Annotated in this window: 50 protein-coding genes and 1 tRNA gene (2 of these 51 cut by a window edge); 17 read left to right on the top strand and 34 right to left on the bottom strand. The window is 60.1% G+C overall.

The features are described from left to right. On the bottom strand, positions 1 to 97 hold the 5' end (the start) of the coding sequence (locus tag IEV53_RS02375; protein WP_188425159.1) for a TetR/AcrR family transcriptional regulator. Its footprint begins 575 nt before the window's first position; 97 of the gene's 672 nt are visible here — the first part of the coding sequence; it begins with the start codon at positions 95 to 97; the stop codon falls past the left edge of the window. A 75-nt stretch (positions 98 to 172) separates the two neighbouring features. Between IEV53_RS02375 and IEV53_RS02370 the strand changes: the two genes are divergently transcribed. Next, entirely contained in the window at positions 173 to 1,540 is a 1,368-nt protein-coding gene (locus IEV53_RS02370; RefSeq protein ID WP_188425158.1) for a cytochrome P450, read from the top strand. A 298-nt stretch (positions 1,541 to 1,838) separates the two neighbouring features. On the opposite strand, the gene IEV53_RS02365 is transcribed toward IEV53_RS02370, so the two are convergent. The 4 genes from IEV53_RS02365 to IEV53_RS02350 all read right to left on the bottom strand — a co-directional run bounded on the left by IEV53_RS02365 (position 1,839) and on the right by IEV53_RS02350 (position 8,521). Next, on the bottom strand, positions 1,839 to 2,954 hold the full coding sequence (locus tag IEV53_RS02365; protein WP_188425157.1) for a lipase: 1,116 nt from the start codon (positions 2,952 to 2,954) through the stop codon (positions 1,839 to 1,841). Between the two features lie 813 nt (positions 2,955 to 3,767). Then, positions 3,768 to 5,135 carry an ABC1 kinase family protein gene (locus tag IEV53_RS02360; protein ID WP_188425156.1) on the bottom strand — a complete coding sequence of 456 codons (1,368 nt, stop codon included), beginning with the start codon at positions 5,133 to 5,135 and terminating at the stop codon, positions 3,768 to 3,770. Positions 5,136 to 5,138: 3 nt separating this feature from the next. Further along, positions 5,139 to 6,950 carry a M3 family oligoendopeptidase gene (locus IEV53_RS02355; RefSeq protein ID WP_188425155.1) on the bottom strand — a complete coding sequence of 604 codons (1,812 nt, stop codon included), beginning with the start codon at positions 6,948 to 6,950 and terminating at the stop codon, positions 5,139 to 5,141. Positions 6,951 to 7,072: 122 nt separating this feature from the next. Then, complete coding sequence (locus IEV53_RS02350; RefSeq protein WP_188425154.1) at positions 7,073 to 8,521, bottom strand: AMP nucleosidase; 1,449 nt, start codon at positions 8,519 to 8,521, stop codon at positions 7,073 to 7,075. 93 nt (positions 8,522 to 8,614) lie between these two features. Between IEV53_RS02350 and IEV53_RS02345 the strand changes: the two genes are divergently transcribed. From IEV53_RS02345 to IEV53_RS02330, 4 genes are all read left to right on the top strand, one after another. Beyond that, positions 8,615 to 8,977, top strand: a complete 363-nt coding sequence (locus tag IEV53_RS02345) for a DUF6525 family protein (protein WP_229719486.1) — start codon at positions 8,615 to 8,617, stop codon at positions 8,975 to 8,977. 224 nt (positions 8,978 to 9,201) lie between these two features. Next, a complete protein-coding gene (locus IEV53_RS02340) occupies positions 9,202 to 10,743 on the top strand; it encodes a hypothetical protein (RefSeq protein WP_188425153.1) in 1,542 nt (513 codons plus the stop codon). Beyond that, positions 10,740 to 11,900 (top strand): HlyD family secretion protein, encoded by a 1,161-nt coding sequence (locus IEV53_RS02335; RefSeq protein WP_188425152.1) that lies wholly within the window; start codon positions 10,740 to 10,742, stop codon positions 11,898 to 11,900. The genes IEV53_RS02340 and IEV53_RS02335 overlap by 4 nt, the downstream gene beginning before the upstream one ends. Continuing rightward, positions 11,897 to 13,297 carry an efflux transporter outer membrane subunit gene (locus tag IEV53_RS02330; protein WP_188425151.1) on the top strand — a complete coding sequence of 467 codons (1,401 nt, stop codon included), beginning with the start codon at positions 11,897 to 11,899 and terminating at the stop codon, positions 13,295 to 13,297. Before IEV53_RS02335 ends, IEV53_RS02330 begins: the two co-directional genes overlap by 4 nt. Positions 13,298 to 13,306: 9 nt before the next feature. Here the strand turns inward: IEV53_RS02330 and IEV53_RS02325 are convergent, their stop codons facing one another. The 6 genes from IEV53_RS02325 to IEV53_RS02300 form a co-directional block, all read right to left on the bottom strand. Next, positions 13,307 to 15,328, bottom strand: a complete 2,022-nt coding sequence (locus IEV53_RS02325) for a transglycosylase domain-containing protein (protein WP_188425150.1) — start codon at positions 15,326 to 15,328, stop codon at positions 13,307 to 13,309. Then, positions 15,325 to 20,340 (bottom strand): alpha-2-macroglobulin family protein, encoded by a 5,016-nt coding sequence (locus IEV53_RS02320; protein WP_188425149.1) that lies wholly within the window; start codon positions 20,338 to 20,340, stop codon positions 15,325 to 15,327. Before IEV53_RS02320 ends, IEV53_RS02325 begins: the two co-directional genes overlap by 4 nt. Before the next feature lie 158 nt (positions 20,341 to 20,498). Continuing rightward, on the bottom strand, positions 20,499 to 21,434 hold the full coding sequence (locus IEV53_RS02315) for a Gfo/Idh/MocA family protein (RefSeq protein ID WP_188425148.1): 936 nt from the start codon (positions 21,432 to 21,434) through the stop codon (positions 20,499 to 20,501). 221 nt (positions 21,435 to 21,655) lie between these two features. Beyond that, positions 21,656 to 26,176 carry a glutamate synthase large subunit gene (gene gltB / locus IEV53_RS02310; protein ID WP_188425147.1) on the bottom strand — a complete coding sequence of 1,507 codons (4,521 nt, stop codon included), beginning with the start codon at positions 26,174 to 26,176 and terminating at the stop codon, positions 21,656 to 21,658. 5 nt (positions 26,177 to 26,181) lie between these two features. Next, positions 26,182 to 27,642 (bottom strand): NAD(P)-dependent oxidoreductase, encoded by a 1,461-nt coding sequence (locus IEV53_RS02305; protein WP_188425146.1) that lies wholly within the window; start codon positions 27,640 to 27,642, stop codon positions 26,182 to 26,184. A gap of 177 nt (positions 27,643 to 27,819) precedes the next feature. Continuing rightward, positions 27,820 to 28,767: a complex I NDUFA9 subunit family protein gene (locus IEV53_RS02300; RefSeq protein WP_188425145.1), complete on the bottom strand. Its 948-nt coding sequence runs from the start codon at positions 28,765 to 28,767 to the stop codon at positions 27,820 to 27,822. 112 nt (positions 28,768 to 28,879) lie between these two features. On the opposite strand from IEV53_RS02300, the gene IEV53_RS02295 reads away from it, so the two are divergent. The 7 genes from IEV53_RS02295 to rpoN all read left to right on the top strand — a co-directional run bounded on the left by IEV53_RS02295 (position 28,880) and on the right by rpoN (position 34,809). Continuing rightward, a tRNA-Leu gene (locus IEV53_RS02295) sits at positions 28,880 to 28,966 on the top strand. 69 nt (positions 28,967 to 29,035) lie between these two features. After that, on the top strand, positions 29,036 to 29,683 hold the full coding sequence (locus IEV53_RS02290; protein ID WP_188425144.1) for a ribonuclease D: 648 nt from the start codon (positions 29,036 to 29,038) through the stop codon (positions 29,681 to 29,683). Positions 29,684 to 29,808: 125 nt separating this feature from the next. Then, complete coding sequence (locus IEV53_RS02285; protein WP_188425143.1) at positions 29,809 to 30,843, top strand: KpsF/GutQ family sugar-phosphate isomerase; 1,035 nt, start codon at positions 29,809 to 29,811, stop codon at positions 30,841 to 30,843. Further along, positions 30,840 to 31,607 (top strand): LPS export ABC transporter periplasmic protein LptC, encoded by a 768-nt coding sequence (gene lptC / locus IEV53_RS02280; protein WP_188425142.1) that lies wholly within the window; start codon positions 30,840 to 30,842, stop codon positions 31,605 to 31,607. The genes IEV53_RS02285 and lptC overlap by 4 nt, the downstream gene beginning before the upstream one ends. Beyond that, positions 31,607 to 32,596: an LptA/OstA family protein gene (locus IEV53_RS02275; RefSeq protein ID WP_188425401.1), complete on the top strand. Its 990-nt coding sequence runs from the start codon at positions 31,607 to 31,609 to the stop codon at positions 32,594 to 32,596. Before lptC ends, IEV53_RS02275 begins: the two co-directional genes overlap by 1 nt. Next, the gene (lptB, locus tag IEV53_RS02270) at positions 32,593 to 33,369 is read left to right on the top strand and encodes an LPS export ABC transporter ATP-binding protein (protein ID WP_188425141.1); all 777 of its coding nucleotides are present in this window, start codon (positions 32,593 to 32,595) and stop codon (positions 33,367 to 33,369) included. Before IEV53_RS02275 ends, lptB begins: the two co-directional genes overlap by 4 nt. Before the next feature lie 6 nt (positions 33,370 to 33,375). Further along, positions 33,376 to 34,809, top strand: coding sequence for an RNA polymerase factor sigma-54 (gene rpoN / locus IEV53_RS02265; protein ID WP_188425140.1), 1,434 nt, complete (start codon positions 33,376 to 33,378; stop codon positions 34,807 to 34,809). Positions 34,810 to 34,834: 25 nt separating this feature from the next. On the opposite strand, the gene IEV53_RS02260 is transcribed toward rpoN, so the two are convergent. The 3 genes from IEV53_RS02260 to IEV53_RS02250 form a co-directional block, all read right to left on the bottom strand. After that, a complete protein-coding gene (locus IEV53_RS02260; protein ID WP_188425139.1) occupies positions 34,835 to 35,197 on the bottom strand; it encodes a RidA family protein in 363 nt (120 codons plus the stop codon). A gap of 1 nt (position 35,198) precedes the next feature. Next, entirely contained in the window at positions 35,199 to 35,453 is a 255-nt protein-coding gene (locus IEV53_RS02255; protein ID WP_188425138.1) for a DUF1150 family protein, read from the bottom strand. A 97-nt stretch (positions 35,454 to 35,550) separates the two neighbouring features. After that, positions 35,551 to 36,048 carry an Hsp20 family protein gene (locus tag IEV53_RS02250; RefSeq protein ID WP_188425137.1) on the bottom strand — a complete coding sequence of 166 codons (498 nt, stop codon included), beginning with the start codon at positions 36,046 to 36,048 and terminating at the stop codon, positions 35,551 to 35,553. Between the two features lie 187 nt (positions 36,049 to 36,235). On the opposite strand from IEV53_RS02250, the gene def reads away from it, so the two are divergent. From def to truA, 3 genes are all read left to right on the top strand, one after another. Beyond that, positions 36,236 to 36,781, top strand: a complete 546-nt coding sequence (def, locus tag IEV53_RS02245; RefSeq protein WP_188425136.1) for a peptide deformylase — start codon at positions 36,236 to 36,238, stop codon at positions 36,779 to 36,781. Between the two features lie 4 nt (positions 36,782 to 36,785). Further along, the gene (gene fmt, locus IEV53_RS02240; protein ID WP_188425135.1) at positions 36,786 to 37,700 is read left to right on the top strand and encodes a methionyl-tRNA formyltransferase; all 915 of its coding nucleotides are present in this window, start codon (positions 36,786 to 36,788) and stop codon (positions 37,698 to 37,700) included. A gap of 85 nt (positions 37,701 to 37,785) precedes the next feature. After that, positions 37,786 to 38,529 carry a tRNA pseudouridine(38-40) synthase TruA gene (truA, locus tag IEV53_RS02235; protein WP_229719533.1) on the top strand — a complete coding sequence of 248 codons (744 nt, stop codon included), beginning with the start codon at positions 37,786 to 37,788 and terminating at the stop codon, positions 38,527 to 38,529. A gap of 5 nt (positions 38,530 to 38,534) precedes the next feature. Here truA and IEV53_RS02230 read toward each other — a convergent pair whose 3' ends face one another. Genes IEV53_RS02230 through dapD form a run of 3 tightly spaced genes read right to left on the bottom strand, consistent with a single transcriptional unit; the run spans position 38,535 to position 41,124 of the window. Further along, positions 38,535 to 39,164, bottom strand: a complete 630-nt coding sequence (locus IEV53_RS02230) for a hypothetical protein (RefSeq protein WP_188425134.1) — start codon at positions 39,162 to 39,164, stop codon at positions 38,535 to 38,537. Further along, a complete protein-coding gene (gene dapE / locus IEV53_RS02225) occupies positions 39,161 to 40,291 on the bottom strand; it encodes a succinyl-diaminopimelate desuccinylase (RefSeq protein WP_229719485.1) in 1,131 nt (376 codons plus the stop codon). Before dapE ends, IEV53_RS02230 begins: the two co-directional genes overlap by 4 nt. Positions 40,292 to 40,293: 2 nt before the next feature. Continuing rightward, a complete protein-coding gene (gene dapD / locus IEV53_RS02220; RefSeq protein WP_188425133.1) occupies positions 40,294 to 41,124 on the bottom strand; it encodes a 2,3,4,5-tetrahydropyridine-2,6-dicarboxylate N-succinyltransferase in 831 nt (276 codons plus the stop codon). 286 nt (positions 41,125 to 41,410) lie between these two features. Between dapD and IEV53_RS02215 the strand changes: the two genes are divergently transcribed. Then, a complete protein-coding gene (locus IEV53_RS02215) occupies positions 41,411 to 42,370 on the top strand; it encodes a GGDEF domain-containing protein (RefSeq protein ID WP_188425132.1) in 960 nt (319 codons plus the stop codon). Here IEV53_RS02215 and argB read toward each other — a convergent pair whose 3' ends face one another. From argB to rpmH, 6 genes are all read right to left on the bottom strand, one after another. Further along, on the bottom strand, positions 42,371 to 43,294 hold the full coding sequence (gene argB, locus IEV53_RS02210; RefSeq protein WP_229719484.1) for an acetylglutamate kinase: 924 nt from the start codon (positions 43,292 to 43,294) through the stop codon (positions 42,371 to 42,373). It lies immediately after the preceding gene. Continuing rightward, on the bottom strand, positions 43,291 to 43,968 hold the full coding sequence (gene yihA, locus IEV53_RS02205; protein WP_188425131.1) for a ribosome biogenesis GTP-binding protein YihA/YsxC: 678 nt from the start codon (positions 43,966 to 43,968) through the stop codon (positions 43,291 to 43,293). Before yihA ends, argB begins: the two co-directional genes overlap by 4 nt. Continuing rightward, complete coding sequence (gene yidC / locus IEV53_RS02200; RefSeq protein WP_188425130.1) at positions 43,965 to 45,734, bottom strand: membrane protein insertase YidC; 1,770 nt, start codon at positions 45,732 to 45,734, stop codon at positions 43,965 to 43,967. Before yidC ends, yihA begins: the two co-directional genes overlap by 4 nt. Positions 45,735 to 45,874: 140 nt before the next feature. Then, positions 45,875 to 46,105, bottom strand: a complete 231-nt coding sequence (yidD, locus tag IEV53_RS02195; protein WP_229719483.1) for a membrane protein insertion efficiency factor YidD — start codon at positions 46,103 to 46,105, stop codon at positions 45,875 to 45,877. After that, on the bottom strand, positions 46,105 to 46,446 hold the full coding sequence (gene rnpA / locus IEV53_RS02190) for a ribonuclease P protein component (protein WP_188425129.1): 342 nt from the start codon (positions 46,444 to 46,446) through the stop codon (positions 46,105 to 46,107). Before rnpA ends, yidD begins: the two co-directional genes overlap by 1 nt. An 8-nt stretch (positions 46,447 to 46,454) precedes the next feature. Continuing rightward, positions 46,455 to 46,589, bottom strand: coding sequence for a 50S ribosomal protein L34 (gene rpmH, locus IEV53_RS02185; protein WP_023978518.1), 135 nt, complete (start codon positions 46,587 to 46,589; stop codon positions 46,455 to 46,457). 149 nt (positions 46,590 to 46,738) lie between these two features. Between rpmH and IEV53_RS02180 the strand changes: the two genes are divergently transcribed. Then, complete coding sequence (locus IEV53_RS02180; protein WP_188425128.1) at positions 46,739 to 46,951, top strand: hypothetical protein; 213 nt, start codon at positions 46,739 to 46,741, stop codon at positions 46,949 to 46,951. A 44-nt stretch (positions 46,952 to 46,995) separates the two neighbouring features. On the opposite strand, the gene gloA is transcribed toward IEV53_RS02180, so the two are convergent. The 11 genes from gloA to uppS form a co-directional block, all read right to left on the bottom strand. Beyond that, positions 46,996 to 47,391 carry a lactoylglutathione lyase gene (gene gloA / locus IEV53_RS02175; protein ID WP_188425127.1) on the bottom strand — a complete coding sequence of 132 codons (396 nt, stop codon included), beginning with the start codon at positions 47,389 to 47,391 and terminating at the stop codon, positions 46,996 to 46,998. A gap of 24 nt (positions 47,392 to 47,415) precedes the next feature. Then, positions 47,416 to 48,258, bottom strand: coding sequence for an LpxI family protein (locus IEV53_RS02170; protein ID WP_188425126.1), 843 nt, complete (start codon positions 48,256 to 48,258; stop codon positions 47,416 to 47,418). Continuing rightward, positions 48,255 to 49,106, bottom strand: a complete 852-nt coding sequence (gene lpxA, locus IEV53_RS02165; protein WP_188425125.1) for an acyl-ACP--UDP-N-acetylglucosamine O-acyltransferase — start codon at positions 49,104 to 49,106, stop codon at positions 48,255 to 48,257. Before lpxA ends, IEV53_RS02170 begins: the two co-directional genes overlap by 4 nt. Before the next feature lie 22 nt (positions 49,107 to 49,128). After that, entirely contained in the window at positions 49,129 to 49,548 is a 420-nt protein-coding gene (gene fabZ / locus IEV53_RS02160; protein WP_025841234.1) for a 3-hydroxyacyl-ACP dehydratase FabZ, read from the bottom strand. A gap of 216 nt (positions 49,549 to 49,764) precedes the next feature. Next, complete coding sequence (lpxD, locus tag IEV53_RS02155) at positions 49,765 to 50,826, bottom strand: UDP-3-O-(3-hydroxymyristoyl)glucosamine N-acyltransferase (protein ID WP_188425124.1); 1,062 nt, start codon at positions 50,824 to 50,826, stop codon at positions 49,765 to 49,767. A gap of 6 nt (positions 50,827 to 50,832) precedes the next feature. Beyond that, a complete protein-coding gene (locus tag IEV53_RS02150) occupies positions 50,833 to 51,747 on the bottom strand; it encodes an OmpH family outer membrane protein (protein ID WP_188425123.1) in 915 nt (304 codons plus the stop codon). A 72-nt stretch (positions 51,748 to 51,819) separates the two neighbouring features. Continuing rightward, positions 51,820 to 54,219 (bottom strand): outer membrane protein assembly factor BamA, encoded by a 2,400-nt coding sequence (bamA, locus tag IEV53_RS02145; RefSeq protein WP_188425396.1) that lies wholly within the window; start codon positions 54,217 to 54,219, stop codon positions 51,820 to 51,822. Positions 54,220 to 54,452: 233 nt separating this feature from the next. Then, entirely contained in the window at positions 54,453 to 55,538 is a 1,086-nt protein-coding gene (gene rseP / locus IEV53_RS02140) for an RIP metalloprotease RseP (protein ID WP_188425122.1), read from the bottom strand. After that, positions 55,531 to 56,733, bottom strand: coding sequence for a 1-deoxy-D-xylulose-5-phosphate reductoisomerase (gene dxr / locus IEV53_RS02135; RefSeq protein WP_188425121.1), 1,203 nt, complete (start codon positions 56,731 to 56,733; stop codon positions 55,531 to 55,533). The genes rseP and dxr overlap by 8 nt, the downstream gene beginning before the upstream one ends. Before the next feature lie 19 nt (positions 56,734 to 56,752). Beyond that, positions 56,753 to 57,628, bottom strand: a complete 876-nt coding sequence (locus tag IEV53_RS02130; RefSeq protein WP_371869821.1) for a phosphatidate cytidylyltransferase — start codon at positions 57,626 to 57,628, stop codon at positions 56,753 to 56,755. After that, positions 57,622 to 57,671, bottom strand: partial view of a polyprenyl diphosphate synthase gene (gene uppS, locus IEV53_RS02125; protein WP_188425395.1) — the 3' portion only. The gene runs 640 nt beyond the window's last position; the window shows 50 of its 690 coding nt (coding positions 641-690); its start codon lies beyond the right edge, outside the window — the gene reads right to left on this strand; it ends in the stop codon at positions 57,622 to 57,624. Before uppS ends, IEV53_RS02130 begins: the two co-directional genes overlap by 7 nt.

Raw genomic sequence — 57,671 nt, 5'->3', positions numbered from 1 at the left:
CCAGCTCACGCGTGGTCAGGCGATCGAACCCCACCTCATTTGCAAACAGCCGCGCTTGCTCAAGAATTCGTGATCGAGTCGAGTCAGGTTGGGCCATTTTTCCGGTCGCATTATAAGGTGTTCACCTTATATCGTCTAAGGTGTAAGCCTTAGATATCGGAGTTATCCCGCGATGTCAGCCCTTCTGAACAAAGTCGCCACCCTTCCCGCCCAGTTCCAGATGATGCGCGCCACGATACGCAACCCGGTCGATGCGTTGCCCAGGGCCGTGTTTCACGAGCGTATTGTAGAGCGCCACCTTGCGCGTCAGCATATCGTCTATGTCTGCGCGCCTGATCTGGTGCGCGAAGCGCTGGTGACAAACAGCGATCGTCTCGACAAGGGCGAAGGCCTGCGCCGTGCCATCGGCCCCGGTCTTGGTGAGGGCCTGCTGACTGCCGAAGGGGCGCATTGGCGCTGGCAGAGACAGGCGCTGGCCCCCGTCTTTCGTGCAAGCGGCGTCGGGGCCTTTCTGCCTGCCATGACCAGCGCGACACGTCGCTGCGTGGAAACGCTTTCGGCAGAGGGGGGCATCGTGGCGATCGATGACGTCATGATGCGTCTCACCGGGCGCATCATCGTCGAGACCATGCTCTCGGCGCCGGATGCGGTCGATGCCGATGCCATGGCCTGCAACCTTGGCGTCTTTCTGCATCAGACGCGCTGGAGCATTCTGGGCGATCTGCTCGGAACGCCGGAATGGCTTCCTCACCCTGGCAAGGCACGCGGTCTCGCCGCAGCGCAGGTGCTCCGTGATGAGGCACTGGTTCAGATTGCTGCACGCAGGGTAGCGCTCGGCAATGCCGCCGAAAAAGCACCGGACGATCTTCTTGCCCGGCTACTGGCAGCGAAGGACCCGGAAACGAGCCGTGTCATGCATGACAGCGAGATCGTAGACAATCTCCTGACCTTTCTCACCGCTGGCCACGAGACAACGGCTCTGGCGCTGGCCTGGACCTTCGACAGGCTGGGCAGGCACCCCGAAATCCTGCGCGAGGTGCAGGCCGAAATCGACGCCACCCTGACGGATGACGGGCCAACACTGGAACAACTCGACAGCCTCTCTCTCACCCGCAACGTGCTGCGTGAGTCGATGCGTTTGACACCACCGGCTCCCATCATCGTACGTGAAGTGACGGAGGCCTTTGCGCTCGAAGGCGTGAAGCTCGAAAAAGGTACGCGCCTTGTCGTGCCGATCTATGCCCTGCACAGGCATCGGACCCTGTGGGAGGCTCCGGAAATTTTCGATCCGTCACGCTTCGTCGCCAGTGCCGGTCAGTCTCGCCCTCACGACGATCGCTACGCCTATATGCCTTTCGGGGCTGGTCCCCGTATCTGCATCGGCGCCCGCTTTGCAGAAACAGAAGCCCTCACCGTGCTTGCCATGACGCTGAAGGCGCTCACCCTGACGCCAGAACTCAGCGTCACACCACCTGGCAAGATGGAAATCACACTACGCCCGGCGAAGCCATTGCTCATGTCTGTCCGGAAGAGAGATTGATCTGGCATCATGCGCCCAAACCCGACGCAGCCCGCACGTCCGGCACTGGTCACCTGAAGCTCTAAATACACCTGTCTGTCTGCGGCAGGGTGATCAGAGTTGCAGATCACCCTAATGGACTGACATCAGAGCGACTGGCCGGTCGTTTCTTACACCTTCCAGAGAGACATCAGGGGGAAAACCGGGATCACCTGCGGCTCCGCAAAAGACGCATTGAAGGAGGTTCCAGTATTTCCCGTCTGGCAGTTCGGCACCTCGCGATACGGAACTGCCGGGCAACGATCTCGCTCAGTCACGCTCAATCAAAGAAGCTGTTCTGATGGGCTGAGGGACCGATGATTTGCGACAGATTACTATCCCCTATGGGCAGCACGGGACCGTGGCCGGTAACGATAGCGTCGGCGAGAATAGAGTGCGGCGATAACTTGATGCCCATGTCGGCGGCCTGCGTGCCCGGCAGATGGAACTTGATGAAATCCGGCACAACGTCGATCAGGGACGCAATATTCTTGAAACTGCTCGCATTCCAGTCATCGAGTTTCGCCTTGAGTTTCACGCTGTCTTCCGGCGCGCCGAGCATGACCACTTTGCCGTAATGATTGAAGGCGTTGTTGGCGCCCGGCTTCATCGCCGTCACAAAAGGGGAGCCTTTTTCTGTGTCTGACGCATAATTCCCGACAGGGTCACCATGGGTCACAACGCTCACGAAGTTCTTTCCTGTACCGACTGCAGCAGCTGCATCGGGAATGCCCGTCGCCTCAAATGACATTCCCCCTAACCCAGTCTGCTGTCCCACGTAGGACGCTTCGATGCCGCCCAGAGAATGACCCGTAAGGAAAATATTATTGGTGTCGATGCCTGATTTCTGCGCCATATCCACGACATATCGCGTGAATGAGAGCGCATCTTTCTGGGCCTGCGACACTGTCTGGTTCCAAACCTGAATGTCGGATGCCACACCCGTAAGCGCCACCAGCGGGTTCAGAACAATATTATCGCCCCCCGTCGTACCCTGAAAGGCAATGATGACCTGTTTCTGATCGGTCAGCCAGACCTTCGCTGACATGGCGCTGCCCAGATCCGTCACAGCCAGTTGTTTACCATCGACAAGGAAAGGCTTCATGCCCTCAGGTGTGCCAGTCACCGTGTAACCGGCGTTGGCCGCATTGAGGAATTGCGAGGCTGTCGGGCTCTTGCCTAGATCCTGATTTTCCGGCGCCTTGATAACAGTATTATCATGCAGGACCGAAAGATCGGTCGGCGTCGTATGACCAATAAGGGATTGCGCTGTTGCTGCCACTCGGCTGAAAAAATTATTCAGCCCCGTCATATTGAACAGCTCGTTAGCACCCTGAATGATCGCTCCAGCAAGGAGACGCCCGTCTTCCCAGATTTTCTTGACCAGACCAGACATAGCCGCAGCCTTTTTATTTTTGGTTGGGTTTTTAAAAAACTTTATTTGTAAAAGAGAAACAATTACCAGGCAATAATAGTATTGTTTCTTAAAACCAAATACGGAAATGCGAGGTCATGATGATCAAGATTTGATGATAAAAAATTCAAACCGCAGGATGACGTCGCCTCAGACGAAAAAAACCATGATTTCATCGCCAGAGAATGATGAATCCCGCAGTCAAAAACAAGAAAGCACCGTGCATAAATCAATAACTAAAATAGTATACATGACTTAATAAAATACGTATTTCTTGTGTTTATTTATATAGATTCAGTTCTTATTGATGCAATATATATTTCGGCATTATGCTCACCAGAATTCGATCTATGACGTCGTTACCTCGTGCGAGACCTAGAGGCGTCGTACTTTTCAGAGGCAAGGCACGCGACGTCATGAATTCTGCGAAAAGGTTTGCCCTGCTGCTTAGCGCCAATGAAAAGCGCGGCGTTGCTGACCGTATCTGGGTGTTTTTTTATCGAGCCTGATCAGGCCCAACTACTGAAAAACCCCCGAGTCTTAGGATTGAATACGCCCCGGCCTGGTGACAACCAGGTCTCCAAGGTCCTGCCGTGCAGAACGCGATTGCGCATTTATGATAAGTGATCACCGTCTATGGAGATGTCGCATGTCGCATGTGACGACCGTTTCTGGCCGAGAGCCAAGCCTTGCTGCGATGATAATCACGTACCCCAACGTCACCGGTTGACTTCATGATCAGAGATCAACCGTAACGCGCTCTCAGCGAAAAAACCCCTACTGCTCTATGGGGAGTCACAAGCCCTCAAGTGGCGGCGGGACGCGAGCAGCGGCCAGAGCGGTCTTCTGACGTTCAGCCAAAGCGACCTCATCGAAATCGGCAATCAGTTCCTGAAACAGACGATGCCAGTTGAGCTTGGCCTTCAGCCGCAGGAAGACACTGCCGAGGCCAATAGCCGAGCGATCCACCAGCACGAATTCCCGCGAGGGTCTCACACCCCCCGTACGCTTGAGCCCTTCATAGACTTTCTCGGCGATATCACGTCCGAAATTGGGGTCGTCACTCTCCTGAATGAATCGTTCCCGATCATCCATGAGCGGACCGTAGATGAATCGCGCCCATTCATTCAGAACCGATGCCGTATCGCGTGAAATTCCCTTGAAGCCCCAGGCCTCATAGGCGGCAAACGCCATTTCCTCGTCATTATCCCGCAGGGCATTGAAGAGGTCGATGATGCCCTTGATGAAATGGGGCGGGAAGATCCGAATGGCGCCGAAATCGAGCAGGTTCAGGCCCCAGTCCGGGCGGATGGTGAAATTACCCATATGCGGGTCGCCATGGATGATGCCGTAGCGATAGACCGGGGTATACCAGGCCTTGAAAAGAGCCGTCGCAATGGCGTTTCGCTCTTCCTGGCTGGGATTGGTATCGAGAATTTTCTGGATGCCACGTCCGGACACCCATTCCATGGTCAGCAATCGCCTGGTCGAAAGTGCTTCGACTGGCAGGGGCACCGTCACCTCGGGAATATGCTGAAGCATGTCGCGATAGAGCCGCATATGCGAGGCTTCGCGCTCGTAATCCAGTTCTTCGCGCAGGCGTTCCTCAAGCTCGCGTACGACTTCATCCTGCTTGATGGCGGGCAGAAATTGCTGGACCAGCCCCACGACAACGCGGAACTGACGCAGATCGGATTCCACAGCCGCGTTCATATCGGGATATTGCAGCTTGCAGGCCACTTCCTGCCCCTCTGCGGTGACAGCACGATGCACCTGCCCGAGGCTCGCTGCCGCGACAGCCTGATGGGAAAAGGAGCGGAACTGCCGCTCCCAGTTCGCGCCAAGCTCGGTCATCATGCGACGACGCACAAAGCTCCAGGCCATGGGCGGTGCATTGGCCTGCAATTCGGCAAGCTGGTTGGCGTATTCCTCCGGCAGGGCACCGGGGATGGTCGAGAGAATCTGCGCGCCCTTCATGAGCGGGCCTTTCAACCCGCCCAGTGCCGCACGGAGATCATTGGCATGGATCGCCTGATTGGATTTGAACCCGAGCTTGTTGCCGATCACGCGTGTTGCGATGCCGCCAACCGTGCTCGAGGCCCGCGCCATGCGCTTGAATTCACCGAACAGGCCAGTCTGGTCCAGATCTTTGGAGTTACTCATCGCTTATGCGCTCTTGTCCTGTTTGTCCTGAGCTTCGAGCTCATCGATGAAGCCTGAAATCACATCCAGCCCCTTGCGCCAGAAGCCCGGATCGGTGGCATCCAGCCCGAAAGGCGCCAGAAGCTCGGCATGACGCCTGGTCCCGCCTGCTTCCAGCATCGCGACATAACGATCCTGAAACGCAGCTGTTCCCCCCTGCCCCTGTGTCTCGCCTTGATAAACGCCATAAAGCGCATTCACCAAACAGTCGCCGAACGCATAGGCATAGACGTAAAAGGGCGAATGCACGAAATGCGGCACATAGGACCAGTAGGTGTCGTAATCGGGGGTGAACTCGAATGCCGGGCCAAGGCTTCGTGTCTGCACCTCGCGCCAGATCTCACCCAGTCGCTCGGGTGACAGCTCGCCCTTGCGGCGCTCGTCATGCAGCCTGACCTCGAACTGATAGAACGCAATCTGGCGCACTACCGTGTTCAGCATGTCCTCCACCTTGCCTGCCAGCATGCGCCGGCGTCGTGCCGGGTCGGTCTCGGCATCGAGCAGCGCCTGGAATGTCAGCATCTCACCGAATACAGACGCGGTTTCAGCGAGAGTCAGAGGCGTTGACGACTGAAGATAGCCCTGACGCGCCGCCAGAAGCTGATGCGCGCCATGGCCCAGCTCATGCGCCAGCGTCATCACATCGCGGCTGCGGCCATGGTAATTGAGCAGGACATAAGGATGCGTGTCAGGCGTTACCGGGTGAGCGAACGCCCCCGATGACTTGCCCGGCACCGGCGCCACATCGATCCAGTCATTATCCATGAACTGGCCGACAAGCGCGCCAAGGCGCGGGTCGAAGCGCATATAGGCGTCGCGCACGATCGACTTGGCTTCTTCCCACGGAATCAGGCGATCCTCATCACCGGGGAGCGGCGCATTACGGTCCCAGTGCTGCAGCTTGTCGAGGCCGAGCCAGCCCGCCTTGAGGCTGTAATAACGATGGGCCAGACGCGCATAATCGGCATCGACAGCAGAGACCAGAGCCTCGACGACCTCATCCTCGACCATATTGGCGCGATTACGGCTCGAAGACGGACGCGGGAAACCACGCAACCCGTCTTCGATCGCCTTGTCCTTGGCCAGCGTGTTGGTGATCAGCACGAGAAGACGCTGATTGGCCCCAAGCGCGCGACTGACTTCTTCCGCTGCGAGACGGCGCTTCTCGCGATCGGGGCTGGAAAGCTGGTTGAGCGCCATACCCAATGGGCGCGTCTCGCCATCGAGCGTGACGGTAAGAGACGCCATGGTCTCGTCGAACAGACGGTTCCAGGAGGCACGCCCTGTGACCGATTTCTCGACCAGCACCTGCTCGACCTCGTCTGACAGCTGATAGGGGCGCCAGACACGCAGATCGCGCAGGAACGGTGCCCAGCGTGCGAGTTCGGGCGTCGCCAGACGCTGCGCCAGATCGTCTTCCTCGATGCGGTTCAGCTCGAGCGTGAAGAACAGCATATGCGACGAGATGGCGGTCAGGCGCTCGGTCATGCCTTGCGAGAAACGCCCGGTCTCGGGGTCGCTGGTATGAGCAGCAAAGCTGAGCTGCGCAAAAGCCCCAAGACGCCCCATGCGCTGGTCGATACGTTCATATTCGGCAATTGCTTCGGCCAAAGCTGCTCCGGTTGCCGTGCCCAGCTTGCCCTTCCATCTCTCGGCAAAGAGACGCGCTTCCTCATCGCATGCAGCAAGGTCGCGCTCTATCGCCGGATCGGTCAGCCCGGCATAGAGATCAGAGAGATCCCAGCGGGGCAGTGAGGCGCTGTCGGCTTGAGCCATGAAACGATGTCCTTGTCTTCTTGATTGGGTCTTCTTGATTGGGCAAAGACCCTCCTGCGCCGCGAATGCTCGCCGGGGCGGCAGGAGGGAAGCGCCCCTTTCTGGTAAGGGGCTGTACTGGATCAGCGGAAAGCGGGCTCGTCGAAACCCCGCAGCTTGCGCGAATGCAAGCTGTCGACACCACGTTCGCGCAGAAGCCTCATGGTTTCTATGCCGACCATCAGATGCTGGCTGACGCGCTCGCGATAAAAGGCATTGGCCATGCCGCGCAGCTTGAGTTCACCATGAAGCGGCTTGTCGGAAACGCAAAGCAATGTGCCGTAGGGTACGCGAAAACGAAAACCATTCGCCGCAATGGTCGCAGATTCCATATCGACGGCGATCGAACGGCTCATGTTGATTGGGGTGAAGAGGGCCCGCAGGCGCAACTCCCAGTTGCGGTTATCGGTCGTCAGCACAGTGCCGGTGCGTAGCCGGGTCTTGATGTCGCGGTCTTCCAGACCTGTCACGCGTTGCATGGCTTCCTGCAGCGCCACCTGTACTTCTGCGATGGGCGGCACGGGAACCCAGGTCGGCAGATCGTCATCAAGCACATGATCGTCACGCACATAGCCATGGGCCAGCACATAATCACCCAGTACCTGTGTGCGGCGCAGCCCGGCGCAATGGCCGACCATCAGCCAGCAATGGGGCCGCAGAACGGCCAGATGATCGGTGATGGTTTTTGCGTTGGACGGGCCGACACCGATATTGATCAGCGTGATGCCATCACCATCCTTGCGGCACAGATGATATGCCGGCATCTGCGGCAATGAGTCGACAGGCTGCCCCTCCTGCCCATCGCGCGTATAGACCGCGTCACCCGGCTCGACGAAGGCGTGATATTCACCTCCGGCATCGATCTGCGTGCGCGCAAAATCGCGAAACCCGTCGACATAGCGCTGATAATTGGTCAGCAGAATGAAACGCTGAAAATGACGCGGCGCCGTGCCGGTATAATGATGCAGTCTCGCGAGCGAATAATCCGTGCGCTCGGCGGTAAAGAGCGCGAGGGCTCGAGGCGCGGCCGGGTCGGGGATGATCTCGCAATTGGCAATGGTGTCATCTGTCGCGTGCAGATCAGGCAGGGCGTAATTGTCCTGCAGCAGCTTCAGATCGGCCTCGGTCAGACCGGTCACAGCGTCTTCCATCACATAAGGCAGCGGCATGGGACGTCTGGACAGACCCACATGCACAGGCTGCCGATAGCACTCGATTAGATTCTCGATTTGCGCGCGCCAGTAGCTGCGAAACAATGACGGCCGGGTAAGCGTCGTGCCGTAGAAACCCGGTTCGAGCAGCACGCCGAAGCGCGGCTTGACGTCATGAGGAATAGACCCGCGCTGAAGCGGAAACGCGAGATAGGGATAGAACGATTCAGCGGGCTGACGGGACGCAAAGGCATCACGTAGACGCTTCACCCCTTCTTCGTAAAGGGCCTCGATACGGTCGAGCGCGGCTTCAGCGTCATGAAACGGCATGAAGCCCGATCCCACCTGATCGAATAACCTGTCCTGTCCTGCTACGCTCATCCTGCACCTCCGGGCGTCACCGTCTTGCGACAGGCTAGCCTGTTGTTCCGGTCAGTGATAGACGTCGATATAGTTATGTTATAACATAACTATATGCTACACTCTGCCCCACGAAATGCTCCTGCTTCCATCACCAATGACGGCACCTGCCGCAAGGCGCTGTGGCGCCGCTATGAAGGTGACCCTTGGGCTGCTTTCGACGCCTTGCCCGTTTCGATACGCCGTCGTCTGGCCGAGCATGTCTATGACGCCTGGTCGGTCAATGCGCTTATTCTCTGGCGACATTACAAGAAGGTGCATGGCGCAACGCCACGTGCCGAGCGCGCCATGATACGCTATCTCGATTATTGCGAGCGCCTCGAGCAAGAGGCCTTTACCGAACGTCACGGCGCCCTTGCCCATCTTGATGCCGGGGCAACGCCCATGCGCTATGGCGCCCTGTCCGCCGCCGAGTGAAAAGCAGGGCTCACCGGTCATCACTCATTTGTCACACCCTGATTCCAGTGCTCTCTGCCATAATAAGCAGAAGCCATGCATTACATACTTGTAAATATTTCCTTCTTCGACGGATTTCGCTCCAAATTCACGCAGAACGCATGGCATAGAATGCCTCGCGATATTGTGAGAAGTTCAGAACATTTAGGCGTTTTCCTCTGACTACTGGAAGTTCAACTTCCGGCATGGAGCGGCCACCACTTCTTGGTGCGCCCTATATCGCTCATCATCCAATGTGGCGGCGGGTTCTGTATGCGCTGATGGGCATCTTCATGCCCATCGCCGCCTCGACCCAGAACTCTCTGTTCTCCGGCAATCTGAGCAATGCCGCTGGTGAGGCCGGGCTGAGTGCGGCAGAGGCCACCTGGCTGGTCGCTGGTTTTGTAGCCGCCGCCGCCTTCGCCAATCTCGTGGTGATCAAGGGGCGTCAGCAATATGGAATCATGTTTTTCCTTACCAGCCTGCTGGGTGTGAATATCGCCACCGGTCTCCTGCTGATTTTCTTCCCTGGTTTTACAACGCTCATGATCAACCGCGTCAGCAACGGTCTCATGGTCTCGACCAATGTCGCAGGGGGCGTTTACTACCTTATTCAGGCCCTGCCGAAATCGCGCCGGGTGGAGGCCATCGCCATTGCCATCGCCAGCCTGCAACTGGCCAACCCGATCGCAGCGCTCGTTCCGGTAGACCTGCTGACCGGCTCCGGCAATTTCGGCTTTGCCTGCATCGCCACGGCGCTGGGCGCCCTGCAACTCGCCCTCGTCCTGCTGTTGCCTCTCCCCACCACGAACATGGGAAAAGTCTTCGAGCCCATGGACTGGTTGTCTGGTGTGCTCCTGCTGGGGGTGTCGATCTGCCTTGCTGCCGTACTCACGCTCGGTCGCACGATGTGGTGGACGGATACCCCCTGGATCGGCTGGCTATTGGTTGGGCTGGTCGTTTGCGGCGCGTGTGCCCTGTGCGTCGAGTTCTGTCGCACGCGCCCGCTGCTACAGATCAACTGGCTCAGCACAGGAACCATTCTGCGCTTCGGGCTTGTCGCCATCATGGAACGCCTGCTGCTTTCAGAGCAGAGCACGGGTGTGATCGGCCTGTTCTCCCACGCCGGGCTGATCAATGACCAGTATCACACGCTCGATCTCTTCGTGATCATGGGGATGATTGCCGGCATTACGGCCATGGCTTTCTCCCTTTCCCCACGGCTCATTCCCGTACAATGCGTTGTCGCCCTGCTGGCGATCGCCCTGGCTTCCTGGCTCGATTCAGGCAGTAACGGCCTGACACGACCGAGCGATGTCTATGTCTCGCAGACCCTGCTTGGCTTCGGCACGACGCTCTTTGTCGGCCCTGCCCTGCTCTATGGCATCATCCTGGTCCTGAGATCGGATACGAGCCACTTCATCTCGACCATCTATGTCTTCGCCATTACGCAGAGCATCGGCAGCGCCACGGGCGCGGCACTTCTGGGCAGTATGCAATATTACTACCAGAACTACGCGATGGTCGGGTTCTCGTCGCGCATGGCCGATACGGCCTCGCTCTCCCTCGCCGCAGCCCATCAGGGCCTGTCCTCGATATCGCAGACACTGTCCGATCAGGCCGCCGTCATGGGCTATCTCAATGTGTTCGGCTTTGTCAGCGTTCTTGCTCTCTGCGCGGTGGCACTGATCGCGCTCGTGATGCTCTGCAAACACCTCCTTGAAATTTCGGCAAAACACCCGTCATGACCCAAACACCCAACGCCCCTGCCGACGCGCATGATACCCGCACAGCCCCGCCTGCCTCTCCGGCGCCGGTCTGGCATCCGCCCAGGCGCAACCTTCTCGTGCTTGCGATCGTCTCGTTTCTGGCCGTCATCGCCATTGCCTGCATTCTGGCCGCCTTCGACCTTGCGCCCTTCGGCGAGCAGGGGGTGCGCACCGATGACGCCTATATGCAGGGCCATGTGATGATCGTGGCCCCGCAGGTACCCGGCTATATCGAGGGGGTATTCGTCACCGATTATGCCACCGTGCATAAAGGGCAGCTTCTCGTTCAGATCGATGAAAGCACCTACAAGGCACGCGTGGCGCAGGCGCAGGCCGATCTGGGCAGCAAGCAGGCTGCGTTGATCAACAACAGGCAGAATCAGGCCTCTGCCCGCGCGCGGCTCGACCAGCGACAGGCGGCGCTCATGACCGCGCGCGCCCATCTGACACGCAGCAGCGCCGATCATCATCGGCAGGCCGCGCTCGTTGGCGATCAGAGCGTCTCACAGAAGGAATATGATGCCGGGCTCGATAGCTGGCGTTCGGACGAGGCCTCGCTGCGGCAGGCCCTGGCCGATGTGCGCGCCGCAGAAGCAGACGTGAAAGCGGCCGATATCCAGGAGCAGGTCCTGAGCGCGGATGTGCGCCAGGCAGAAGCCAGCCTGCTCTCGGCACAGATCGATCTCAACCGCACCCATATCCATGCAGAAAGCGACGGAGTGATCGGCCGCACGGGGGGCACCCATATCGGCGCCTATGTCGGTGCAGGCACGGCGCTTTTCTCGCTCGTTCCCAACGAACGCTGGGTGGTAGCCGAATACAAGGAGGCCCAGACGGGCGCTATCCGGGTCGGTCAGGCGGCGTCCTTCACGGTCGATGGCCTCAACGGACAGAAATTCACCGGCCGCGTCTTTCGCATCGCGCCCGCCACAGGTTCTGAATTTGCCGTGGTCAAGCCCGATAATGCGACCGGCAACTTCGTGAAAATTCCTCAGCGTATCGGTATCTATATCGCCATAGACCCCAACCAGCCCAATGCCGAGCGCCTCGCGCCGGGCATGTCGGTCGAGAGCTATGTCGCGACGCCAGCCGATACCGGCCACGACCATAAACACTCCGGGGAAGCAACACCGTGAGCGCCCGTTATCGTGCCTCGCTTATGGCAGGGCTGGCAGTGCTGCCGCTGTTTCTGAGCGCCTGCCAGAAAGGCGATTTCATCATGCCCCGGGGCTCTGCAGTGACAGCCCCCGCAACATGGCGGCAAGGCAATGCGGCCCAGCCCGAGACGACGCTCGACCCGCAATGGTGGAGCCGGTTCGGCGATCCGGTTCTGGTGGCACTCGTTTCCCGCGCGCTTGAAAACAACCCTGACCTCGCCCTTGCTGCAGAGCGCGTGCTTCAGGCGCGCGGGCAGATGCGGCTCGCCCTCAGTGCCCAGCTGCCGCATATCGATGGCCAGGGGCTTGGTGTCGGTAACGGCCATCTGATCGGGCAGAATTTCAGCCAGTACATTCTGGGTGGCACACTGACCTTCGATTTCGATCTGTTCGGCAAGCTGCGCGAACAGACGCGGTCGGCACGGGTGCAGACCCTGTCGAGCGAGGCCGACCGCGAGACAGTAAGGCTCGCACTGATCAGCGACACGGTGCGGGCCTATGTCTCGCTTCAGGCGTCACGCAGCGTGCTCGCCATTCTCGAACGCAATCTGGCCGTGAGACAGGCCGAACAGACCCGAGTGACCCATCAGCTCAGGGCTGGGTATGAAAAAATCAGTTCCCTTGATCAGGCCGACGCGCTGGTCAGCGATGCGGAAGCACAGATCGCGTCGACACGGTTGCAGATTGCCCAGCAGGAAGACGCTCTGAGCGTGCTGCTCGGTGACATGCCGGGAGACCAGATCGCCACCCTTACAGCGGGGCTCCCTCTGGAAGCCCTGCGCCTGCCGCCTGTCATCGCTCCCGTCCCTGCCCGGCTCTTGTCAAACCGGCCCGATCTCATTTCTGCTGCCGACCAGATTGTCGCGGCAGATCACAGTCTCAAATCGGCGCGCGCGGCCTTCCTGCCCGATATCGTGATCAATCCCGGTATCGGCACAGCCGGTGGGGGTGGACCGATTTCCGGAACGATCTGGGCCCTGGGCGGCAGTCTGCTTGCGCCGATCTTCGAGGGTGGCGCCCTGCGTGCCAAGGAAAGCATTGCTGTTTCGCAGCGCAATCAGGCCGCCTGGACCTATCGCAGGACCGCAGTGCAGGCTTTCCGTGAGGTGCAGGATGCGCTTTCCGGAACCACGCATTTCGCAGCGCAGGAAGTCAGCCTCAAGCGCAGCCTGAGCAGCAGGCAGCACACGCTTGAGGACGCGCGAAAGGAACTGAGCACAGGCTATGTCAATTACTTCGACGTCGCCAATGCAGAGAGCGCGGCCCTTTCTGCTGAACTGCAGACGGTGCAGATCAGGGCCTCACGCCTGGCCGAACTCGCTACACTCTATCAGGCGGTCGGAGGCGGCTATACGGCACCAGCCAGCAAGCCGTGAGCCCCTCACCTACTGAACACGAATATCCACGCTGCTCCCGGCGCCGGTCGCGTCAACAAGGGCGATATGGGCAAAGCCGGGGCCGTCAGGTGTCCATGAAGGCGTAATCCCTATGGGCGTATCAAGCGGCACACCATTGACCAGCCAGCGATAGGGCTCGACACCACCGCTCGCAACCAGACCAAGCGGCGTGACATGACCATCTTCGGCAAAGCACTCCACTCTGCCGCCATTGACCGGCTGCACGATCTGGGGGCCGCGCTTTTCGCCAAGTTTCTGCAAGGCGGGAGAAAGCGTTGCCTGAACCGGCATCGTGTCGGTTGGCAGAGTGCCGCTTTCGGGCAGGATATCGAAAACATGCATCATCAGGGGGGCACTCGTACCGAGCCCTGTGATACCGGGCACTGCCGTGCCATCGGGGCGCCCGCCCCAGACAACGACAGTCCAGTCACCACGCAGCCCCGCTGCCCAGGCATCGCGCTGGCCATAGGACGTGCCGGTCTTGAAAGCCACCCTGTCTTCACCTGTGACCACCCGACCTTTGGGCAAGGGAGCGCCGCCCAGAATCGACAGGATCTGTCGGCTCGCCCTCGCCCCGATCAGACGCGCGCCGGGTGCGGGCTCGACCGGCCAATCTAAGCTGAGCGGGCGCGAGACTCCCTGATTGGCAAAAGCGACATAGAGCCTGCCCAGATCGAGCGGAGTAATGCCGACGCCACCCAGTGCCAGAGCCAGGCTCGGGGAGGTATTGGGCGGCAGTTTGAGCCCGATACCGGCAGCATCGAGCGTGCCGGCAAAATAGCCCGCCCCGATCATATCCAGTGCCCGTACGGCTGGCAGGTTATAGGAGCGCTGCAGAGCCGTACGCACGGTCGTGGTACCGTGGAAAATACGGTCGTAATTACGTGGCGCGTAGCCACCGAAATGGCTGGCACGGTCCTGAATGATCGTATCGGGCGCCAGCAGACCGAGCTGGAAGGCCATGCCGTAGATGGCGGGTTTGAGCGCCGAACCGGGCGAGCGCCAAGCGGTGATCATGTCGGCAGCACAGCCCGAGCAGTCATTGCCCGCATTGCCCTGCCAGGCAGCGATGCTGCCATCGCGGCGCGCGACCAGCACTGCCCAGGTTCCGCCAGATGGTGGGGGCGTGTCACGCAGAATACCCGCGATACTGGCCTGGAGCCGACGGTCGATAGACGTCTGAAACACGCCGCGCACGCCCTTGCGCCACTGCCAGAGGAGCGGTCCGGGCGCTTCATGAACGGCATGACCGATATGCAGCGTATAGGGCATTGCCCCACGACGCACCCAGCCTTCGGCGGGTTGTGTTGCGAGAAGCCGCGCCACCGCTGCCCGCGCAGCCTGCGGATGCCTGTCGGGGCGCAGGCTTTCGGGATGACGCGCCATCACGATCAGAAGGGCCGATTCCTCCGAGCCCAGATGCAGCGGTTCGTGCCCGAACCAAAGCAAGGAGGCCGCCCGGATTCCCTCGATGTTACGGCTTTCGGGCGCAAGGGTGAGATAGAGATCGAGCACACCGCGCCGGCCATAGCGCCACTCAAGCTGCACACCACGGAGCATGTCGAAGATCTTGCCGCGCAGGCTGTGCCTGTGCGGGGTAAGCAGACGCGCCGTCTGCATGGCCAGTGTCGACCCGCCGGAAACGATATGGCCACGTGTGACCAGCTGGAAGCTCGCCCGCAGAAGCGACAGCGGATCGACCCCCGGATGAACCCAGAACCGACGATCCTCAACCTGAAGCAGAAGCGCCAGATAGCGCGGGTCGACCGCCTCCCGCTTTGTGGCGAAGCGCCAGGCGCCATCCGGGCTGACACGCCCGTCGAGCACCTCGCCGCGCATGTCCTGCATCAACAGGGCCTGTTTTTCGGCCCGGCTCATATCCGGCGGCAGAAGCCGGTCAGCGGCCAGAAGACCGCCAGCAAGACACAGCACTGCCAGAGAGGCGCCTGCCAGTCCGCGTCGCAGAAATCTTCTGCGCCTCGAACCGGCTCGCTGGTCAAGACCCGTCATCGCGGTGCGATGACGATCCGGCCAGCCGCATTCCGCCCCATCAGGGCCGGGCTGAAGCGATCACGTACGACTGTTTCAGGCAGCAGGAACTGACCCGGCGTGACGGCGCGCACGATATAGGCAAGCCTGAAGTCATTACTCCCGAGAAGACGGCTCGAAGACGGGCTGTAGGTGCCCCCTCGCAAATCGAAAGCGGCAAAGAAACGGTCATCCTTGAGCGCCACAGCACTTGTCTGCGTCGTCTCGCCAAGGAAAGACGGACCAGCCTTGGGATCGGGCGCGTCTGAATCACTCCCTTCTTCCCCGTCGCGAACAGCCTCTGCTTCCCGGCCGCGCAGGACGCTCTCGATCTCCCATCCTGCGGGCAGGAGCTGGGTCAGGACACAGTGATGCGCGTTGCGATCCTGCGACTTGCCCTCGATCACCACCAGGAAACGGTCATTCTGACTGCCCTTGGCGGGGTCATAAGGCGCGCCATCCATCGTGACGGTCGAGACCTTCACCGTAAAGCCGTTGCTGATCGCCTCGGGCGCCTCCTTGGGTGTTCCGGTAACCGTGACTGTCATCCAGAGCGGTACGGTGCCGGTATTGCTCAGTTTTGTGCCATCAAGCTTGTCAGCATCGGGAGAAACGGCCAGCGGCAGAGCAATCGGGCGGGGTTGTTCGACACCGTTGATGGCAATACCGCGCGCCGGATCGGGCTTGTTCATGGCCGAAGCCGCTTCAAGCAGGGCGGTGGTGGTCGCGTTGCTGATCCAGGGCACCGGCACATCGAGCAGACCGAAGCGATCCGTCAGTTTCTGAGCAAGACCGTTATTGCCGCTCTCTGCAGCCAGCGACACCAATCCGCCGAGATCACGCAGATAGACCCAGTAATAGGGGTCGAGCATCGACGGACGCCCGGACAGGGTCGGGCCAAGAGCATCGACAGCCATAGCGAAAAGCGCGTTGCTTGAGGGACGCTCATTGGCAAGCGCCAGACCGCCCGCAATATGACCAAGGGCCAGCGCATCGGCAAAGGTCGCATTTGCCACGGTGTCTCCCCAGAAAACGCGGCTCGATCCGCCCATGCCACGCGCCGAGGCGCTATCGCCCAGAGCACGCAGGGCCGGCGCATCAAGACGGCCAGCACGCGCCAGAACATAAAGCGCATAGGCCCTTGTCTCCGGCGTGACAGCGTTTTCGGAATTATCTGCATGACGATCGTCAATACCGGGGCTCTGCGCCTGCGATGTCACGAGCCAGTCAAGCGCATGATCCAGGGAGTCCTGAGGCACCGCATATCCTGCCTCTTTCGCGTGGACCAGGAAATCGACGGCATAGATCTGCTCCCATGGGAGAAGCCTGCCATCGTTCAGACGCCAGGAACCAAAACGCCCCCCGGCATCTTCACGATCGACCAGCATGGAAATAGCGGTGTCGATCCGTTTCTTTGCCCCTTCAGGCACAGTCAGGCGCGCCAGAGCCTCATGCCCCTTGAAAGCCAGAAGACCGCGTGCGGAGGCTGCTAGGCTGGTCGTATCATTGCCATAGCCGGCCTCGAGATTCTGGAGCAGGGCAATCGTATTGAGCCCATGCACACCCGAATAGCCGAGTGTCACGGCCGAACTGCCCGGTTCGAACTGGGAGAGTAGAGAGGCAGAGGCCTGATAGCTCTGGCCTGGATCCTGTTTCTGCTCGGTCGATTGCGTAATCGGCAGATGGCCCGGACGAACCTCGAGATCCCAGTTGCGGGTGAGAATGGTCCGGCCCTGCCTGTCAGCCAGCTTCGCCGTCAGATGGGCGATTCCGGATTGATCGGCCTGCATGGATGTCGAAAACGACTGACGCCCCCCCTTTTGCAGATCGGCATCGAATTTGGCTGCACCGGTCAGGTGAACGGGGCCAGTGCTGCTGAGCGTAACCGCATAACGGCCAGCCGCCCCTTCGGTATTGACCAGCGAGACCAGATTGGTCGCCACATCGCCCGGCGCCAGAAAGCGCGGCAGGGTCAGATCCGCAAAGACGGGGTCCCTGACCAGAAGATCAGATTCTGCCGAACCGAGCGCGTCATCGGACCAGGCGGTTACCATCAGATGCAACGTGCCTTCAAAATCGGGCACATCGAGCGGTATGCTTGCATGACCGCTTTCATCAGGCGTGATGACGCCTGTGAAAAGCGAGACGATGCGGGTCGAGGTGACGGAGAGCCCGCCCCCCTCGCCGCCTTCATCTCCGCCTTCACGCAGCAATCCTGCCTGCCCGACCGGCGTCATGAGATGAGCGTAGCTGTCCTTCACATCCAGACCGAAAGCCCTGCGCCCGTAGACCAGGTCGAACACATCGGGAAGCTTCCACTGCGTAAGGGCGAGAATACCCTGATCGACAGCCGACACCACAAAATGCACACGCTTGCCACCCTGAATGGTCACGGGCAGCGTGGCCTTCGTCTGGGGCCGGATGACCTGTGGCGTCTCGACGGCAATCTTCAGCCGGTGCGCCGCCTGATCGAGCCCGATATAGGCCAGCCCCACGGCCCGCGAGGGTTCGTGGGCGCGAGCGGGTGTGTCGAGCGGACGGAATGCTGTGATCAGCACATAAGCCCCACCGGGCCAGTCAGCCTGCGCCGTGACCGGAATATCAAGCCCACCCTTGGGCAGGATGACCGTCTTGGCGCTCTGCACGCGATCGGTCGCAATCACGATCTGCGCCTCACCGGCGAAGGGCGCCTGAACATGCACGATTGTCTGACCACCGACAGGCAGCACCTTGTCACGCACGGAAACGCTCAGGCGGTCGGGAGCGTTGGGCCGTTCCCTGCTGTCAGACCACCATCCCGTGGTGAAACGCTGAGACGTTGCCGCATTTGTCGTCGGGTCCGTCAGGATCATCCGATAACGGCCGCCATCGAGCTCAGGCGCAAAATGCACGCGGCCCTGCGCATCGGTCGTAACTGTGCCGTGCTGGAGCGGCTCGTCGATCACATGGCGGACGAAATGCCAGCCGCGCGATTCCGAAATCCAGTCATAGGTCTCATTCTCGCGCACCAGCGTCCAGGTCAGGGCGCGCGACGCGATGGGCTTGTTGTCAGGGGTCAGGGCAATCGCTTCGACCGGCACGGGCTGGGTCGCGTTTTCGCTTCCCATCGGCGGCGTTGTGACCCGCATCCCAATAAGCAGCCGATCCCGCTGGACTGGCACCGAAAGGGTCTTGGTAACGCTACGTCCCGAGGGATCGAACAGGCTCACCCTGATTTCCGCCTTGATCGGCAGAGTAAGACCGCCAGGAAGATCGGGTGACACCAAAACCTTTGACTGCCCGGCATCATCGGTGTCCGGCACCGTAACGGATTGCTGGTCGGGGCTGAAATTCTGGGTTGCCAGACCGAACACAAAGCCTTTCAGACCCGGCACAGGCTCTTCATCGCGCAGGATGCGCACCAGCCCTTCGCCGTGAAGATGTGCAGCAGGCGCGCCATAAAGATAGCGCCCCTCAATCGTGATCGGCAGCCCCTGACCTTCGGTCAGCTCGTTCTTTCCGGGCTTTACCTCGACAGCAATGGTCTGCGGTACGAAATCCTGCACAAGGACAGAAGCACGGCCAATCGGCGGCGAGGTCGGATCGACATAGGCCTCAAGCGACCAGCTTCCTGCAGCAGCGCTGGGAGAGAGAGCGAAGCTGTTGAGAAAACCGCCGCCTTCCTGCGGCTTGAGCACAAGTGTCTGTGCCTTCACGCCATCGGGACGACGCAGAATGACGGTCAATGGCAGGGTGTCGAGCGACTTGCCCTGGGCGTCACGCAGCAGGACGGTCGTGTTCACGCTCTCGCCGGGGCGATAGATACCGCGATCCGTGACGATCACAGCCTGCTGCGGCCCCGGAGCCACATGGCCCTCTGCCCCCCGGTCGGAGAAATCGAACCAGGCCTGTGTCAGTGAAACGCTCGTGAAGTCTCCATTTGGGCTGGTTGCCAGAAGCGTGACGGGCTGATCCGCCCCCTTGCCCTTGATCAGACCGGCAGGGAAAACAACCTGCCCTTCGCTGTCGCTGACCGCCTTGCCCAGATCGTCTCCGCCCTGAGACACAAGGCGCACAGTGACATTCTTGAGCGGAAGCGCGGTCGACAGGGCACGCGCATAGACATGCAGACCATCTGTGCCGCGCATCGTGGTCAGGGCAGTGTCGCTTACATTTACCCAGTGAGCAGCGATAGGCAGACCATAATCGTCGCTATCGTCTGATCCATTCGACGCTTTCGGCAATGGCGCTGCAATGCGGCTGTCGCCTTTGGGCGTAAGGGCATTCTCGGCGGTCACAAGATACAGGCCCGGCTTCTGCCCCTCGATCAGCTTGGCGATCGGAAAAGCGGTGACGACGCCTGCATTGCGGGCGCCCCGCGTCTCCATCGTACCTGACCAGACCTGGCTCAGACGCGTGCTGCGCAATCTTTCAAACTCATAGGTCTCGAGCGACGTCTGGGTTGTGTCGACCCTTGGATAGGTATCCATGCTCGTCATGCTCTGGGCCGCGATGGGAGACAGACGCCAGACGCTGAGCCTCACCCGCTCCATATTTACCGTCTGCACATCAAGACCCGCAGCGCTGCGACGCGGCAGGATGAAACCCTCTCCGGCAAGGCTGAGACTGGGCGTACGATCTCCCGTGGCTATGCTCACCGAGATCGGATCGGCGAGAATACGCCCCTGGGCGTCGTGAATGCCGCTGCTGAGGCTGACCTTGTAGCGTGTGCTCCAGGCCAGGCCGCCCAGGCAGAGATCGTGATCGCTGACCCTGATATCCGGGCGCAGGCTGGGCGTTATCTTGACATGATCGGCGTAGTGAGGCCCGGCCTTGCTATCCAGCGACTTGGCGAAACGCAGGCACAATTCAGGACTCTTGCCACCTGTATTGAGCAGCGTGCGTCGAAACTGCATGGGCTCTGCCAGAACAGCAGTGCTGCAAAGCAGCATGACTGCAAGAGGCAGGCCGATGGTGATCATGCCGAGCGATCGTTTCTGCGCCGATTTTTTCATCAATTTCATCCAGAACCACGAATTACCGTTACTTCTTGATGACAATCATTCGAAAGATCGGCAAGTCTCCCCATACCCGGTTTCGACCACTATACCCGTGGATGTGATCGTTATTTGATAATTTGAAATAATAATGACAGATGAAGACTACAATAGTTTCAATTTGTTCGTAAGTATCTCTGTGGGTTCTGCCTCGTCCCGAACGCCAAGGCATCGGTCACCAGATCGAGCGCACGCAGGTCGAGAGAAGATCGCCCCTCCCGGATCAGCGCCGCAAAATGTCGATAGACCCCTGCATATTCGCGCGCCTCTGCCAGAACGATCTCGCGGGAGCCGCGATGAAGCCGCGCGCCCCCTTCTGACAGGATCACTGTCTCCCCATTTCCGGCATACCAGACGATTTCCCATATCTCGCTTGCCGCCTCATGCCGCCAGTCGAATTCTGCCGAGATCGGCAGACCGGTCTCGCTGCCACGCATCGCAAGCCTGACCTGAGAGGGCGCACGCTGATCACCATGAAAAGACAGGAGAGCCGTATCGTAGAGAATGACTTCGGGCGACAAGGAGCAGAGTATCGAAAGAGCGTTGATCCCGGCATCGAAAACACCCAGCGCTCCATCCCGCCACAGCCAGTCGGCACCAGGATGCCATTTCTCGGCATTTTCCTTCCAGGCGATTGTCACGCGCTCGATTGATAGTGCGGGCAGTATTTCCCTGAGTACCGGGATGGAGGCCGCATAGACAGAGTGCCAGGCTGCAAAAAGCGTCAGTCCACGATCATCAGCCAGACGGGACAATGATCCTGCCTGAGATCGGGTAACGGTCGGTGGCTTTTCAAGCAGCACATGCCACCCCGAAGCAAGGGCCTCATGGGCAAGTCCGTAGCGCAGAGCCGGAGGCGTACAAAGCGCCACAGCATCAATCATCAGATCGCATTGCCTGAGCTCTGCAAGTGTCGCGAAGACCGGCACATCGAGCGCCACCGGCACAGGTGAGACGGCAGCGACGATCGTAAAATCCGGATCGTTTTCCAGTGCGGGAAGATGCTGCTGCCGGGCAATCTGCCCTACCCCGATAACGGCTATACGGATCATCCGCGCTTCATTCCCGATCGTCTCCGCGATGACCATCACCGGAGCGTAGGGGGAACGTAACCCAGAAGGCCGGGGGGTGAATAATAAGGAAACAAAGCCAATTCATGGGCAAATGATTATCGATCCGTAGCAGAGGCTCGATATGACAGGGGGGCGAACCGCATTAAAAAAGGGCCGGTATCCTTCGATACCGGCCCTTTTTGTGTCGTGAGATAAACCCGTCAGGCCGAGAGCGCCTGCGGCTCCTGCGGGACTTCGTAACCGATGATGCGCGCGTAATCACGCGGCACAACCTGCCAGAAATGCGGCAGAACACGATCCCATCGGTGCAGCAACTCGGCCGCATAGGCGCTGCCGGTCTCATCGGCATGGCGCTGCACGAGCGAGCGCAGCGTCTCTTCCCATTCACTGCCTGCCTCGACGCGGCCCCAGAGCAGGGTTTCCGGATTTACCCGCGCCTCGAACGCCTCGTTCTTGTCGAGCACGAACGCCATGCCACCGGTAAAGCCTGCGCCGAAATTATCGCCGATCTGCCCCAGGATCACGATCGTGCCGCCGGTCATGTACTCGCAGCCATTCGAACCGCAGCCTTCGACGACAGCCGTTGCGCCCGAGTTACGTACCGCGAAACGCTCACCCGCCTGACCTGCCGCGAACAACGTGCCTGCGGTCGCCCCGTAAAGCACGGTATTGCCGATGATGGCATTCTCTTCCGAGCGCCACGGCGCTGTCGGAGACGGCCTGACAACGATCGTACCGCCTGAAAGCCCCTTGCCGACATAGTCATTGGCATCGCCAACGACATCGAGCTTGAGCCCCTGCACGGCAAAGGCGCCGAGCGACTGACCGGCTGACCCACGCAGACGCAGGGTCAGATGCCCCTCGGGCAGGGTCTTCATGCCGAATTTGCGCGTGATCAGCGACGATACACGAGTGCCGATGGCACGATGCGTGTTCTGCACCGTGTAGTGCAAATGCAGCTTCTCGCGATGATCGAAAAGCGGCGTTGCATCGGCAATCACCTGCGCATCGAGCGTTTCCGGCACCTCATTGCGTCCCTCACGGGTGCAATAACGCGCATCCGGTCCCGGGTCGGCCTGAACCAGAAGGGAGTTCAGATCCAGATCGTCGAGATAATCGGCGCCGCGGGAGACCTGACGCAGCAGATCTGTGCGCCCGATGATCTCTTCCATGCTCTTGAAGCCGAGTTCTGCCAGGATGTTACGCACGTCTTCGGCGATGAAGGAGAAGAGATTGATAACCTTCTCGGGTGTGCCTTCGAACTTGGCGCGCAGCGCTTCGTCCTGAACGCACACACCCACCGGGCAGGTATTGGAGTGGCACTGGCGCACCATGATGCAGCCCATGGCAACGAGTGCTGCCGTGCCGATGCCGAATTCCTCAGCGCCCAGCATGGCTGCCATCACCACGTCACGACCGGTCTTAAGACCGCCATCGGTACGCAGCGTCACGCGATGGCGCAGACGGTTGAGGGTCAGCACCTGATTGGCCTCGGTCAGCCCCATCTCCCAGGGCAAACCCGCATATTTGATCGAGGATTGCGGGCTGGCACCCGTGCCGCCGCAATGACCCGAGATCATGATCGCGTCCGCCTTGGCCTTGGCCACACCGGCGGCGATGGTGCCGATGCCGGTACGGGCGACCAGCTTGACCGTCACAGTCGCTTCCGGGTTGATCTGCTTCAGATCGTAGATGAGCTGAGCCAGATCCTCGATCGAGTAGATGTCATGATGCGGCGGCGGCGAAATCAGCGTCACGCCGGGTGTAGCGTGGCGCAGCTTGCCGATAAGTTCCGTCACCTTGAAGCCGGGCAGCTGCCCGCCCTCACCCGGCTTGGCGCCCTGGGCGACCTTGATCTCGATCTCGCTGCAATTATTCAGATATTCCGCCGTGACGCCGAAACGGCCAGACGCCACCTGCTTGATCTTGGAGCTGGCATTGTCGCCATTCGCACGCGGCGTGAAGCGCGACGCATCTTCGCCACCCTCACCCGAATCCGACTTGGCACCGATGCGGTTCATGGCAATGGCCAGCGTCTCATGCGCTTCCGGGCTCAGTGCGCCCAGCGAGATACCAGGGGCCACGAGACGACGACGGATCGCCGTAATGCTCTCGACGTCCTCAACCGGGATCGGCTCCCGCACACGGCGGAAATCGAGCAGGTCGCGCAGGGCGGTCGGAGGCTGGCGACGCACGGCATCAGCATAGCGCTTGAAGAGCGAGAAGCTGTCTGTCGAGACCGCGGTCTGCAGCATATGGATGAGCTGCCCGCTGAATGCATGCACCTCGCCCTTGCGACGCAGCTTGTAGAGGCCACCGATGGGCAGCGCATCGACGCCACCGGCGTAGGCGGTTTCGTGAGCCTTGAGCGCATTGCGCGCCAGACCCGGAAGGCCGATGCCCGAGATGCGCGACGGCATGCCGGGGAAGAACTCGGCGACGAGCGCGCGCGACAGACCGATGGCTTCAAAATTATAGCCGCCACGATAGGCCGAAACGATCGAGATGCCGGATTTCGACATGATCTTGAGCAGGCCCTTGTCGAGCGCCTTGCGGTAACGCTCAACCGCCTCACGCAGCGAGAGATCGCCGAATAGTCCGCGCTGCAGACGATCGGCAATGCATTCCTGCGCCAGATAGGGGTTCACGGTCGTGGCGCCCACGCCCACCGTCACTGCCATGCCATGTACGTCCATCACATCGGAGGAACGGACATTGAGCGAGGTGAAAGTACGCAGCGACTGACGCACGAGATGGATATGCACGGCTGCGGTTGCGAGGATCATCGGGATCGCAACGCGCTCTTCATTCTGTCCCTCATCAGAGAGGAAGAGATGGGTGCAACCGCCACGCACATAATCTTCCGCCTCATGGCGGATACGGGCGATGGCATCGCGCAGCCCGGCCTCACCATCGGCTGCACGGAAGGTACAGTCGACCGTCGCACCATCCTTGCCGCAGAAATTGCGCAGCGCCTCGAATTCACCCGTGGTCAGAACCGGGCTCGGAAGCTGAAGCAGGTCACACTGCTCTGGCGACTGGTCGAGAATATTGCCCAGATTACCCAGACGCGTGACGAGACTCATCACGTTCATTTCGCGCAGGGAATCGATAGGTGGATTGGTAACCTGGCTGAAGCCCTGGCGGAAATAATGCGCCAGCCCGCGATAGGTGCTCGACAGCACCTGAAGCGGGGTGTCGTCACCCATCGAACCAATGGCCTCTGCCGAAGTCTCGACCATGGGGTGGAGAATGGTCTCCATCTCCTCATGGGTCAGGCTCATGGCCAGCTGGCGACGACGCAGCTGGTCGGCGGTGAACAGAACAGGCTCAGCCACATCGCCACGCACAACCGAGCTGATATTGCGGATATGCTTCGTCCAGGCCGTGAAATCCTGACGCTCAGCCAGAAGGTCGAGCAGTTCCTGCGGCGCGTAGAGCTTGGCTTCCTGCAGATCCAGACCGAGCGTCTCCCCCGGCCCGAGGCGCCCCTTCATGCGGGTATTAGCGTCCTGCACGCGCACCATACCAGCTTCAGAACCCACAATCAGGAGATCATCCTGCGTGATGGTGTAGCGCAGCGGGCGCAGACCGGCGCGGTCCAGACCGGCGACAACCCAGCGACCATCTGTCGCACAAATGGCTGCCGGACCGTCCCAAGGCTCCATCACGGCATTGCAATAGGAGAACAACGCACGATGCTTGTCCGTCATGGACGCGCTGCCACCGGCGCTGGCCGGCACCATGAGCGTCTTGGCCATGGGGGCGTCACGACCGGCATGGGTGAGCAGCTCGAACACGTTGTCGAACATCGCCGTATCCGACCCCGCAGCCTGCACCACAGGCTTGAGGTCGTTCATGTACGGGTCGAGTTCGGCATTCGCGAGACGGGTCTCGTGGCTGCGCATCCAGTTCACGTTGCCGGAAAGCGTGTTGATCTCGCCGTTATGCGCCAGACGGCGGAAAGGCTGGGCCAGCTTCCAGGTCGGGAAGGTATTGGTCGAATAGCGCTGATGATAGATCGCAAAGCGCGACACAAAACGCTCGTCGAGAAGATCGGGGTAGAAATCCGTCAGGTTCTCGGCAAGGAACATGCCCTTGTAGATGAGCGAGCGGCAGGAGAGCGAGCACACATAGAGATCGACATGCGCCTTGGCGGCTGCCTTCTCGATGCGACGGCGAATGACGTAGAGATCGCGCTCGAACTCGGCTTCGGAGCGGTTGAGGCGGTTGCGCACCATGATCTGCTCGATCTCGGGACGCGTCGCATTGGCCTTCTCGCCGATGCAGGCCGTATCGATCGGCACCTGGCGCCAGCCATAGATGCCGTAACCGAAATCGAGAATTTCGCTCTCGATGATGGCACGACCTTCTTCCTGCGATGCCAGATCGGTCTTGGGCAGGAAGATCATGCCAACGGCAATGCGCCCTTCGATATGATCGTCACCCGCGCTATGGATGGCCTCGGCGAAAAAATCCTGCGGGATCTCGACATGAATGCCGGCACCGTCACCGGTCTTGCCATCGGCATCGACCGCACCGCGATGCCACAGTGCCTTCAATGCGGCGATACCGGCCAGCACCACGTCGCGACGGCGCTTGCCATCAAGAGCAGCCACAAGACCCACACCGCAGGCATCACGCTCCATGGTCGGATCGTAAAGGCCTTCGAGGGCGCGAACATTGTCCTGATAGGACTCGATATAGCTCTTCTCGGTCATGGCCCTTACTCCGCCGCCACCAGTCGTGCGGCCTGATCTGCTGTCGCGTTCTCTTTTGCAGAGAGGAATTGGTGCATTTCTGCTGCGGCTTCACGCCCGTCCCGGATGGCCCAGACAACAAGCGACGCGCCGCGCACGATATCGCCGCCTGCAAATACGCCCGGCACACTGGTCTCGAAGCGACCCGGCGTGACCTTGAGCGTGCCCCATTTGGTGACGGCCAGTTCGGGGGCCTTCCACTCGCCGGGCAAGTCTTCAGGATCGAAGCCAAGCGCCTTGATGACGAGATCGGCCTGAATGGCAAAGCTGCTATCGGGCATTGCCTCGACCGATTGACGGCCAGAGGCATCAGGCAGGCTCAGGCGCATTTTATGAGCGCGCACCGCAGTGACAGTGTCGTCACCGAGAAAGGCTTCCGGCGCAGCCAGCCAGGCGAAATTCACGCCTTCTTCCTCGGCGTTTTTCACTTCCTGCACCGAGCCCGGCATATTGGCGCGGTCACGGCGATAGAGGCAGGTCACCTTTTCGGCCCCCTGCCGGATGGAAGTGCGCACGCAATCCATGGCGGTATCACCACCACCGATCACGACCACATGCTTGCCTCTGGCATGAAGAACGGCATCGTCGCCCGGTGTCTCGTCATAGCCGCGACGATTGGAAGCCGTGAGGAAATCGAGCGCCTGAACAACGCCCCCCAGACCACTGCCCGGCACCGAGACCTCGCGTGAACGGTAAACGCCAGTACCCAGAAAGACCGCGTCGTGTTTCTCGCGCAGACTTTCGAACGAGGTCTCGCCCGCAGCGCTGCCGATGGGTGTGGAGAGGTGGAACACGATCCCCTGCGCCTCGAGCAGTTCGTGGCGGCGGGCGATCACGTGCTTTTCGAGCTTGAAGCTGGGAATACCATAGACCATCAGGCCGCCGATGCGGTCGTGACGATCATAGACGTGAACCTGGTAGCCCAGAGCTCGCAGCCATTCCGCAGCGGCCAGACCGGCCGGACCAGCGCCAACGATACCCACGCTCTGAGCGCGCTCACGGGACGGGAGGCGCGGTTTGACCCACCCCTCTTCGAACGCGGTTTCGGTGACGAATTTCTCGACTGCGCCGATCGTGACGCTCTCGAAATCCTTCTGGATGACGCAGTTGCCTTCACACAGACGATCCTGCGGGCAGATACGACCACAGATTTCCGGAAAGGTGTTGGTCGCCGATGACAGGCGATACGCCTCTTCCAGACGGTTCTCGGCGGTGAGCTTCAGCCAGTCGGGGATGTTATTGCCGAGCGGGCAATGCACCGAGCAGAACGGCACGCCGCATTGCGAGCAACGGCTCGCCTGCTGTTCGGCGCGATCAACCGCAAAGGCTCGGTAAATTTCGCCGAAATCCTTACGTCGTTCGGCGGCCGCGCGCTTCTCAGGCATCTCCTGCGGCAATGAGACAAACTGCAGCATCCGTTCGGCCACGTCACGTTCTCCCGATGAGCGAGCAGGCGCGACAAGCGCCCCTCGAAAACATGACGCAGAGGTAAGACAAGGCCAATTGGGCGATAAGTCATTAATGCTGACCCATCACCCAGCAAACGGAGCTTTTTTTCGATTAAATTTTATCCAAGCCCCAAAAATAGGTCCGAAACGGACCATTTAGTTAAGAAGCGTTCTCAACACGCTGATTTGGCTCAGATATTCCGGAGCCCGATCATAGACACTCCGAGGCGCGACTCCCAGCGTTTGCAGCGTCAACGCGCCGCTTGTCACGATATTGTCTTGTCCAAGCATGGCGAGCTGATCACGCGTCAGCAACTTGCCCGGCAGATTTTCGAAAACGCGCGCCTGCGCCATCGCAAGAGCATTTGGCACGGAAAGCAGACGCGGTTTGCGACCGACCGCCTGCGCGACGAACGCCATGATCTCCTCCATGCTCATCTGATCGGGGCCACCCAGCTCGAAAATGCCGCCGCTCGTTTCAGATGTCTCTGCCTCACCGGTCAGGCAGAGACGCGCTGCCTCCGCCACATCTTCCACAAACGCCGGCTGCAGGCGGGTTTGCGGATAATAGACAGGCAGGATTGGCAGCAGCTTAGCCATAAGGCCGAACATGTTCAGGAAACTGTCCTGCTGGCCGAAGACAACACTCGGGCGCAGGATCGTTGCCTCGGGAAACGCCTCGCGCACGCGTCTCTCGCCCTCAGCCTTGCTTCTTCCGTATTGTGAAGGCGCATCCGGTGCCGCACCGATGGCCGAAACTTGGACGAAGCGGCCCACCCCTGCTTCTCGAGCAAGTTGCGCCACCCGGCCGGGAGCCTCGGCATTGATCGCCCTGAAGCTGGCCTTGCCGTTTTCTGTCAGAATCGACACCAGATTGATCGCCGCCCCGGCGCCATTCAGCGCAGCAGCCACCGAAGCAGAATCGGTGACGCTGGCATAGACCGGCAGGATGGCCCCCGCGGGGCCCTCGGCCACCAATCGAGCAGCCTTATGCGGCGCACGCGACGCCACGCGCACGAGATGTCCCCTCGTCGCAAGCTGGCGCACCAGTGACCTTCCGATGAAGCCATTCCCGCCAAATAAGGTGACGACAGAGCCTTGCATGAAAAATTTCCTCTTTTTTTCGAAGGGGGTGTTGACGCCCCCCGCACAGCCCGGTAAACGCCTGTTCACCGAACGGGATGCCGAAAAAAGCGGCGCCCCGGACAGCCTCTGAGCCCAGATGGCGGAATTGGTAGACGCGCAGGTTTCAGGTACCTGTGTCCGCAAGGACGTGGAAGTTCGAGTCTTCTTCTGGGCACCATACGAAAAACGGAAAAGCCGACGAGAAATCGTCGGCTTCCGTTTTTTCTAGCCCCAGGGTTCTCAAAACATGGCCGCACCGAGCGCTTCGATCCATCTCTATGATGGTGATCTCCCCGATGATTTCGATCTCGGCCCGGTTGTTGCCGTTGATACCGAAGCCATGGGCCTCAACCCGCATCGCGACCGTCTCTGCCTCGTGCAGCTTTCCGCCGGTGACGGCGAGGCACACCTGGTCCAGATCCGCCCCAAATCCCTGGGTGGGCGCTATGAGGATTGCCCGAATCTCAAGGCCCTGATGGCTGATGACAGCGTCACCAAGCTGATGCATTTCGCCCGTTTTGATGTCGCGCTTCTTCAGCATGCGCTCGGCATTACCGTGGCCCCTGTGATCTGCACCAAGATTGCAGCGCGTCTGGTCCGTACCTTCACAGACCGTCACGGCCTCGCCCATCTCTGCCGCGAACTTCTCGGTGTCGATCTCGCCAAGCAGCAGCAGACATCAGACTGGGGCGCCGAAACCCTCACACCCGAGCAGCTCAGCTACGCCGCATCAGACGTGCTTCATCTGCATGCTCTCTGGGCAAAGCTCGAATCCCTGCTGATCCGTGAAGGTCGTCGCGAACTGGCACAGGCCTGCTATGACTTCCTCCCTGCTCGGGGACGTCTCGATATTCTCGGCTATGAAGAGCCCGATATCTTCTCTCACCGCGCCTGATTATCCGGTCGGGCCGTCCTCAGGACCGGCCCGGTTGTTCCCTCTCCGGGGCAGCGCCACAGAAAGGCCTTGCTCGGATGGAACTCCGTGATTGACCTCAGACCAACAAAGCGGGAAGAGAACGCATGACCGAACTTCCCCCTTCCGGCTCTCGCACCAGGAACGATCCGGAGAACGGCCCCGGTTCCGCGCTCGATAGCGCCTGCGCCACCCTCTCCGCCGAAATCACGGGGCTTTCTGCCCTGCATGCCGTTCTCGGGCACTCTCATGCGCTTGGACGCGCCTTCATCGATGCCGTTACACTGATCGCCAGCGCGAAAGGGCGCATCGTCGTTTCCGGAATCGGCAAATCCGGCCATATCGGCCGTAAGATTCAGGCTACTTTCGCATCAACCGGGACCCCGTCCTTTTTCGTCCATCCGGCCGAAGCTGCCCATGGCGATCTGGGCATGATCGACACGGATGACGTGCTGCTTCTGCTCTCGCAATCGGGTGAGACGAGCGAACTCGCAGCCTTGCTTGAGCATGCCGCCCTGCACGCCTTGCCGGTCATCGGCATGACCTCATCACAAGACTCCACCCTCGCTCGTGCGAGCACGATCATTCTGAACCTGCCACACGCCCGCGAGGCCTGCCCTATGGGGCTTGCCCCGACAACCAGCACGATCATGCAGCTTGCCCTTGGTGACGCGCTGGCCATCGCCCTGCTGGAACGCCGGGGCTTTACGGCGACCGATTTCAGGGCATTTCACCCGGGCGGCAAACTTGGAGCCCTGCTCAAGCCGGTCAGTCGGCTGATGCATGATGGCGACGCCATGCCGCTGGGTACGCCGGACATGACGCTATCGAATGTCATCATCGAGATGACACGCAAGGCATTTGGCTGCATTGGCATTACAGATGACGCTGGAACACTGGTCGGGCTTGTGAGCGATGGCGATCTGCGCCCTGCCCTGACACGCAATCTGGATACGACGACCGCCGGGGAGATCATGAACCGCAACCCGATCACGACAAAGGGAGACGTTCTTGCCCAGGAAGCCATTCATCTGATGACGGCTCGGCGCAAGGCAATCAATAGTCTGTTCATTCTCGACGAGGCCGGACGCCCGGCAGGAATCGTCCGGCTTCACGACCTGCTTCGCATGGGGATTGCATGACGCAGAGTTCCTCCCCCGACGATCGCAAGAAACCGCAACGCGACGATTTTGCGCGTGATGCTGCCAAGCTTGCCGCGCTGCGCGAAGCGATGCGCGAGCAGGGGCAGCAGAGACAACGCGCCATTCCTACCTCGTCCGATCTGGCATCGCGTCGTCGTCTGCTAGACACCGCAAAATGGGCGCTGCCCTTGCTCGCCGCCCTTCTTCTGGGGTCGATCGCCGTCTGGCCCGAAATCGCCCGCTGGCTCAGCGCCAATCGTGCCGTCATGCAGGAAATGGCGCAGATGCGCGTCGAGAGCGGCAATCTGGAAGGCGCGATCTATCGGGGACTCGATGCCCATAACCGACCCTATATGGTCACGGCGCGGATCGCCCATCAGAACGGTCCCGACCGCATCGATCTGATCGACCCGGTGGCCGACACCCATATGGCAGGGGGCGGCTGGGCGCAGATCAAGGCAGACAAGGGCGTCTACATGCAGCATGAGCAGACGCTCAATCTGACTGACCATGTGGTGCTTTATCGCGATGACGGCACGCTGCTCAACGGCCTGACCGCCGATATCGATCTGCATCGCAGCGTCATTTCCTCGAATGACTGGGTGCATGCCGAAGGGCCATTTGGCATCCTTGACGCTCAAGGCTATTTTATCGACCAGCACGACAATCTGCTGCAATTCGTCGGACCGCAACGCGTCATCCGCAATGATGACCGTCAGGATGCCATGCCCGCCCTTACTTCACCCGCACACAAGGCCCCATGATGCGTCGCCTCATCCCTGCTTTGACCCTGAGTTCGTTTCTGATGGGCCTGCCGCTTCCCGGTGCCTCGCTTCTCGGCTTTACCGGCTCGCAGGCTCTGGCTCAGGCCATCGACATGTCTCACGGCGAGCAGGTGAATATCAGCTCGGCAGGCCCTCAGACCTATGACCACGATGCCCAGACGGTCACTTTTGTCGATCAGGCTCGTGCTGTGCGTGGCGATGTGACCATCGATGCCGATCAGCTTATCGGCTTTCTGCGCAAGAAGGCGCCGGACCCGAACGCCCCGCCTCCGCCGCCCGGCGATGCGAAGGCCGATGGCCAGAAGAGTGACGGCGATGGTGCCATGGGGGGCTCGATGGAGCTCTACCGGATGGAGGCCATCGGCCATGTCCACATCTATACGACAACCGATCAGGCCTGGGGTGACAAGGCGCTCTACGATATCGACCAGGCCGTTCTGGTCATGACCGGCAAGGCGCTCAAACTCACCACCCCTCAGGATGTGATGACGGCGCGCGACGTGATGGAGTACCACGCCAATACGCGCATGTCGGTCGGTCGTGGCGATGCCACTGTCACCACCAATGACGGCAAGCGCATCAAGGCCGATGTTCTGGTGGCTTTCAGCAAGCCCGACAACGCAGCGCCGGCTCAGGCCAAGCCCACCCCCGGCCCGAATGGCGGCGACAGCACGGCACAGCGCTCGTCTAAACTCGATCGCGCCTATGCATGGGGCCATGTCATGCTGCGCACACCCAACGAGACAGCGACCGGCGACCGTGGTGTCTATGTATTCGATACGCAGATGGCACGCCTGATCGGTCATGTGCACGTCACCAGCGGCCAGAACCAGAATAACGGCGCCTCGGCCATCGTGAACATGAAGACGGGCGTTGCGATCATGAATCCGGCGCCGGGTCAGCGCGTCGAGGGTATGGTCATTCCCAATGAAGCCTCGAGCAGCAAGCCCGGAGACACACATCCATGAGCGATAACGAGACCATTCTCCTGCGCGACGTCCTGGATGATCCACAGGTGCAGACGGGGCTGATCGCCCATGGCATCGGCAAGAGCTATAAAAAGCGTCAGGTCGTGCGCAATGTCTCCCTCCAGGTGCAGCGCGGCGAAGCCGTCGGTCTGCTTGGACCTAACGGTGCTGGCAAGACGACGAGCTTTTACATGATCGTCGGTCTGGTTCAGCCAGACACCGGCACGATCACACTGGACGGCGCCGATATCACGCAACTGCCCATGTATCGTCGGGCACGCCTCGGCATCGGCTATCTGCCGCAGGAAGCCAGCATTTTCCGCGGGCTGAATGTGGAGCAGAATATTCTGGCCGCCCTTGAAGTGGTCGAGCCCGATTATGACCGTCGTCAGACCATGCTTGATGGCCTGCTGGCTGAGTTCGGCATTTCGCATCTACGTCACTCGCCCTCGCTCGCGCTCTCGGGCGGCGAGCGTCGTCGTCTCGAAATTGCACGCGCTCTGGCAAGCCAGCCCAATTACATCCTGCTCGATGAGCCTCTGGCTGGCATTGACCCGATTGCTGTCGGTGAAATCCGCGATCTGGTGTCTCACCTCAAGGACCGCGGCATCGGCGTGCTGATTACCGATCATAACGTTCGCGAAACCCTTGAGGTCATCGACCGGGCCTATATCATGCATTCGGGTCAGGTGCTGATGGAAGGCATCCCCGAGGAGATCGTCGCGAATGAAGACGTACGCCGCGTCTATCTGGGAGAAAATTTCTCCCTCTGATTTCTGATGGCGCGCCTTTCTCTTCAGGCGCGCCAGACGACCGGCCTTGTCATGACCGGCGCGCTGCAACAGGCGATCGGTCTGTTGCAGCTTTCGAATCAGGAGCTGCTTGCCGAGCTGACGATGCTCGCAGAATCCAACCCGCTCCTGATCGTCTCCCCCCCTGAAGACGACGCTCCGTCATTCACCGAGTCTGCGCTGGATCTGCGCGACGGCGATCTGCCGCGTGATCTGGAGCCGGAAACGCCCGGACTGAGTGGCGAGACATGGGAAGACGAACCACTTCTGCACCATGGTCCCTATGACAGCGAAGATGAGTCTCATCATGAGCCGATGGCCCCACGCCCGACACGGCTGGATCAGTTCCTGAGCCAGATCCGGCTGCGCTTCGACACCCAGCATGAGCAGGCCATCGCGCTTGCCCTGATTGAGGCACTCGACGAATCCGGGCGGATCGACACGCCGATTGGACAACTCGCGACATCCCTCGGCGCCTCGCCCGCCGCAATCGAACAGGTGCGCCTGGCCATGTTGTTTTTCGAGCCTGTCGGGTGCTTTGCACTCTCGCTTGCCGAATGCCTCGCTGCTCAGTTTCAGGCTCGCAATCGCTACGATCCTTCCGTCGCGACCCTGCTCGATCATCTCGACTGGCTCGCTCGCGGTGAGCATGACAGGTTGAGAAAAGCCTGCGCGCTGGACGCACAGGATTACGCTGAGCTGCTTCAGGAACTCAGAGCCTGCGAGCCACGCCCTGGCAGTAGCTTCAGTACGCCTGAGGCTGAAACTGAGGCCGAGCCCGATCTCTTCATCACGCTGGCCCCGAAAGGCCCTCTTGTTTCGCTGAACCCGGCAACCTGGCCGCGGCTTACCCTTGATGACGCCCTTTATCGGCGGCTGCTATCCGGTCGGGAAGACGCCCGTCACTATGCACAGGAGAAGCAGAGCGAGGCGACAGCGCTCCTGCGCGCCGTCGAGCAACGCGCCCGTTCTCTGATGCTCATCTGTCTGGAAATTGCCCGCGTGCAGACGAATTATCTGAAGGAGGGGATTGCGGCTCTCAAACCGCTCACCCTCTCGCAGATCGCCGAAAAAACAGGGTTGCACGAGAGTACAGTGAGCCGCGTAACCGCGTCTCGACTGGTCGGCACACCGAGGGGCGTCTTGCCCCTGCGCAGCTTTTTCTCGACCGGGCTGGGTGAGGAAGGCGAGCAGACCAGTGCGGATGCCATCAAGGCCCGTATCAAACAGATCATCGGTGACGAGGCCCCCGCCTCAATCCTCTCCGACGACGCCATCACGCAGAAACTGCAGGAGGCCGGGCTGGCCATCCAAAGACGCACTGTTGCCAAATATCGGGAAGCACTGGGCATCGCCGGGTCGGCGCAGCGCCGCCGCGACCAGAAGCTGAAAACCCATCTTGCGAGGGCTGCAACGGCTTAAGGCAGCGACACCCCAGCGTTATGGGTCAGATGGCCGCAATAGCAGTGATTTCTACCGACCATTCTGCATTGACCAGCCGAGCCTCGACCGTGGCGCGTGCGGGTTTATGCGCGTGATCGAGCCAGGCATCCCAGGCACGATTCATGGAATCGATCTCGGAGATATCCGTCATGAAGATCTGAACGGAAAGCAGACGCGTCTTGTCCGTGCCTGCCTCGGCCAGCAGCGCGTCGATCTGGCGCAGGATGTCCGCCGTCTGCCCCTCTGTGTCGAGAGACGGATCATCGGCGACCTGTCCCGCCAGATAAAGCGTGTTGCCGTGACGCACAGCGCCGCTCAGACGATTCTCTTCGGCAAAGCGCGTGATGTCACTATTGGTCTGGCTCATTTCAGTGCACCCAGGCAGGAATCATTTCATGGTCGACAATGGCCTCGAACGCGCTGGAACGATCTTCGGCCAGCGCCATCGGTGTGCCGTCCGCGGCATGGATGGCAAAAGCGGCCTCACCTTCGTAAACCACCGGTTTGACATAAGCGACGTGGCTCATGCCGAATTCCTTGAGATCCTGATGCGTCATGCGACGCAGATCTGATACCGGTGCCTGAACCTTGCCCGCTTCTTCGTCGTGGACAATCTTGCTCATCTTGACTTCTTTCTTTCGGTTCGACCCGAAAACACGGACCGATTGGGCATTCAGCCCTTACTTTCCAGCAGCGCCTGCACGCGCCCGGCCATGCATCTCACTCGTCGTCGAGATCGCGTATGGCGCGGCTGCGTCGCGGCTTTGGCATCTCGATATGAGTCGCCCGCGGCACAGGATGATCGCGGCGTCCGGCGCTGATCTCGATACGCTTGACCCGCACTTCCGGCTGGGGCCGCAGCAGATCGATATGCAGCAACCCGTTATCAAGCCACGCCTCGCCGATCTCTATATTCTCTGCGAGCACGAAAGCCTTCTGAAACTGACGCGCCGCAATGCCGCGATGCAGGAAGACCCTGCCCTGACTGTCATCGGTCTGACGTCCGCGAATGACGAGCTGGTTGTCTTCCTGCGTAATATGCAGATCGTCCATCACAAAACCGGCGACTGCGAGCGTAATGCGCAGCGTGGTCTGGTTCAGCTGCTCGATATTATAGGGCGGATATCCATCAGACGCCGTTTTCGACGCACGTTCGAGCATCTGTTCCAGATGGTCGAAACCCAGAAACATGGGCGATGTAAACAGACGGCCTGACATGCAGCCTCCTCCATGAGCGAGACGGTAATACGATCAGGCCCATAAGCGGCGCCGGATCACGTTTCCGATATGGGCATGTTTCGCCCCAGGCGCAAGCCGCAGCCACGTTTCCATGCCCTTGTGACCGTCAGCGCCCGACGGTTTAGAACTGGTTTTCTCTTCTGCGAGTCGTTAAATCCCCAGCATCATGACAGCGCTCTCTTTCCTGACGGACATCGAGTCCATCGCCCCCACTCCGATTCTGGTTGCCCCCCAGCCCGTTCTTCGCGCCGTGGCGCGCGAGGTAACGGCAGACGACATGGCGCTGGTCAAATCGCATCTGCCCGGCATGTTCTCGGCCATGTACAAGGCCCCCGGCATCGGCCTTGCCGCCCCGCAGATCGGCCTTGGCCTGCGCTTTGCGCTGGTCGACGTCGCCGATGACGGTGAGCGCAATCCTCTGGTGCTGATCAACCCGGAGATCATCGACGAGTCCGAACAGCTTGCTGCTCGTGAGGAGGGCTGCCTTTCTCTGCCCAATCAATATGCCGAGGTTATTCGCCCGCTCAGCGTTCGCCTGCGTTACCGCACGCTCGACGGCGCCATTGAGGAAATGGAAGCAGACGATCTTCTGGCGACCTGCATCCAGCATGAAATCGATCATCTCGACGGCATCCTGTTTGTCGATCACCTCTCGAAGCTCAAGCGCAACATGATCATGCGTCGCCTCGCCAAGGAACAGAAAGGACGCTGACACCATGCGTCTGGTTTTCATGGGCACACCGGATTTCGCGGTGCCGGTATTCGATGCTCTCAGGGCTGACGGGCACGAGATCGTTCATGTCTATACCCAGCCTCCACGTCCGGCCGGGCGCGGCAAGGCGCTGCGCCCCTCGCCGGTGCAGAATGCCGCCGAGCGGGCAGGCATCACGGTACGAAGCCCCGTCAGGATCAGGAACAACGAGGAAGAGCAGGCTTTTTTCGAGTCGCTCGACGCCGATCTGGGCATCGTGGTTGCCTATGGGCTGATCCTGCCGCAGCGTATGCTGGATGCCCCAGGGCGCGGCTGCCTGAATGTGCATGCCAGCCTTCTGCCACGCTGGCGTGGGGCGTCACCGATCCAGTCTGCGCTGCTCGCCGGTGATGCCCGCAGCGGCATCTCCATCATGCAGATGGATGCCGGGCTCGATACGGGCGATGTCCTGGCTGAGGCAGCCATAGATCTGGCCCCTGACGAGACCGCATCGACCCTGCATGACCGCCTGTCTTTTCTTGGTGCCGAATTGCTGATCGAAACCCTGCGTCGCCCCTTCGCGCCGGTACCGCAATCCGGACAGGGCGTGACCTATGCCGAGCGGTTGACCCGCGAGACAGGCCGGATCGACTGGCGCAACCCGGCCGCCATCCTGGATCGGCAGATCAGGGGGCTCACACCCTGGCCCGGCGCTTTCACGACGCAGGACGGCACCGTACTCAAGATCGGGCAGGCGCGTATCGTGGCGCGCACGCATGATGCCGCACCAGGCATTGCTCTGGACGATGCCCTGACCATTGCCTGCGGTGAAGGCGCTCTTCAGATCCTGACACTCCAGCGTCCCGGCAAAGCCATGATGGCGGCCTCCGATTTCCTGAGGGGAACGCCTGTGCCTGAGGGGACGATTCTTGGTGCGTGACAGCGCCATTGAGAGCGCTCCGGAGGAAGCACAGACGCAGGGGCGCGAAGGCCTCGCGTCAGGCTACACCCGCTGGGCCCTCAAGATCGAGTATGACGGCACCGGTCTGGTAGGCTGGCAGAAGCAGAATAATGGCCTGTCCGTGCAGGAATTGCTGGAAGAGGCCGCGTCGCGCCTCGTGGGTGATGCCCCCGTCATGAGCGCCACGGCAGGACGCACCGATGCCGGGGTGCATGCTTCCGCCATGGTTGTGCAGCTCGATCTGCCTTGCCATGAGCGCCTCGATGCCCGTCAGATACGCGACGGTATCAGTTTCCACCTCAAGCCGCATCGTGTTGCCGTGCTTGAAGCGGCCGCAGCAGCCGAAGGGTGGCATGCCCGTTTTTCAGCGCTTTCGCGTCGATATCGCTATACGATACTGAACCGGCCGACGCGACCGGTTATGGATGCCGATCACGTCTGGCATGTCAGGCGCCCGCTCGATGCCTGCGCGATGCATGAGGCCGCCCAGACCCTGCTTGGCCGGCATGATTTCTCGTCATTCCGCGCGGCGGCCTGTCAGGCCAACAGCCCGATACGCACGCTTGATCGTCTCGATGTCACACGTAGCGGGATGCATATCCACATCGATGTCGAGGCGCGCTCCTTCCTGCATCATCAGGTGCGCAATCTTGCAGGCTCGCTGCACCTTGTCGGCAGCGGACAATGGCCTGTCTCGAAGCTGCGTGAAGTGCTGGATTCCTGCGACCGCCGCAAGGCCGGCCCTACAGCCCCGTCTGAGGGGCTATGTCTCGTCGGGGTAGGCTATGCTCAGGACCCGTTCGGCTGACCGACTCAGGATTTCGGCAGTGGTGCCATGAGTTCATGCAGCGCGTTGTAATGAGGCGGAAAGAGCGCGGCGATGAGATAGAGCGCCGCCACCGACACATTCATCAGCACAACCAGCCCAGCCGCCTTGCCACCGCTGATCTGCAAACCCTTGCGCGCAATGAACCAGCCGAGCCAGAGCTCGTAGAGCTCGACCCCCAGCATGATGACCCCCAGTGCGGCAGGGAGAGACCCGATGCCTGGCAGGATGAGCTGGACGATCGTGAGTGCGAAAAGCGATACCACAACCGGCAGCCAGCCACACCAGAGAAGCGCCGTGGCATAGCGCGTCCAGAGCGAGTCACGTCCCCAGAACGCCGCAGCAAGCTGGGAAATCACCAGCCTTGTAAGTAGGGCCGCGATGAGAATGAGCACCTTCGTGACCTGCATCGCGTCAAAACGCTGCGTGAGCTGGGAAAGCCCCATCACCACAAAAAGCGCAACACTCGGTGCGAGAGCAGAAAGAAGCGCTTCGGGCGTGTTACGAAAGGCCTTGATACCCTGAGCATCGCCGCGGGCAAGCTGCAAGGTGCCGGTTATGATGCGCGAGGCGGCTCCTGCCGGGGTCTCGCCTGGGGGGATAGAGCCGCTTTTCACAATCCGAATGCCTCGAGATAATCACGATAGATCAGAACCAGCGCCTGCAGGTCGGCGATGGCGACGCATTCATCTGCCTTGTGCATGGTCGCGCCAACAAGGCCGAATTCGGCAACGGGGCAATACTGGGCAATGAAACGCGCATCAGATGTGCCCCCACCCGTATCGAGCCTGGGAACCTGACCCGTATGACGAAGCACGACCTCGGAGAGGGCTGCGACAGCCGCACCTGGTTCGGTCAGAAACGCTTCACCGCTGATACTCGCCTCGACCTGCGCACGGGGTGCATGAGCCGACACGGTGTCACGGATCCACTGCACCAGCTCATCGCCTCGATGCTCGGTGTTGAACCGGATATTGAGCAAGGCTGTGGCCTTGCCGGGTATGACATTTGTAGCCGTATTGCCCACATCGACGCTCACCACCTGCAGCGATGACGGCGCAAAATGGGCGTTGCCCTCATCGAGCACGCGAGCGGTCAAGTCGCTCAGGATCGGCAGCAGACGATGGACCGGATTATCGGCAAGATGCGGATAGGCAACATGCCCCTGTACGCCATCGATCGTGATCCAGGCATTGAGGCTGCCGCGACGGCCGATCTTGATGACGTCGCCAAGTCGATCGGGGTTGGTCGGTTCGCCAAGCAGACAGAAATCGGGGCGATGCCCGTTTTCCATCATCCAGGGGAGAACCTCTTTCGTACCGTGAAGGGCGGGCCCTTCTTCATCACCCGTAATCAGCAGGCTGACCGAGCCTTTGAGAGGCCGCTCGGCCTTGAGTAACGCCACGGCTGCCACGAAAGCGGCAATACCGCCCTTCATGTCAGCAATGCCACGGCCGTAAAGCTTTCCATCGGCGCACTGGGCCCCGAATGGATCATGCACCCAGCCGTCACCGGGCGGCACGACATCGGTATGGCCGGCAAAGCAGAGATGCGGCCCCTTGTCGCCCAGACGCGCAAAAAGATTGGGGGTCTGACTGCCGTCAGGCCCGCAATCGATACGGTCGGTGCTGAAACCGAGACCCGTCAGCGTGTCTGCAAGAAGGGCCATCGCCCCGTCATCGGCCGGCGTGACGGAACGACAGCCGATCAGTTGAGCGGCAAGGGCAACGACATCGAGAGACACGATCAGTCGCGCAGCAATTCGTTGATCGAGGTCTTGGAGCGTGTACGCTCATCGACACGCTTGACGATCACGGCACAGGCGAGATGCGGCGCGTCCGGCGTGCGGCCGGGAAGCGTGCCGGGCACGACCACGGAGTAGGCAGGAACGCGGCCCATGAAAATCTCGCCCGTTGCACGATCAACGATCTTGGTGGACGCGCCGATGAACACCCCCATCGAGAGCACCGACCCGCGCTCGACGACCACACCTTCGGCAACTTCCGAGCGTGCGCCGATGAAGCAGTCGTCCTCGATGATAACCGGCGCAGCCTGCAGGGGCTCGAGCACACCGCCGATACCGGCGCCGCCGCTGATATGCACGTTCTTGCCGATCTGCGCGCACGAACCGACGGTCGCCCAGGTATCAACCATGGTGCCGCTATCAACGCGTGCGCCCACATTGACAAAGCTCGGCATCAGCACCACGCCCGGCGCGATATAGGCAGAGCGACGCACGATAGCACCGGGGACTGCACGGAAGCCCGCTTCGGCAAAGCGAAACTGGTCCCAGCCATCGAATTTCAGCGGCACCTTGTCGAAGCCAGGAACACCACCGCAGGCGCGCTCGGCGACACGGCTGTCAGTAATACGGAAGGAAAGCAGAACAGCCTTTTTCAGCCATTCATGCACGACCCAGCCATTCTCACTCGGCTCTGCGACACGCAGCTTGCCTTCGTCGAGAGCCGTCAGTGCGTGCTCGATCGCTTCGCGCGCCTCGCCTTCCGTATGGGCGTTGAGCGTGTCACGACGCTCCCACAGAGAGTCGATCACGGTGCGCAGGTCGGAGACGGGCATCTTCAGGCGTCCTTTGGCGGGGTTACTCAAGTGAGCGGACCATGCTCAGGACGCATCAGGAAGTCAACGAATCTTGCGCCAAACAGGCGTTAAGGATGAATTAAATACCGATGGCTATACTCCCGGGCGAGTCAGGAAACGGGGCATTGCCCCAGGAACCTCTGTTATCGAGAGCGTCGCAGGCCTTGCCTCTCTACCCCCGGGATCATGCCAGATGAACGCATTTCTGTTGAACACCATGCGTTCGACGTTTTCTCCTTTCGCCCTCGGGGCGAGTGAAAGTACGATGCAAAAAGAAAGACAGGACTGGAAAAGGCGCGAAGCCGAATTACAGGCTGCGCTTCTTGAAACCCTGCGAGCCGCGATATCTGTTTCAGAGGGGCTGCGCATGGCTTTCGAGCAATTCTGCGTTCAGACAAAACCGGACCGTGGCATTCTCATGAGCGCCGGGGCACTTGTCATCCCTCCGCCGTCAGAGCCGCAATTACATATTCTGCATTCCTGGCCCCAGCAGGACCGGACACCACAAGAGTCGCTCGGTGGACAGCGAAGCTGCACCAATCTCTGCCTGCGCGCGATCACCGAGGTGCGGCATCAGGGTGAGATCGGCATTTTTGCCTATTATCCGCGTCGCTTTCCGGCGCGCGCTGCGGAAGCCTGTCGGCGTATACTCGCTACTCTGGTTCAGACGGCAGCTGCGATGATCGAAGTCGATCACCGTTACCGCGTGCTGATGCGCGCCCTGCCCTATGACCCTCTAACCCACCTGCCCATCTGGTCCCTGTTTCGCGAGAAGGTGGAGCGTCGCTTTCCACGCCTTGATCGTGAGCGTCTTCCTGCCACACTGATGCTTGTCTGCTTCTCGGGCCTGCTGAACACGCCCGAAGGTCTGGTCAAGGCAGATGATGCCATCGAGCAAATTGCGCATGTGCGCGATGCCATCAGTTTCCTGCAGCGTGCCATCCGCCCGACCGATCTGATCGGGCAGTTGGACCGTGAGAGTTTCGTGCTCTGGCTTGATGGCGGGGATCGGTTTGCCTCGGTAGAGCGCGCTGATCTTATATGCAAGCGACGCTATATGTGCTCAGCCGGGGCCAATCCGCTGGTCTCGGTCAAGATCGGTCTCGTGACACGCGAACCGCATTCAACCGATACGCTGGATGTGTTTTTCGAGAGAGCGCGCCTCGCTCTCTCGATTGCCCATGAGGAAAAGGTTGATTGGTACTTTGCCCACGAGAATGCCTGATCAGGCCGCGCGGATAAGCGTGCCTGACCCCTTATGGGTGAAAAGCTCCAGCAGACAGGCATGGGGCACACGCCCGTCCAGAATCACCGCTGCGCTGGCGCCCGCCTTGACGGCGGCGAGGCAGGTCTCGACTTTCGGGATCATCCCGCCCGAGATCGAGCCATCGGCGATACGGCGCTGCGCCTCTTCGGCTGTCAGCTCGGGAATGAGCTTGCCGTTTTCGTCAAGCACCCCGGCCACATCCGTCAGCATCAGCAGACGAGATGCATTGACGCTGCCAGCAATCGCTCCTGCAGCCGTGTCTGCGTTGATATTATAAGTCTCACCCTTCTCGCCCACACCAACCGGTGCGATCACGGGGATGAGGCCAGACCCGAGCAGGGAATAAAGGACGCGCGGGTCGATCTTGGTCGGTTCGCCGACGAAGCCGAGATCCTGCACTTCTTCCTGCCCTGAGCGCGCATCGCGGCTGCGATGCATCAGCTTGCGCGCCTGCAGCAACCCGCCATCCTTGCCGGAAATGCCGACAGCCAGCGCCCCGGCGCGATTGATGAGATCGGCCACCTGCTTGTTGACACTGCCCGACAGCACCATCTCGATCACTTCAATGGCCGCCTGATCGGTCACGCGCAGCCCGTCAACGAAGCGGGACTCGATTTCAAGACGCTTGAGCATGGCGCTGATCTGCGGACCGCCGCCATGCACAACGATCGGGTTGATACCGACCAGCTTCAGCAGGGCAATGTCGCGACCGAACGCACTCGACAGATGATCCTTGCCCATTGCGTTGCCGCCGTATTTGACCACGATCGTGTCACCGGCATAACGACGCAGAAAAGGCAGGGCACTGGCAAGCAGGGCCGCCTGCTGCTGTCCCTCGTCATTCATGTCAGGGAGCGTGAACTCCGCTGCGTCCTTCTTCATCCCTGCTCCCCTTCCGACCCTGAGCCCGCACAGGAGCGGGCGATCTCGGCACGCAAAGTCTCGATGCCCAGTCCGGTGTCGCTACTGGTTATCACGATATGTGGATAGGCTGCCGCATGCTTGGCCAGCACGGCCTCGACCTCGGCAATCTTGGCCTTGAGCTTGTTCGGCCCCATGCCATCGGCCTTGGTCAGCACAACCTGGAAAAGCACGGCAGCGCGATCGAGCATCTCCATGACATCGCGATCGGCCTGTTTCAGCTCGATGCGGGCATCTAGCAGCAGAAAGACGCGCGTCAGGGTGGGACGCCCGCGGAGATAGGCAAACATCATCGTCTGCCATTCTTCCTTCACCGACTTGGCCGCCTTCGCGAAGCCGTAGCCCGGCATATCAACCAGAGCCAGCCTGCCGCCGAGATCGAAGAAATTCAGCTGCTTGGTACGGCCCGGCTCGGAAGACGCACGCGCCAGCCGGTTCCGCCCCGTCAGGGCATTGATCAGGCTGGACTTGCCGACATTGGAGCGCCCTGCAAAAGCCACTTCCGGTCCGGCGAGCGGAGGAAGCTGATCGAGCTTCTGGGCGCCAAAGAAGAATTCGCATTCCGCGGCGAAAAGCAGACGACCGTTTTCGATCTGCTCTTCGGTGAAAACGGTCGGGTCTTCTTTGCGGGTCACGACTTGCTGACGGCCTTGCCGCCCTTCTTTACCTTACTGTCGATCTGCACCTGGATGAGCTTCTGCTGTGCATAGCTGAGGATGTTGTTCCAGGTGTAGTAGATGACGATGCCTGCCGAGAGACGACCCAGGAAGATCGTATAGATGACCGGCATGAACTGCATGATCTTCTGCTGTGCCGGGTCCATGCTGACCATGCTCTGACGCTGCATCAGCCAGATGGTGATGCCGAACAGGATAGGCCAGATGCCGACATGCAGCATTTCGGGCATGAAGCTCGGGTTGAACGGCAGCAGGCCGAAAAGGTTGAAGATGGTCGTCGGATCGGGCGCCGAGAGATCGCGGATCCAGCCATAGAACGGGGCATGACGCATCTCGATGGTGATGTTCAGCACCTTGTAGAGGCAGAACGCAACCGGTGCCTGAACCAGAAGCGGCAGACAGCCCCCAGCCGGATTGACGCCCTCTTCCTTGTAAAGCGCCATGATCTGCTGGTTCTGGGCCAGCTGATCGCCCTTGTTATGCTCACGGATGGCTTGGATACGTGGCGAAAGCGTCCGCATGCGCGCCATCGAGGCGAAGGACTTGGTGGCGAGCGGGTAGAGGATCAGCTTGATGATCAACGTCATGATCAGCAGTGCGATGCCGAAATTGCCGACCTTGTCGTAGAGCCAGTGCAGCACATGGAACATCGGGCGCGTCAGGAACGCGAACCAGCCGAAATCCACTGCCTTGTAGAAATACGGAATATGCAGGTCATTCGTGTACTGGTCGAGGAGATTGACCTCCTTCGCGCCCGCAAAGACCATGCTGGTCGTCTGGACTGTCGAGCCTGGCGCAATCTGGATTGGCTGGCTGGACTGCGTGTCGACGATATACGACCCTTCCTTGGCATTCGGGACAAAGCGATAATGCACCGAAACCGCTGCCTTCTGGTCGGGGATGACCGCCGTAAGCCAGTATTTGTCGGTGATGCCTGCCCAGCCGCCCACACCATCGGCAGACCACGCCGAATTATCGGGCTTGGTCGCGCCCTTGCGCATGGTCTTGTAGGATTCCTCGTCCAGACGGTCATTCATGACCGAAAGCGGGCCTTCCTGCACGATCATGCCACCGGTCTCGAGCGGCTTGTAGTCACGCTCTACACGCTGGAACGGCGTCAGCGAAACAGGCGCACCGGCCTGATTCTGAACGCTCTGGGTGATGGCAAACAGATAGCGACGATCGAGTTTGATCTCAATCCTGAAAATCAGCCCCTGCCCGTTATCCCACTGCATGGTCACAGGATGATCGGGAGAGAGCGCCTTGTCGTCACTGTCCCAGTCGGTCGTGGCGTCCGGCAGACGCAGGGACGACCCTGCAGGTGCCTGCCAGCCCAGTTCGACAAAGCTCGGCTGCGGACCGTCGCCATTCTCAAGCAGACGCACTAGCGGCGAATTCTTGTCCAGTGTCTCACGATAATGCGTAAGCACCAGATTATCGAAACGAGCGCCGCGCAGGCTGAAAGACCCCGTAGCATCGGGCCCCTCAATCGCAATGCGACCGGCAGGGCCTGCAGCAGCAGCCGGGCCATTGGCCGGGGCCCCGCCTGGCACTGCCACGGGAAGAGCGGAGACCTTGCCGCCCGCTTCGGGCGTTGTGCCCTGGGCCTGCTGGGTTGTCTGGGTCTCGACGTCTTTCTTCGCGTGCTGAGGCACGAAATAATCGAAGCCGACCACAATCGCGGCCGAGAGACTGGTTGCCACGATGATGCGCTTGATATCCATCAGCCGAATACCGGTCTTTCCAATGAGAATGAAACGAATAACGAGGGAAGCAGGCCTAAGGCCGCGTCCGTAGCGGTTCAAGTGGCCGAATTCCGGTCACAAAACAATAGGCGCAAGGTGAATTCGGTATTTTATGCCCGTCAGGGCACAGGATCGATGCCCCCGCTGCAATAGGGATGACACCGAGACAGCCGTCTTGTCGTCAGCCAGAGGCCACGCAATACGCCGTGTCGACGCAGGGCTTCCTGGGCGTAGACGCTGCATGACGGGTAAAACCGGCAATTCGTGCCGAGCTGTGGGCTTATATAGCGGCGATAGACATGCAAAAGGGCCAGAAGACAGGAGAGAACCAGCTTTCTGCCCGATTCCATCACAGGGCCTGGCCCTTTTTCAGGGCATGTTCCAGATCGGCAACCAGCTTGCCGAAAGGACGACCTCTGGTCGAATCGCGTCCGATAAGGACAAGGTCGACTGCAGAGAGATCGTTCCCTGAGGCCACATGGCGCAACGCCGCCCGAAGGCGGCGGCGCGTACGGTTACGCACAACGGCGTTCCCGACTTTCTTGGTCACTGTAAATCCGACGCGGGCCGGTGCTTCTTCGTCTGTTTTCAAAACCTGAAGCACGAGCCCGGATGTGGCGACCTTGCGCCCCCGGCTGGCAACCCGAAGAAATTCGGGTCTTTTCCGAAGTTTTTGGGGCTGGCCTGCCAAGTCGGGAATCAGGCCGAGAGCTTCTTGCGGCCCTTGGCGCGACGGTTGTTGATGACGCGACGGCCACCGACGGTTTCCATACGGGCGCGGAAGCCGTGGCGACGCTTGCGGACGAGCTTGGACGGTTGGTAAGTACGCTTCATGGCGTCATTCCTCAAGGCAATGATTGACGGCGAAGCCGGTGAAGGCCCACCCTGACAAGAAGACGACACAAGGCTGACGCCATCTTCCTCTGTGCGCGGGCTTTTACGAGCCCAGAACAGCCCTGTCAATCAAATCAAGGAATCTGAGCATGACGCAGACAAGGGATTCATCAGGCGATGATGCAGAAAAGCGCCTCTCTACGCTTCGGCATGATCTGCGCAACGATCTTGCAACAGCCCTGCTCGCTGCAGACCTTCTCACGAACCATGCCGATGAGAGCGTTCAACGCCATGCCACAAGCATCGTGAACGCGCTGGAAAAAGCGACCGAGCGCCTGAAACGCTCCAGGAAAGCCGGTTAGCTGAAAGATCTGCCCGGCATCACAATGCCGGGCAGACCGGACAATCAGAACGTGTCTTTCTGAATGATCTCGATCTTGTAGCCATCGGGATCTTCAACGAATGCGATGATCGTCGTGCCGAACTTCACAGGCCCCGCCTCACGCGTTACCTTGCCGCCACCGGCACGGATCCGTTCGACAGTTGCCGCCGCATCGGGAACGCCGATAGCGAAGTGACCAAAACCATTCCCCAGGTCATAGGGCGTAGCCTGATCCCAGTTATAGGTAAGCTCGACTTCCGCTTCGCCGTGCGCATTGTCGTTGAAGCCGAGATAGACAAGCGTATAGCGCCCGTCAGGCACTTCCCGACGACGGATCTCGCGCATGCCGAGCATCTGGTAATAGGCCACGCTTTTATCGAGATCAAACACGCGGATCATGGTGTGCAAATAGGTTGCCATGGTTTTACTCCCGAAAAATAAGACTCAGCCTGCGCCCTGACTCTCGGCGCGGCTCAAGCCATAGAGAAACAGCTCCAACCTGTCGGCGGTTGCTTCGCATTCCACAGGATCGGTCAGCAGGGTGAAGCCTGTTTCAAAGGCAATGCCCCGCAACCCTGCCGCATGCGCATTGATAATGGTTCTGGGCCCGATCGTCGGCATATCCGCCCGCGCTTCCTGCCCGGGCTTGAGCATCTTGACCAGAACCCCACCCGGCCCGGGCTGCAACAAACGGGCTGCCCGCTCCAGCATCTGATCTGTGCCTTCTATCGCCTCGACAGCAAGGACAAGCCCGTCCTGCACGATGCAGCCCTGCCCGATATCGAGCGCACCGATCGCCCGCACGACCGCAATCCCTCTCTCTATATCGGCTCTGGCCTGCACATCGGGCTGGATGCGCCCGAGAGCGCCAACCCTGCCGAGAGACTGTGTCAGAAATTCATGCGCCCCACGGACGCGAAACCCTTCCTCACCAAAAATACGGACCAGCGCGCCCAGCAATCCGTCATCGCCGGAAAAAAGGGCCCGACCGACCCGCGCCAGCAACCTGGCGCCTTCGGCATCAGGGCGCAGATCACGCAGGGCAGGACGTCGCACCGGGCCGATAAGCACGATGTCGCCGCAATTGGCCTGACGTAGTGATGAGAGAATTTCGCCAGCCGCCGCGAGACGGATGATGCGATGGGGCCAGTGACGGATCTGGTCGAGATCGACGAAATCCTGAAACCCGATGATGAAAACGTCGCGACCCTGACGACGCGCTGATTCGGCAACCTGAAACGGTAGCGGCCCGCCACCCGCTAGAATGCCGACCGCGCTCCCCGTCACGCGCCCTCGGTTTCTGCCGAAAGCTGGGCCGGGCTCGCGGCTCGGACGAGACCGCGGCGGCTCTGCACTTCCATGAAGGCAATGATTTCCTGCACCCGGGCGCTTTCGGGAAAGTCACGCTTGACCGCAGCCAGACGTGACTCGAGTACGGCCTCGTTACGTCCCGTACGTGGGTAGAGAATGCGAAAGGCCCGGCGCATCTGCTGGATCTCTTCAGCACTGACACCCTGACGGCGGAGCCAGATCCAGTGCAGACCGACCAGACGTGCGCGATTGCCAAGCACGCTGCCATAGGGGATGACATCGGCCTCGACGCCACAAACACCCCCGACCAGCGCCCCGCGGCCGATGCGCACGAATTGATGAAGTGCCGCAGCGCCCATGATCCGTGCGCCATCGCCGATTTCGACATGACCACCCATGACGACATTATTGACGATGATCACGCCGTCACCGATGTCGCAATCATGCGCCACATGGGCATTGGCCATAATCAGACAATGAGACCCTACCCGTGTGAGAGCAGTTCCCTGTGCCGTGCCACGGTGAATGGTGACGTTCTCACGGATCACCGTATGAGCGCCGATGCTGCATCGTGTCGGCTCGCCGCGATATTTGAGGTCCTGCGGTGCGAGCCCGACCGTGACGAAAGGATAGATCTCGACCTGAGCGCCGATATCCGTCACGCCGTCGATGATGACGCTGGCATGAAGCCTGACGCCCTCACCGAGCGAAACCTCGGGACCGACAGAGCACCAGGGCCCGATAGTGACATTCTCGCCAAGGACCGCCTCAGGGGCGACAAGAGCGCTTGGATGAATGCTGACAGTGCTGGGCCATTTTGACACGGAACGATCCACGAAGCTGTTCTTAACCCATGATCATGGCGCTGAAGGTCGCCTCGGCAACCGACACACCATCGACGCGTGCAACGCCCTTGAAACGCCAGACATTGGCGCGGGCACGCTCCTTGACGACCGTGATATGCAGCTGGTCACCAGGGCCAACAGGACGGCGGAACTTCGCGCCCTCGATGGTCATGAAATAGACCAGCTTGCCTTCGAACGCGTCACCCAGCGTCAGCACCACCAGCGTTGCTGCGGTCTGGGCCATGGCCTCGACAATCAGCACGCCCGGCATGACCGGCTGCGCGGGGAAATGCCCCGTGAAGAACGGCTCGTTGATGGTGACATTCTTGATGCCGGTCGCCGACTCACCGAGCTTGATATCGACCATCTTGTCGATCATCAGGAAAGGATAGCGATGCGGAATGGCCGACATGATGCGCATGATATCGATTGTCTCGATATCGACTGCTGTGGTCTCGGCCGTCACTTCCTTGTTCTTCTCTTTCGCAGAGGCGTCCAATGTTCTGCTCACTTCTTGTTCCTGAACGAAACGGATATGCCGCAGCGTTCATCCGTCACAAACATGACGGCAGGTTTAACGTGTCGGCCTGCTTCTAGCAAAACTCTGTCTTCGTGGCCACAGGCAGGCATGCAAGGCTCATGCCTCGCTCTTGCCGTCCTTCTTCGCCAGACGACGGAGGAAGGCCACATTGCGGAAGAACTCCCGGAAAGGCATGGCCGGGCTGCCGATCACATCGGCACCCGCCTCGACATCGGACATCACGCCGCATTGCGCGCCAACACGAGCCTTGTCACCGATCTTGATATGGCCGATGAGCCCCGCCTGAGCGGCAATGGTGACGAAATCGCCAAGCTCGGTCGAGCCGGAAATTCCTGCCTGCGACACGACAATGCAGCAGCGCCCGAGCTGGGCATTATGACCGATCTGCACCAGATTATCGATCCGCGTGCCCGCCCCGATGATGGTGTCACGCATTGAGCCACGGTCGATGGTCGAGTTGGCGCCGATCTCGACATCATGACCCAGCACAACGCGACCAAGCTGCGGCACCGTTTCAAAACCGGCTGGCCCCACGGCAAAACCGAACCCGTCCTGACCGATGCGGGCACCGGGATAAAGTGTCACACGATCACCGAGTATCGCATGAGATAACGAGACATGCGCACCGATGCGGTTATGTGCACCAATCACGACACCGTCGCCGATTGCGGCATGGGCCGCAATGACACTATCTGCGCCGATCTCCGCATTAGCCCCAATGGTGACAAAAGGACCGATTTCGACCCCCTCACCCAGCCTGGCCGTCTCGTCGACCAGCGCGGTGGGATGCACACTTGGGCGGGACGGTGTGACAGGGTGAAACTGCGCAGCAATACGCGCCCAGGCAAGATAAGGCGCCTTGCTGACAAGACCGATCACACCGGGAGGCAGCTTGTCCTTGAAAGCCGGCCCCAGAATGACTGCGCCGGCCTTCGTCTCTGCCAGAAGGGGCAGATACCGTCGGTTATCCAGAAAGCTGATTTCCTGGCTGGTCGCTGCCTGAAGAGGCGCCACACCACGCAGCGTGATCTCGCCTGCCCCCTCCTGACCGACGATCTCGGCTTCCGCACAGGCAGCGAGCGCGTCGATAGAAAATGGTCCCTGACGATCGAAAAAACGCGGATCGCCAGGAAGAGCATCGGGCAAAGAGAGCGTCATGGCAGATCAGTGCTTCCGGAGGATCGAGGCAGGCGCGGCAGGAGCCTGTGGCGCGGCTGCATCGGCAGCGGGCCCGGGACCAACCTGCGAGTTTGTGTCCTCATCGGCGGTGGTCGGCATCTTGCCAGACTTGGCAAGTACTTCCGGATCAACATCTTCAGCAGGAATGAAGACGTGCGGCAGGATCTTGTTCAGAACCTTGGCGGTCTCTTCGGTGATGTCCTGACCATCAACATGCAGGGCAACCTGCTCGCTGTGCAAAACGAGGTTCATGCTGTGCGAGGCTGCAACCTGACGCACGATGCGTACAAGTTCGCGCTCGATCTGGTTGAGCGACACATTGGCCGCTTCCTGAATGATGCGAGCGCGATTTGCGAAATCACGCTGTGCCTTAGCGCGGCGTTCCTGCAGATGACGCTCGCGCAGCTGGATCTGGTCCGAAGTCAGCGTGCGGGCGCTTTCCTGCAGCTTCTGCTGTTCGACACGCCAGCCTGCCTGCTCCTTCTGGGCCGCTGCTGCCAGCTTGTCACGGCGCTCACCCAAAACGCGCTGAGCCTCGGCAGCCGCACTGGAGAGACGCATCACCGTCGGGATGCTGATCACACCAAGCAACGCTGCCGGTGGAGGCGCGGCCTTGGGCAGATCTGGCGAGTCAGGGATCGGCGGCTGCGGCAGGACAGGCGGAGCCTCCGGCTGCTGCATGGGCTCATCGCCATCCTGCTGCGGCATTGGCTGGGCGACGGGCACACGACGCACGGCATGCGGTGCCGGAGCCTGGGCGGGCTGCGCCGTTTTGGGAACGAACCAGCCACCATTACCGGAAGAGGACTGCGCGGACTGGGCCTGAGCCAGGCTCGGAAGGCTGACGGAAGCGAGCAGTGCCGAAGCAGCCATGAAACGGGCTGCCGAGAAAAAGGACATGGAAACCTCTGTTCAAAACCGTCGGGCCAGAATGCTTGCGAGAGACTATGACCCGACCGGATTAGGCTGCGTTCAGAATTGCTGTCCGAAACCGAAACGGAGCGGATAGAGACGGTCATTACGCGATTTGCGGATAGGCACGGCGCCGTCGATATTGACGAGGCCGAATGGGCTCTTCCAGGAAATACCAAGACCCGTAGTGACACGGGGAACAAGCGTATTACCCGTAACCGGCGTATATCGCGATCCATCCTGCGCGGCGTTGGTGTAAAGATGCTTCACACGCAAACCGTCAAGACTACCGGCATCGACGAAGTATCGACCGGAAATACCGACATCGTCGCCCATAGGCAGCGGGAAATTAAGCTGCGCTGAAGCGGTATAGATGAAACGGCCACCGATAAGATCTTCCTGACCCGGCAAAGGCGTAGACGAGTTAATATGGCCGGAACGGGGGCCCGCACCACCCTGCAAGAAGCCGCGCAGGTTTTCACCACCGAGATAGAAATTGTCGATGATGCTGACATTGCTGTTCTTGGACCAGTCGCCCATATAGCCGGCGCCGCCCTTGAACTGCAGACCCCAGTCGTGATTGCCTGTGATTGAGTCCAGCGGCACGTAATACTGAGCGTCAACCTTGGCGCGCAGATATTTCACATTGCCGCCGAGGCCGGCGAAGTCTCCGCTTACGTTGATGACGAAACCCTTGCGCGGACGCATGCGGTTGTCGCGACGATCATAGGTCAGCGTGGTGCTCAACTGGGAAAGAAGCGACCAGCCAGCGGAGTCTTGCACATAATAGGACGGGACATACTGATAACCGTAAGTGTCAATGTCGCTCTGGCTAAAGATATTGCCGACGTGACGATCAATCAGCGAGTAGCTCCAGGACTGCGACAGATAGTTATTATACGAATACCCCATGCGCAGCGTAGCACCATACCGCCCTTCCTTATAGGACTGGTAGGTCTGGTAGTTGTTTTCGATACCGAAGATATCGATACCTGCCACGATGTTGCGGTTCAGGAAGTAGGGATCGGTCAAAGAGAGATCGACCTGCTTCTGATAATACGCCACTGTTCCGGAGATACCGGCATCCATACCCGTGCCGAGTAGATTATGCTGCTTGACCGAGCCGTTACCCAGAATACCGACGTCGGTCGAATAACCACCACCAAGCGAGAATTCGCCCGTTGGCTTTTCGACCACATTGGCTGCCACGTTGACCTTGTCGGGGGCTGAGCCCTGCGTCTGGTCGACAGAGACCGTGCTGAAATAACCGAGATCCTGCAATGCGGCCTTCGAATATTTACGATCAAACGGGGTGTATGGGTCGCCCTCTGCCATAGGCAGCGCACGACGGATAACCTTGTCCTTGGTTACCGTGTTGCCATTGATGTCGATGCGCTCAACATAGACATGCGGCCCTTCATTCACGTCGAAGAGCAGATCGACGATATGCTTCTCGGGGTTACGCGCAATCTCGGAGCGCACCATGGCGAAGGGGTGTCCGGTTGCCTGCAGGCGCTCCTGCATGCCCGTCACGTTGTTCTGGATCGCTGTGCCGTCGTACCATTGGTGCGGGAACAGGTCGATATACTTCTTCAGATCCTTGGACTCGACGTGACGCAGGCTCGAGCGCACATCCATCTTGCCGATACGATAGCGCGGGCCTTCGTCGAGCGTGAAGGTAATGATGAAGTTCTTGCGATCAGGTGACAATTCACCCGTCGCATTGATCATGTGAAAATCCACATACCCGTTATGCAGGTAGAAACGACGCAGCAACTCGGCGTCGTACTTGATACGCTCCGGGTTGTATTCGTCAGATGACGAGAAGAAACGATACCATTCCGTCTCCTTCGACGAGACGACTGAGGCGAGACGCGCTTCGTTGAAAGCCTTGTTTCCGACGAAGACAATCTTGTTGATCAGGGTCTGACGCGCTTCGTTGATCTTGAAGATCACATCGACACGATTATGCGACAACTTGATGATCTGCGGCGTTACGGTTGCGCCGAAACGGGCCTTGGACGCATAAAGATCAAGCAGTTTCTGGCGATCTGCGGCGGCGGCCTGAGACGAGAACACGGCACGAGGACGCATGCTGATCTCCTTGCGAAGATCCTCGTCCTTGACCGCGTGATTGCCTTCGAAGGCGATGCGGTTGACGATCGGGTTCTCGACCAGATCCACAATCAATGTGCCGCCGGAGCGACGCATGGTGACGTCCTTGAACAGGCCGGTCGCGTAGAGCGTCTTCAGCGAACGATCGAGGTCGTCCTGGTTGAAATGGTTACCAGGCTGCACCACCATATAGGAAAGGATGGTGCTGGTTTCGATGCGCGTATTGCCCTTCACATCGATCGCTTCGATCACTTGCCCATCGGCAGGGCGCTGATGCGCGCCATGATGCGAGGGGGCACGACGGGTCTTCTGAGCCTCGGCTGTGCCTGCCCATATCGGGAGCATGCAAACAGACGCAAGGAGAACGAGACGTTTACCTGACAAGACGGACGTTCCTTAACTTCATCAACCCAGCGTGAAGGTTTATTTCAGACAATTTAACTTTACGCAACGAAGCCGGAACCGTCGACCGCGTTTGTTCAAATCGGACGTATCCGACTTATGCCCTGCGAGGCAAGCACCCCACCACATGAAGTGTCGTAACACTCTGTGTCAGTTCGCATAGCGCTTGACTTATCCTAATGGAAGAGGCCCAGATTCGACAGATCGTTGAATGTCGAAAACAGGAACAACGCCGCAATAATCGCAAAACCAGCCTGATAGCTGACTTCCTGAACGCGGCGTGACACCGGCTTTCCACGCACAGCTTCCGCCACGTAAAACATCAATCTGCCGCCATCGAGCAATGGAATCGGAAAGAGATTGATCAGGCCGAGATTGATCGAAAGCAGCGCCATGAAAGACAGGATGCTGGCAAAGCCGTAATGGGCGACCTGCCCTGAGAGCTGGGCGATACGGATCGTGCCTCCAAGCTCCTTCGGGCTACGATGGCCGGAGAGGATCTGCCATACGCCCTGCAATGTCTGCACCGAGACATGCCAGGTTTCCTGCAGCCCCGCCCCCACGGCCTTGCCAAAAGACATTGGCTTGCCTGGAACGAGCTCAGCGAAGACGCCAATGCTGCCAGTATCGGCGGCGCCCTTCTTGCCCGGAACACGATCGAGCGTGATCGGTACGTTCAGTTTCTGGTCACCGCGCGTGATGCCCAGAGTGGTCTGCACGCCAGGCATGGCAACGGCGTGTGCCTGGATGTCGGCGAAATTGAACACATCGAGCGTACCAAGACGCGTGATGATATCGCCCTTCTGCAGCCCGGCGCGTTCGGCAGCGCTATGCGGCACAACCTGCGCGATCTCGTTCTTGAGTTCCGGCTTGCCTACCGAGACATACAGCACGGTAAAGAGCAGGATCGCGAAGATGAAATTGAAAACCGGTCCCATGACAATGACCAGCATGCGGGAGCCGACAGGCTTGTCATGAAAGGTCTGCCCCGGAACCCAGGCCGCTTTCTGCTCGGGCGTGGCGTCTTCAGGGTCCTCGAAACCATGCGGCTTGACGAAGCCCCCAAGAGGGATGGCCGAGATACGCCACTCCGTGCCGGTACGATCGCGCCAGCGGTAAAGCGCCGGGCCGAAACCGATGGAAAAAGTGTCCACCTTCACACCACGCCAGCGTGCCGCAAGATAGTGACCCATTTCATGCACGAAAACGAGCACACCCAGAATCAGGGCGAAGGCCAGAATCGTTACCGCAAACTCATGCATGGAGAGACACCGCGCTATTGAGAGAGTTGCTGCGCTCACGCGAAACAAAGATTTCTGCAACGCGACGCGCTTCCGCATCCCAATGCAGCACATCGTCAAGCGTATCGAGCTTCGGCGCGCCAAGCGTCTCCATGGCATAGGCAATGGTATCGCCAATGCCCAGAAAGCCGATACGACGGTTCAGAAACGCCTCGACAGCAATCTCATTGGCTGCCGAGAAAATTGTCGGCGAGGCAGATCCTGCGACGAGTGCCTCACGCGCCAGACGCAGCGCGGGGAACCGAACCTCGTCGGGCGCTTCGAAATCGAGGCGCGCGAGTGCTGCGAGGTCCAGACGCGGGGCATTGGTCTGCATGCGATCCGGCCATGCCAGCGTATTGGCGATCGGCACGCGCATATCAGGCGCGCCGAGCTGGGCGATCAGACTGCCATCGCGGAACTGCACCAGACCATGCACCGCAGATTGCGGATGCACCAGCACGTCGATCTGCTCGTTGCTCAAACCGAAAATACGCGCGGCCTCGATGACCTCAAGTCCTTTATTGGCCATGGAGGCCGAATCGATGGTGATCTTGGCGCCCATGCTCCATGTCGGATGCTTGAGTGCGTGTTCCGGTGTTGCCTCACGCATGGTCTCAAGTGACGCGCAACGGAATGGACCGCCCGATGCCGTGAGAATGATTTTCTCGATGCTCTCGATCGGGCTGCCCGTCAGGCTCTGGAAGATAGCGTTATGCTCGGAATCAACCGGAAGCAGGGTCGCCTTCGCCGTAGCAACCTCGCGCAGCATGACATCACCCGCGCTGACCAGAGCCTCCTTGTTCGCCAGGGCGATGGAATGACCATTGCGGGTCGCGGCCAGGGTGGGCTCCAGCCCGGCTGCTCCGGTTATGGCGGCCATCGTCCAGTCAGCTTCCATGGCTGCGGCTTCGATGACCGCCTGACGCCCGGCTGCAACTTTCACGCCGCTCCCCTGCAATCTGCCACGCAGATCATCGAGCAGCGTCTCGTCATTAATCACCGCGATTTCTGCATGAAGGGCACGGGCCTGCTCTGCGAGCAGGGCCACATTGCGGCCACCCACAAGCGCACGAACCTGAAAACGCTCCGGCTCGGCCAGCAGAAGATCGATTGTAGAGCAGCCGATGCTGCCGGTGCTACCCAGAACGGTAACGCTGCGCGGTGAGGAGGTCATGATCTCAGGATACTCCAGATCAATGCGAGAAAGCAGAGAAAGACGGAAAGAACGGATGCAGAAGGGCGCCCAGGATATCGACTGGAAGAGCGGTCCAGAAAACCTGCCCCGGCACGGCAAGAGAAACCAGAGCGGCCAAAGGTGCCGCCGCTAGAAGCCCGTCAAAGCGGTCCAGAAGCCCCCCATGGCCGGGAATGAGCCAGCCGGAATCCTTGATGCCGACACGACGCTTGGCAGCGCTCTCGGCAAGATCGCCGCATTGCGCAGCGCAGCCAAGGATCATTCCCCAGACTGCCCCGCCAGCAAGACCGCCCTGCCCCGAGCAACCGGCAACTGCCAGCCCTGCCAGCCCTGCCGCCACAAGCCCGCCTGCCGCGCCGGAGCGTGTCTTGCCTGGCGAAATGCTCGGGGCCAGTTTTGGCCCACCGATAATGCGCCCGGCCATGTAGGCCCCGCTATCGCTGGCAATCACGACAAGAATGATAAAGAGTACGGGCAGGGCACCCGTACCGGGCTGCTCACGCAACCACAGCAGAGACAACCCGCCAAGACTGGCAACAGCAACGCACGCCCATTGGGCAGCGCCGAAAATCGCGGCAGAGAGCGCTAGCCCAAGAGCGGCGCGCCACTCGCCCTTCATGGCTAGCAGCAATCCAAGGGGCGGCCAGAGCAGAAGCAGAGCGCCTCGCCAATTGCGCGCACCTTTCTGCCAGCTCAGCCCGGCCATTGCCGCGCCCTCATAGACGAGGCCGATACTCACGAGCAGGATCATGAGGCGATAGGCGCTGCCGCCTGCCCAGATACACAAAAGCGCAACAGGAACGATCACGCTTGCGGAAATCAGGCGCAGGCGCAGATCGGACCAGCGCGGATTGGCGCTGCTGGATGTCACAATACGGGATCCGGCTGCAGACGCCTGCCGAACCGGCGCTCACGTC

The organism is Asaia siamensis, assembly GCF_014635085.1.
In the GTDB taxonomy this organism is placed as follows: domain Bacteria; phylum Pseudomonadota; class Alphaproteobacteria; order Acetobacterales; family Acetobacteraceae; genus Asaia; species Asaia siamensis.
This window is presented reverse-complemented; position numbering and strand designations above follow the sequence as displayed.

Excerpts from the sequence above, each read along its gene's own strand:
- bamA (WP_188425396.1), bottom strand. The coding sequence starts at position 54,219 with ATGCTCCCGATATGGGCAGGCACAGCCGAGGCTCAGAAGACCCGTCGT.
- rseP (WP_188425122.1), bottom strand. The coding sequence starts at position 55,538 with ATGCATGAGTTTGCGGTAACGATTCTGGCCTTCGCCCTGATTCTGGGT.
- def (WP_188425136.1), top strand. The coding sequence starts at position 36,236 with ATGACAGCGCTCTCTTTCCTGACGGACATCGAGTCCATCGCCCCCACT.
- IEV53_RS02365 (WP_188425157.1), bottom strand. The coding sequence starts at position 2,954 with ATGTCTGGTCTGGTCAAGAAAATCTGGGAAGACGGGCGTCTCCTTGCT.
- IEV53_RS02335 (WP_188425152.1), top strand. The coding sequence starts at position 10,740 with ATGACCCAAACACCCAACGCCCCTGCCGACGCGCATGATACCCGCACA.
- IEV53_RS02360 (WP_188425156.1), bottom strand. The coding sequence starts at position 5,135 with ATGAGTAACTCCAAAGATCTGGACCAGACTGGCCTGTTCGGTGAATTC.
- IEV53_RS02250 (WP_188425137.1), bottom strand. The coding sequence starts at position 36,048 with ATGTCAGGCCGTCTGTTTACATCGCCCATGTTTCTGGGTTTCGACCAT.
- lpxD (WP_188425124.1), bottom strand. The coding sequence starts at position 50,826 with ATGACGCTCTCTTTGCCCGATGCTCTTCCTGGCGATCCGCGTTTTTTC.
- IEV53_RS02255 (WP_188425138.1), bottom strand. The coding sequence starts at position 35,453 with ATGAGCAAGATTGTCCACGACGAAGAAGCGGGCAAGGTTCAGGCACCG.
- IEV53_RS02320 (WP_188425149.1), bottom strand. The coding sequence starts at position 20,340 with ATGAAAAAATCGGCGCAGAAACGATCGCTCGGCATGATCACCATCGGC.
- IEV53_RS02180 (WP_188425128.1), top strand. The coding sequence starts at position 46,739 with ATGACGCAGACAAGGGATTCATCAGGCGATGATGCAGAAAAGCGCCTC.
- dxr (WP_188425121.1), bottom strand. The coding sequence starts at position 56,733 with ATGACCTCCTCACCGCGCAGCGTTACCGTTCTGGGTAGCACCGGCAGC.
- gltB (WP_188425147.1), bottom strand. The coding sequence starts at position 26,176 with ATGACCGAGAAGAGCTATATCGAGTCCTATCAGGACAATGTTCGCGCC.
- yidC (WP_188425130.1), bottom strand. The coding sequence starts at position 45,734 with ATGGATATCAAGCGCATCATCGTGGCAACCAGTCTCTCGGCCGCGATT.
- lptB (WP_188425141.1), top strand. The coding sequence starts at position 32,593 with ATGAGCGATAACGAGACCATTCTCCTGCGCGACGTCCTGGATGATCCA.
- fabZ (WP_025841234.1), bottom strand. The coding sequence starts at position 49,548 with ATGCGCATCATGTCGGCCATTCCGCATCGCTATCCTTTCCTGATGATC.
- argB (WP_229719484.1), bottom strand. The coding sequence starts at position 43,294 with ATGAAGAAGGACGCAGCGGAGTTCACGCTCCCTGACATGAATGACGAG.
- IEV53_RS02315 (WP_188425148.1), bottom strand. The coding sequence starts at position 21,434 with ATGATCCGTATAGCCGTTATCGGGGTAGGGCAGATTGCCCGGCAGCAG.
- lptC (WP_188425142.1), top strand. The coding sequence starts at position 30,840 with ATGACGCAGAGTTCCTCCCCCGACGATCGCAAGAAACCGCAACGCGAC.
- IEV53_RS02215 (WP_188425132.1), top strand. The coding sequence starts at position 41,411 with ATGCAAAAAGAAAGACAGGACTGGAAAAGGCGCGAAGCCGAATTACAG.
- rpmH (WP_023978518.1), bottom strand. The coding sequence starts at position 46,589 with ATGAAGCGTACTTACCAACCGTCCAAGCTCGTCCGCAAGCGTCGCCAC.
- IEV53_RS02285 (WP_188425143.1), top strand. The coding sequence starts at position 29,809 with ATGACCGAACTTCCCCCTTCCGGCTCTCGCACCAGGAACGATCCGGAG.
- IEV53_RS02150 (WP_188425123.1), bottom strand. The coding sequence starts at position 51,747 with ATGTCCTTTTTCTCGGCAGCCCGTTTCATGGCTGCTTCGGCACTGCTC.
- IEV53_RS02300 (WP_188425145.1), bottom strand. The coding sequence starts at position 28,767 with ATGCAAGGCTCTGTCGTCACCTTATTTGGCGGGAATGGCTTCATCGGA.
- IEV53_RS02355 (WP_188425155.1), bottom strand. The coding sequence starts at position 6,950 with ATGGCTCAAGCCGACAGCGCCTCACTGCCCCGCTGGGATCTCTCTGAT.
- yidD (WP_229719483.1), bottom strand. The coding sequence starts at position 46,105 with ATGGAATCGGGCAGAAAGCTGGTTCTCTCCTGTCTTCTGGCCCTTTTG.
- IEV53_RS02260 (WP_188425139.1), bottom strand. The coding sequence starts at position 35,197 with ATGAGCCAGACCAATAGTGACATCACGCGCTTTGCCGAAGAGAATCGT.
- IEV53_RS02345 (WP_229719486.1), top strand. The coding sequence starts at position 8,615 with ATGCTACACTCTGCCCCACGAAATGCTCCTGCTTCCATCACCAATGAC.
- fmt (WP_188425135.1), top strand. The coding sequence starts at position 36,786 with ATGCGTCTGGTTTTCATGGGCACACCGGATTTCGCGGTGCCGGTATTC.
- IEV53_RS02290 (WP_188425144.1), top strand. The coding sequence starts at position 29,036 with ATGGCCGCACCGAGCGCTTCGATCCATCTCTATGATGGTGATCTCCCC.
- gloA (WP_188425127.1), bottom strand. The coding sequence starts at position 47,391 with ATGGCAACCTATTTGCACACCATGATCCGCGTGTTTGATCTCGATAAA.
- IEV53_RS02275 (WP_188425401.1), top strand. The coding sequence starts at position 31,607 with ATGCGTCGCCTCATCCCTGCTTTGACCCTGAGTTCGTTTCTGATGGGC.
- IEV53_RS02325 (WP_188425150.1), bottom strand. The coding sequence starts at position 15,328 with ATGACGGGTCTTGACCAGCGAGCCGGTTCGAGGCGCAGAAGATTTCTG.
- IEV53_RS02370 (WP_188425158.1), top strand. The coding sequence starts at position 173 with ATGTCAGCCCTTCTGAACAAAGTCGCCACCCTTCCCGCCCAGTTCCAG.
- rpoN (WP_188425140.1), top strand. The coding sequence starts at position 33,376 with ATGGCGCGCCTTTCTCTTCAGGCGCGCCAGACGACCGGCCTTGTCATG.
- IEV53_RS02350 (WP_188425154.1), bottom strand. The coding sequence starts at position 8,521 with ATGAGCGTAGCAGGACAGGACAGGTTATTCGATCAGGTGGGATCGGGC.
- IEV53_RS02340 (WP_188425153.1), top strand. The coding sequence starts at position 9,202 with ATGGAGCGGCCACCACTTCTTGGTGCGCCCTATATCGCTCATCATCCA.
- dapD (WP_188425133.1), bottom strand. The coding sequence starts at position 41,124 with ATGCCCGTCTCCGACCTGCGCACCGTGATCGACTCTCTGTGGGAGCGT.